This window comes from Hymenobacter cellulosivorans (assembly GCF_022919135.1).
GTDB lineage: Bacteria > Bacteroidota > Bacteroidia > Cytophagales > Hymenobacteraceae > Hymenobacter > Hymenobacter cellulosivorans.
The window spans coordinates 5465001-5522549 of the sequence record NZ_CP095049.1 but is presented as its reverse complement, the minus strand read 5'-3'; the positions used below and the strand labels follow the sequence as shown (position 1 = coordinate 5522549).

The window sequence follows — 57549 nt, the reverse complement described above, 5'->3', positions numbered from 1 at the left end:
GCCGAAATCCTCAAGCAGGATCCGGCCCTAAAGGCCCTCTACGCCACTGGAATTACCGACCGCCTCAAAAACGCCCGCCTAGTAGCCATTACTGACTACCTGAACGCGCCCGAAGTCTTGGGAGCCGACCTGAGCGCCTACCAGGGCCGCCCCCACGACGTCATTCGCCTCTATGCCACCGATGATTTTGCCGTCACGGCCGTAGAAGCCCACCTGTACTCGGCCACCGATCAGCTTCTAGTGCAGGGGCCGGCGGCGCTGCAACCCGAAGGCTGCTGGCTGTTTAGCTTGCCCTCAGTCAGCTTGGCCGAGCCCGCTATTCGCCTCGAAGTACGGGCCTTCGACCGCCCCGGTAACCAAACGCTACGGCAGTTTCTGTTGTAAGCTCTCATCCTAGTTTTTGTCCTACCAAGCTTGCTTGCTAGAATAGCGCTTACAGCCATTTTGTCTAGAAGCAGTCTAGAGCCACTCTAGAGGCAGCTTAGAAGCAGGATAGAGGAAATATCCACTTTCCCTGGGGCTACTCCGAGCCTACTCTAGGTGGAGGCTAAGCCTACTGCGGGCTTGGGGCAGCGGAGTGGGGCGGGCTTTGCGGCGGTGGCCGGAGCCGAATGTGGGCCGGAAGCCCGCCACTTTTCGGGCAGTTGCGTACCAACGGATATGAAGCAGCTCCTGACCCTGGTACTCGCCCTGACTGTAGCACTGCCCCTGGCCGCGCAAACTGCCACTCCCTCAGCTGCCTCCGCGCCAGTAGCTGCCGTGTCGGCCAAGCAGCGGCAGGCGGCCGAGGAGTTGCTGCAAGCCATGAACATGGAGCAAAACATGAACAAGAGCATCGACCAGATGGTGACCATGCAGGTGCAGCAGCGCCCCGATATGAAGTCGGTGGAGCCCGAGCTGCGCACGTTCATGACCAAGCACATGAGCTGGGCCACGCTCAAAGACGATATGGTGCAGCTCTACGCGGCCGAGTTCACCGAAAAGGACCTGCGCAGTCTGACCACCTTCTACAAGTCGGCGGCGGGACAGAAGCTGCTCGACAAGCAGCCCGAGCTGCTGCGGGCCACCATGCAGATGGGGCAGCAGCGCCTCCAGCAGAACATTCCCGAGCTTCAGCAGCTTATCGAAAAGAAGATGCAGAGCCAGGACTCCCGGCAGTAAGGGTAGGTTCCTGGGCCGAGCAAGCTCCCCTTTTTTCGTCTGTCATCCTGCGCAGAGCGAAGGACCTTCTTTCCTGTTCTGACCAAGCTTATTAAATGTACAAAAGCCCTTTACTGCTGGTGCGGTAAAGGGCTTTTGCACGTTGGTACTAGCCGTAGTGGGATAGGCGAGGAAGGTCCTTCGCTCTGCGCAGGATGACAGCTGAAAAGAGGATGGCAGGGGATAGGAGGAATAGTTCTTTAGTGGGCCGGGGGAAACTCGTAGCCGGCGAAGTCCTGACGGAGTTTGGTTTTGAGCAGCTTACCGGTGGCGGTGTGGGGCAGTTGGTCGACGAACTCCACCGCGTCGGGCTTCCACCAGTGAGCCACTTTGCCCTCGAAGAAGTCGAGCAGCTTCTGCTTGCTGACCTCGGCCCCGGGCTTGCGCACGACCACCAGCAGGGGCCTTTCGCTCCACTTGGGGTGGGGCAGGCCAATGACGGCGGCCTCGGCTATGGCGGGGTGGGCCACGGCCAGGTTTTCCAGGTCAATGGAGCTAATCCACTCCCCACCCGACTTGATGACGTCCTTCGAGCGGTCGGTGATGTTCATAAAGCCGTCGGGGTCGATGGTAGCCACGTCGCCGGTGCGGAACCAGCCGTCCGGGGTGAACTGGGCGCGGTTGTCGGACTGGTAGTAGCCGGCGGCCACGAAGGGTCCGCGCACGAGCAGGTCACCAAAGGCCGTGCCGTCGTGGGGCAGCTCCCGGCCCTCATCGTCCACGATTTTCATATCGATGCCAAAGATGCTGCGGCCCTGCTTGGTGCTGATGGCAAACTGCTCGTCGGGGCTGAGCGTAAGCTGCTGGCTTTTGGGCGTATTGACGGTGCCCAGGGGCGAGGTTTCGCTCATGCCCCAGGCGTGGCGGATACTGACGCCCAGCTCCTCGTCGAAGGCCTTAAGCAAGGCCGGTGGGCAGGAGGCACCGCCCACTATCATCTTGGTGAGGGTGCTAAACCGGACCTTTTTCTCCCGCATAAAGGTGAGCAGGCCAAACCAGATGGTGGGCACCCCGGCCGAGAAGGTCACGCCTTCGTTCTCGAAGAGCTCAAACAAACTGGCCGCGTCGAGGCCGGGGCCGGGCAGCACCAGCTTGCAGCCAATCATGGGGGCCAGGTACGGAATGCCCCAGGCGTTGACGTGGAACATGGGCACCACGGGCAGAATCACGTCCCGGGCCGAGCAGTTGAAGCAGTCGGACAGGCCGGCCGCATAGCTGTGCAGCACCGTGGAGCGGTGGGAGTAGAGTACGCCCTTGGGCTGGTCGGTGGTGCCGGAGGTGTAGCAGAGCGAGGAGGCGGTATTCTCGTCGAAATAGGGCCACTCAAACTCGGCACGGTGGGCGGCCAGCAGGTCCTCGTAGCAGCGGATATCGGGCAGGGTGCTGGCCTCGGGCATGTGGGCCCGGTCGGTCATGAGCACCCAGCCTTCGACTTTGGGGCAGTGCGGAGCCAGCTTCTCAACCAGGGGCAGAAAGGTCAGGTCGAAGAAAATGAACCGGTCGGCGGCGTGGTTGATGATGTAGATGAGCTGCTCGGCAAACAGGCGCGGGTTGATGGTGTGGCACACCGCTCCGATGCCCGACACGCCATAATACAGCTCGAAGTGGCGGTGGTTGTTCCAGGCCAGGGTCCCGATTCGGTCCCCGTTCTGCACGCCCAGCTCGGTCAGGGCGTTGGCCAGCTGCTGGGCCCGCTGGTGGGCGGCGTGGTAGGTGTAGCGGTGAATGCCGCCCTCGGTCAGGCGCGTCACGATTTCGGTGTCGGCGTGCCACTTGGCGGCGTGCTGCAAGAGCCCGGCAATGCGCAGGGGCTCGTTCATCATTAATCCTAGCATAAGGCGGTGGGGTTAGGTCGGTGCTTTAAGCTACTAGTTAATGTGGAGAATGTGAATGAAGAGGCCAAGGTAATACCCGTGTCATGGCGCACGAAGCGCGGCCATCCGTCCTCTGAAATGGGTGGAGCCCTCTAAAGTGAAAAGCCCTTTACTCCGGTTGGAATAAAGGGCTTTCAAAAGCTCGTTGGTTACTGCGCAGCGGACGGCGCACGTCGTGCTACTCGCAAGAACACCGGGAATATAGAGTACTTATGGGAGCTTATACCAAAGCCCGGTGCCATCTTCCTCGAAGCCGACGATGCCCTCGTTTTTCGCCAAGTAGAGCGTGCGAACTACTTTAGCGCGGCGCGTTGAGCGGCTGTTTGTATCCTTAGAGCCAGCTTTCAGCACTTCGGGGTAGGTGCGGGGGCCAAGCGTCAGGTTGGGCACCACAGTCAGGTCTAAGTAAGCATAGTCCTTAGGAGCGCCAAATATGATTTCCTGTAGGGGAAAGGAAAAATATATCGGGTTCCAGCCCCAGAAGCAGGAGGCCGCCAAAGAAGGTGGGTTACTTGATCCTGCCGGGTACAAGCCTATCCTAAGCAAACGAATCTGGTGCCGAATTGAATCGGTGATGGTGGTAACCAGGGTGCCGCCAACGGTGCTGGACTTGGTGATGTAGTCGAACTGAATAGAGTCGGTGCGCTCGGCCATCACGTTAAACTGCTGTTTCCGGTCCACCCTTTTGGTAAACAGCCCGAGACTATACTCCACCATCTCCTCGTTTATTTCCGTGATGCGGTAGGTGCGCACCTTGCCATCCTTGGCGTGGCCGAAGCGCAGCACGTCGTTGACGTGGTAAGGCTGCCAGGCCAGCTGGTCGGCCGACATTCTATACTCCGGGTCCGGCTCCGACTCGCGGGAACAGGCAGTCAGCAGGCAGGCCGCCAAGCCAGCCATAGATAGCAGGGTGGGAAGACGCATCATAACAGGATCAGTTAAGAAATAGGAAAGGAACTGACAACAAGTCTGGGTATGATCCGCAACGCGTGCCAATGGTTGCCTAGGCCCTGGTTGCGGTGCTTACTCCTCCACCGTCGTCTCCACCGCCTGCTTTTGGGCCTTGCGGATACTTTCCAAAGCCACTTGCAGAATATCCGTCCGGACGTTCAATTCGCCGAGCTTGTTGTTGCGCCGGGTCGGGTTGACGCGGTTGGAGAGAAACACGTACACTAGCTCCTGCTCCGGGTCGACCCAGAAAAAGGTACCGGTGAAGCCCGAGTGGCCGAAGCTGCTAGCCGAGGCGCCGTGGGCGGTGTTGCCGGCGGGCTTGGCGGCTTGGCGGTCGAAGCCCAGGCCGCGGCGGTTGCCCTGGTCGCAGAACTGGCAGCGGGTATAGTCGGCCAGGATGTCGGATTTCAGAATCTGCTGCCCGCCGTATTGGCCTTTCCAGGCGTAGGTCTGGGCCAGCTTGGCTACGTCGTTGGCGTTGCCGAAAAGCCCGGCGTGGCCGGAGAGGCCGCCTAGCAGGGCGGCGCCTTCGTCGTGCACCGTGCCGTGGAGCTGCTGGCGGCGGAACACGGAGTCGTACTCGGTGGGAGCCAGGCGGCTGCGCGAAAAGCGGCGGGTGGGGTGGAAGCCCAGCGTCGTGGCGCCCAGCGGCTGGTACACCTGCTGCTGCAAGAACTGGTCGAAGGGCAGGCCGGTGATGCGCTTCACTAGCAGCGGATAGAGGTAGAATGAGAGGTCGGAGTACACGTACCCTGGCTTGTCATTCAGCGCCGACTCGCCAATCTGCTTCACAAGCTGCTCGGGTAAGTCCTTGCGGGCCCAGAGCCGGGTAGCTACCTGCAGGGGGAAGCGGGCCGAGGAGTCGGGGCGGAAAAAGCGGCGGCTGAGCTGGGCGTCGGGGGCGGGCTTCTTGCTGGGGTCAGGTTTGCTAAAGCCGGAGAACAGACCGGCAAAGAAGCCTTTGGGCTGGGTATAGCCCTGCCAGAATGGAATCCAGGCCTTAAGGCGGGCCTGGTGGGCCAGCACGTCGCGCAGCTTCAGGTCCTGCTTGTTGGTGCCTTTGAATTCGGGGAAATAGAAGCCCAGGGTTTGGTCGGGACTGAACTTGCCCTGTTCCTGCAGCTTCATCAGGGCCGGAATGGCCGCCGTGGCCTTGGTCAGGGAAGCCAGGTCGTAGATGTCCGTGTTGCGCACGGCTCGGCTGGGCTTGCCGGCCTGGGCCGGGGCGTCGGGGTAGCTGAAGGTGCCGTAGCTTTTGCGCAGCACCACGGTGCCCTGGCGGGCAATGAGTACCTCGCAGCCGGGCATGGCTCGGGCCGCCATAGCCTTGTTTACGATGGAGTCGACGCGGGCTTCGAGGGTGTTGCTCATACCCGCATCTTCAGGAAAGCCGTAGCGTAGGCGCAGGCCACCTTTTGTCGTCAGGCCGTAGCCTTGCGCGTACTTGTCCGTCACCGTTACGGGCAGCTTGCCACTGGCCCCGATGCCGCCGAAGATTACCTGGGCCGTTATTTCCTGGGCGTTGCGGCTTTCCTGGTAGGCCAGCAGCACGGCGTCGGCGCGGTCCAGGTCCCGGATTTTAGCCACGGCGTAGGCATTGCCAAACACGCTAACGATGACGCGCTGCTTGGCGCTGGTCAGCTCCCGCAGCATCAGGTTGGTTTCGGGCGTCACGCCAAAGTTGGTAGCCGGCAGGCGGCCCAAATTATTCACGCCCACCAGCAGGGTATTGTAGCGCTGCAAGGTGGTCCGCATCCGGGTCAGCTCGTCTAGGGTAGCCGTGGCCGACAGCCAGTAGTGGTCAACTGAAGCGTAGTCGGCCGCGAGGCGCTGGAAGTCGGTGGTGTCCTTGGTGCCGATGGTGAGCGTGGCCAGGCGCAGAGTGTCGAGGCGCTGCAGGGGCAGTACGTTTTTCTGGTTGCGCAGCACGGTCACGCTCAGGCTGGAAAGCTTCTGGCTCAGGGCCTGGGCGTGCACGGGGTTGAGGTCCTGGTAAAGATTGCGCAGCTCGATGGGGCGGTACTTGTTCAGGCCGGCCCACTGCTTCAGGGCCAGCACCTTGCGGCAGCGGGCGTCAATATCTTCCTGCTTAAGCTGGCCGGCATTGATGGCAGCACGCACCATTTTCAACGCCAGCGGAATATTCTTCGAGAACTCCAGGATGTCGTTGCCGGCCAGCAAAGCGCGCAGGTCCGCCTCGCCGGGTGGGTATTTATTGATGACGCCCTTCATGTTCATAGCGTCGGTGAATATCACGCCCTGAAAGCCCAGCTGCTGCTTGACCATGCCCGTCACAATAGGCTTCGACAAGGTGCTGGGCATGCCCGTGGAGTCGAGGGCGGGGATGTTGAGGTGGGCAATCATGATGCCGCCCAGGCCGCGGCGCATCAGGTCCCGGAAGGGAAACAGCTCCAGGGTATCGAGCCGGCGACGGTCCACGCGCACCAGGGGCAGGGCCAGGTGGGAGTCGGTGTCGGTGTCGCCGTGGCCGGGGAAGTGCTTGGCTACGGCTAGCACGCCCGCGTCCTGCATGCCCCGCATGTAGAGGTAGCTCTTCTCGGTCACGTTTTCGCGCTGCTCGCCCCAGCTCCGGAAGCCGATGACGGGGTTGGCCGCGTTGTTGTTCACATCCACCACCGGGGCAAAGTTGACGTGCATGCCCAGGCGCTTAAACTGGGCGGCCACTTCCTGGCCCATGTCGTAGAAGAGCTGATTCTGGCGAATGCCGCCCATGCTCATCTGGTAGGGAAAGCGTACGACGCTGTCTAGGCGCATGCCCACGCCCCACTCGGCGTCCATGGCTACCAGCAGGGGCACTTTGCTTTGGCTCTGGTAGCGGTTCAGCAGCTTGCTCTGCCGCACCGGCCCGCCCTGGAAGAAAATAAGTCCCCCGATGCCGTACTGCTGAATCAGGGCCGAAACCGAGTCTTCGTCAATGCGCTTGCGGTTGGAGTAGGCCGCCACCATAAAGAGCTGGGCCACACGCTGGTCGGGCGTAAGCGTCTTCATCACCGAATCGACCCAGCGCGAGGAAGTAAGCTGGGCGGCAAAGGGTACCGGCTGCACGCCGCGGGCTTTCGGCGGAATAGTGCCAGCCACGGCCTTGGCCGGGGTAGTGGAAGCTGCCTGTGCGGCGGCCGTGGCTTTCCGGGCCGTGGCCTTGGCTGCTGCCGCCTGAGCTTCCTGGTAGTCCAGAATTTCCTGGCGCCGCCGGGCCGTGGCGCTTAGCTTCCCACGCTTGGCCGCCGTGCGGGGCTTTTTCTTAGTAGCGGATGACTTTTTGCGGCTCTGCGCCGTGGTATCCGGGGAATAGAGCAGGGCCAGGAGCAGCCACAGAAGCGGGAAGAAGCGGGAGCAAGTCAAGATAAGCGCGAAACTAGTGGAGCGGCGAATTTACGGGAAAGCGCGGCTTACCGATTGCCCGGCCCCATCGGCCACCGCTGGCGTATTGGGGCAAGGGAGATGGGAGCAGCCGGTTGCAGAGTAAGGAATAGCCCGCCGCCCGATAAGTGGCTCAGGTAGTTCTTCTTAAATATCTGGTAAGAAGTATTTTATTATTGCGTCTATAGACGCAATTTAGGTAGCCTTTTTTCGGCAGGGCCCGTACAGGTAGATAAAACAGGATTCTGCGGCGGAAATTGGCTTTTGAAGCTAAACCGTTGGTTTCCGGTTATACTGCCCTCGCCTATAGCCCCAGCGGCTGCCTTTGCAACGACCCGTGCCCCGGCCCAGACCCACCGGCGGCTTCGTGCCCTTTGCCACCCTGCGCCGGATGCAGCCTCCCTGTCACCCCGGCACCCGCCCACTACCTATTGTGACTATTGCCGCTAAACAGCCCATTCGGGGCCGTCGAACCGGCTTTGCTATGCCCTTATCCGCTACGGTCGAAACCCTCGGCCCACTCTGGTTTTTGCTGCTGCCCGCCAGAGCAGCGCGCCTATTGCCGCCAGATGCCCTGTATTCTTTTTCTCACTCTATTCTTTCTCTCCTTCTATGAAAGCCCTGAAAAACAACCTGTCCCATTCGCGCCGAGCCTGGACCAAGTGCCTGCTGCTGGGCGTAGCGGCCACGCTGAGCCAGAGCGTGCTGGCCCAGACCCAAACCCCGGTGCAGCAGTACGGCCTGCTACAAGTGGCCGGCAACAAGATTGTCGACAAGAACAACCAGCCCGTGAGCCTGGCCGGTAACAGCCTGTTTTGGAGCAACGACGGCTGGGGCGGCGAAAAGTACTACACGGCCAACACCGTCAGCTGGCTGCGCAATAACTGGAACGCTAAAGTAGTGCGCGTGGCCATGGGCGTGGAAGACGCGGGCGGCTACATCAGCAACCCGACCGGCAACCGGCAGAAGGTGAAAACGGTGGTGGACGCCGCTCTGGCCCAGGGCCTGTACGTCATCATCGACTGGCACTCGCACCACGCCGAAAACTACCAGAGCCAGGCCATTGCCTTCTTCCAGGACATGGCCCGCACCTACGGCAACTCGCCCAACGTTATCTACGAGGTGTATAACGAGCCCCTACAGGTGTCCTGGACGGGCGTGATAAAGCCCTACGCCGAAGCCGTGGCTGGGGCCATCCGCGCCATTGACCCCGACAACATCATCGTGGTGGGCACGCCCACCTGGTCGCAGGACGTGGACGTGGCGGCCAGCAGCCCTATCACGCGGTATTCCAACATTGCCTACACCCTGCACTTCTATGCCGCCACGCACAAGCAGAGCCTGCGCGACAAAGCCCAGGCGGCCCTGAACCGGGGCGTGCCGCTATTCGTGACGGAGTATGGCACCACTGAAGCCTCGGGCAACGGCTACATCGACGCGGCTTCGACCCAGGAGTGGATGACGTTTTTGAAGCAGAACAGCATCAGTCACGCCAACTGGGCCTTCAACGACAAAGCCGAAACGGCTTCGGCCCTGAAACCCGGCACGAGTCCCACGGCAGCATGGTCGGATAATTTCCTGACTCAATCCGGTTCCTTGGTAAAAGGCTACATCCAAAACTGGAACGGCACCGTCACCGGCGGCGGTGGGGGAGGCAGTACCGGCGGCGGGGGCACTCCGCCCGCAACCAGCGGCACGGTGGTGCAGGCCGAAAGCTTCCACACGATGTCGGGCGTGCAAACCGAAACGACTACCGACACCGGCGGCGGCCTGAATGTGGGCTGGCTCGACCCCGGCGACTGGTTGGCTTATACCGTGGATATTCCGGCGGCCGGCAGCTACCTGATTCAATACCGCGTGGCCAGCCCCGGCGGCGGTGGGCGCATCAGCCTGGAGCAGAACGCCGGCACCACCCAACGGGGCACCGTAAATGTGCCGGCCACGGGCGGCTGGCAAACCTGGACCACCGTGTCGCACACCGTCACGCTGCCCGCGGGCCGGCAGGATATTGCCATTGGTATACCGGCGGGCGGCTTCAACCTCAACTGGTGGAGCTTCAGCCCGGCCCCGGCCAGCCGGGTAGCCGCTACGGCGTCCGAGGCTCTCTACCCCAACCCGACCCGGAGTGAGGTAAACGTCAGCATCCCGGCCACCACGGGCCCAGTCAACGTGACGCTGCTCGACGCCCAGGGCCATGAGCTGAGTAGCCGCCGCTTGAAGGGCACCGGTGCCGGTCAGCAGCTGGCCCTGCCGGTCGACAATTTGCAGCCGGGTACCTACTTGCTGCGCATCAGCAGCAACGGACAGGTGAACTCCCAGCGGTTTGTGAAAGAGTAACGAGCCAGGTTGTTGCCTGTCATGTAGCAAACGCTCCGGTCGAGAGGCCGGGGCGTTTCTGTTTTTGGGCTGGCGGCCTAGTGGGAACTATCCGTCAGGGGCCGCCGCATCAGAATATCGGTTTGCTGGTCGTCGCCCAGGGTGAAGACGTGTTTGCCAAACTCGACAAAGCCATTTTTCTGGTAGAAGCGGATGGCCCGCGGATTTGCTTCCCACACGCCCAGCCACAGGTAGCTGGCCCGGGCCTGGGCGGCTAGCTGCAGGGCTTGGTCGTACAAGGCCTGCCCTACGTGCTGGCCGTGGTAGTCTTGCAGCACGTAAATCCGCTCTATTTCCAGCGCGTCGGCCGGCTGCGCCTCCGTTTGAGCCCGCCCGGTGTTAACCTTCAAGTAGCCGACAACGGCGTTATTCAACTCCGCGAAGTAAAAGCGCGAGTCCGGGTTTTGTAGCTCCGCCATTAGCTTTTCAGTGGCGAAGCCTTCAGCCAGGTAGGTGCGCATGTTCGGCTCAGAATTGCTGGTGGCGAAAGTTTCGAAGAACGTTTGCCGGCCAATCTGCTGCAACTGGTCAACTTCCTGGGGGCTTACTGGTCTGATGGTAACCTGATTCATCTGCTGGGGTCTTTGTAGGGTATGGCGGGGCGTGTGCTTCTTCCGTAAGTTGCGCCGCACCCGATTGAAACTAGCTTTCTGTTGCTGAGACGTTCCGTATGACTTTACCAGAAATTCTGCACGCTACGTACCCGTTGCCGCCCGCCTCGCTGGAAAAAATGCTGGCCTTGGCCGAGTATGTGGAGTTGCCGAAAGGCACCCGCCTGTTTCGGGATGACCAGCTGGCCCAGCACATTTACGTGTTGCAGCACGGGCTGGCGCGGGCCTACGCCCAGCGGGAGGAGCGGGAAGTCACCTTCTGGTTTTCCACTGAAGGCGCCGTGCTGGCCTCGATTCGCGGCTACACCGAACAGGCCCTGAGCTACGAAACCATTGAGTTGTTGGAAGACAGCCGCCTGTTTCGCCTTAATATGGCCGCGCTTCAGCAGCTATACCGCACGGATGTACACTTGGCCAACTGGGGCCGGGTGATGGTAGAGCGGGTGTGGCTCCAAACCGAGCAGCAGCTTATTGCCCGCCAGTTTCGCACGGCCGCCGAGCGCTACGCGGACCTGTTAGAGCACAGCCCGCACCTGTTGCAGCGCGTGGCCCTGGGCCATATTGCGTCCTACCTCGGCATTACCCAGGTCACGCTCAGCCGGGTACGGGCGCAGCTGAAAAAAGCGCCGCGCCCCTAAGCCGATACTGCCTTTAGACCCAGCAAGGAGCCAATCAGCGTGGCCAGAAAAAACAGGCGCGGGCCGGTTAGCGGGTCGCCAAAGACGAGTACTCCCAGCAGAGCTGTCCCGACGGCGCCAATGCCCGTCCAGACGCCGTAGGCAGTACCCAGGGGTATCTGCGCCAAACTCAAATGGAGCAGGTAAAAGCTCAGGGCGGCGCAGGCCCCGAAAGCGGCGTACCAGCCCATGGCCTCCAGACCTTCGGCCAGTTTGCCTTTGCCTAAGCAGAAGGCAAACGCAACTTCCGCCAGCCCTCCCAATACCAGAAAGAACCACTGCATAGCAAACAAGAAACGTGAGAAGGCAAAGGTCCGGCCCCGGCCCCAGGTTTCTTTTTACCAATGTTAAAAACGGCACCCTATGCCTAGTGCCCGCCCACAGCTACTGCACCTCGATTTCCTGGCTATAAAACTCCTGCCCGTCCTCACCCTTCAGGGCAGCTTTTACCAGCAGCTGCTTACCCTGCTGCCGAAACTGCAGCAGTCCGTAGTGCTTCTGGTTGACGAGCGGCCCCACCCGGTACTGGTTCGGTTCTCCGGCGTTCTGGGTGGCCGAGTGCGTCAGGCCGCTGGCAGTAATTTCGTAGACGGGCTGGGTGCGGCCGGCCAGGGTTATCTTTGAAACTTCCCCGATGTGCCGGTCGCCGCTGAGCAGCATTACCCCTTTGGCCCGGCTGCTTACCAGCAGGTCGAGCAGGCGCTGGCGGGCGGCAGGAAAGTTGGCCCACTTCTCATAAGGGTGCTGCTGGGGCAAAAATTGGATGCCCGAGCCAATAATATGCACATCGGCATCGGAACCGGTGAGCTGCTGCTCCAGCCATTGCCACTGGGCCGCGCCCAGAATGTCGCCGGTAGTATTGGGCAGGTAGGCCCGGTCGGGGCTGCGCTGGAGCTCATCCTGAAAATACCGGTCATCGAGCAGGATTACCTTTACTTTTTTGCGGCCTACTGCATACGTGTAAGCCGCGTAAACGCCCTCCTGTCGGCGCCGTGGACTGGCCGGGGGTTCCTGCAAGAAGTCGAGGGCCAGCTGCTGGCTTTCCTTTTTGAAGGGATATTCCTTGCCCGCATCGTTGCGGCCGTAGTCGTGGTCGTCCCAGGTGCCGATGATGGTGGGCACCTGCCGCCGAAACTGCTGGTAGGTGTGCTGATTGAGCTGGGCGTCGTACTTCTGCTTGAGCACCGTCATATCGTCGGTGTCGCCGTAGATATTGTCGCCGAGCCAAATCCACACGTCGGGCTTATCGGCGGCAATAACGGGCCATAGGGGCTGGGGCAATTCTACCCGGTTGCAAGAGCCAAAAGCCAGGGTGAGGGGCTTCGCCCGCTGGGCCGGCGCCGGGTTGGAAGTCAGCAGGGCCAGTCCGCAAAGCAATAACAGCCGGTTTTTCATGGCGCAAAGATGCGGGTTGGCGGGCTCTGCCGGTGTGAAGAATGTGTTACGATTGACGGCCAGGCCGGTGCTTGACCAACAACCTTCTAAAACTTTCCCGGTCTATAGCCGAACCGGTCCTACTTTTGCAAGGCCGCATACGCACCCCGCCGGCCTGGTCGTTACTCCGGTCCGGGCAGGTTGCCCCACATACCTTTTTACGCCGATTTGATGATTTCTGCTGCCTCTGTTTCCGCCGTCGTCCGGCCTCGTCGCCGGTTCCGGCCCACGTTTGTTCTCGTGTTGCTTGGGCTGCTGCTGGCCCAGCTTACCCAGGCCCAGCAGCTGCGGGGCGTCGTGCTCGACAAAGATTCCAACCAGCCCCTGCCGTTTGCCAGCGTTTCGGTGCCCGGAACCACGCTGGGCACCACCACCAACACCGAGGGCGAGTTTTCGTTGCGGGTAAACAAGCTGCCCATCACGCTGCTTATCTCGGAGCTGGGCCACGTGCGCGACACGCTGCGCGTCACTTCTAATGCCGAGTTGCTGCGTGTGTCCCTGGCGTCGGCTACCATCACGCTGCCCGAAGTGAAAGTGGGCAGCTACGCCTTCCGCCTTGTCGACCGGGCCTTCCGCCAGCTGCAGCGCGGCAACAAGCGCAAGTTCTACGGGAAGGCCTTCTACCGGCAAATCACCCGCATTGCCAACGACCCTACCGAGTTGCAGGAAGTAGTCTGGAACGTGAAATCCAGCACGGCCCGCATCGAGGGCACGGCCATTGCCCAGGGGCGCTACGCCGCCAAGCCCAGCATTACCAGCTTCAGCAACTTCTCGCTCTACACCAAGTCCTACGGCCTGTATGACGCCAATGCCGACACCACTAAGTCTCTGGCCCTACTCAGTCCTAACGTGGTGAAAAACTATCTGCTGGAGCTCAAAGGCATTGTGGCCGGCCCCGACACGACCAAGGGCGGCATTGCCGAAATCGACTTCCAAACCCGCCCCGAGCTGACCCGCTACAAGGCCGAGGGCACCATCTGGATTGACGTGGACAGCTACAAAGTGGTGCGCTACCGAATGACGACGCCCAACTTTACGGCCTCCACTTCCAACCCCGACCAGAAATTTAGCAACACCAAGCTCGACATCGAGATGTCGTTTCAGAATACGGAAGACGATGTGGCTCCGCTCGAATACATGAAGGTGAACCTGGCTGCCGACCTGACCACGCCCGGCAAGCCCGCCACCCCGCTCACCGTATCGTCCTTTACTTTCTTCTTCGATACCAGCACCACGCCTACCAGTATTGCCTACGCCCGCGTCAGCGTCGACGACCGGGATTTGGCCGCCATCAAGAGCATCAAGTACGACCCCGAATTCTGGGCCAATAACCCGGTCGTGAAGCGCACTCCGGTGGAAGACGAGGTAATCCAGTCTTTCGAGAAAAAGGGCGCTTTCGGTACCATGGTGCCCAAAGCTGGCGACAAGCCCGACGTGCGCATCGGCAAAGATGGCCGGATCATAAAGTAGAGTCGCTTGATTCACATAAAAAGGCCCCGGAAGCAGCTTCCGGGGCCTTTTTATGTGAATAGCAACGTCATTTCGAGCAAAGCGAGAAATCTTGCATACCCTGCTATTGTCATGCTTCGACGAGCGGAGGCCAGATCAGGCATGACGTTCTCTTCTGCGGGCTACTGTTACAAGCTCAGCATGCGAGGCTCGGAATGACGCTTGGGGTGCCGCAGAGCCCCACTACGGGTTAGTGCTCCACATGCCGGCTTCCTTGATGAAGATGCGGCGGTTGAGCTTGAGCTGGGAAACGATGAACTCGGCCAGATCTTCGGGCTGCATTACCTTGTCGGGGTTGCCGTCGGTGAGTTTGTTGCTGATAGCCAGTTCGGTAGCTACGGTACTGGGCGTGAGGGCCGACACCCGGATGTTCTGCTTGCGCACCTCCTGCATCAACGACTCGGTCAGGCCCAGGATGGCGAACTTCGAGGCGCTGTAGGCGCTGGTCGTCGCCGCGCCGCGCTGCCCGGCCGTGGAGGCAATGTTGATGATGTCGCCGGTTTCGCGTGCTATCATCTGGGGCAGCACGGCCCGGGTGGTGTAATAGGTGCCCAGCAGGTTTACCTGGATAATCTTTTCCCACTCGGCCGGCTCCATGTCCACCAGCTTGGCGAAGGTGCCGATGCCGGCATTATTAATCAGGATATCAATGGTGCCGAGCTGTTCCAGAACCTGGGCTACGGCGGCTTCCACGGCGGCACGGTCGGCCACGTCGGCCGCAACAACCACGGCCCGGCCGCCCTGCGCTTCAATCTCCTGCGCGACGGCGCGCAGCTGCTCTGCCGAGCGGGCCAGCAAGGCCACCTGTACGCCTTCCTGGGCCAGTGCCAGGGCTACGGCGCGTCCAATTCCTTTGCCGGCGCCCGTTACCAGGGCTATTTTACCGCTTAGTGCTTCCATTGCGAATTCGTTGTGATGAGAGAATGGCTTGTATAACCCGGCTGCGGCTTTCTGGTTGGGCCCGATGTCAAAATAGCGCCTGTCAGGCCGGAAAATCCCTACTTCAGCAGAAGCTCCATCTGAATATTGCAGCGCTCATACGGTGAGGCCGGGCCCGAAACGGTTTTGCGGAAACCCAGCTTATGGTACAGGTTCAGGGCCGGGCCCAGCTTGGTGTTGCTTTCCAGGTACAGCCGCTCCGCTCCTGAAGCCGCGGCCTTGGCTACCGCAGCTTCGCCCAGCCGCAGACCGATTCCCAGCCCCTGAGCCGTCGGCGACACGGCCATTTTTGCCAACTCGTACATATCGTCGCTCATCTTGATTAGGGCGCAGGTGCCCACAATCTGGTCGTGGTACTCGGCTAACAGGATGTGCCCCCCGCGCTGCAGAATGTATTCCTCGGGGTGGTCGAGGGCCTTGAGGTCGGCTTCCTCCAGGCGGAAGTAACGCTCAATCCACTCGGCATTCAGGTTCTTAAAGACGGGTTGGTGTTCGGGGGTGTAGTCCAGGATGCGGACCTGGCCGGCAATGCGCTGGTCGCGGATGGCCTTCACCCGGTTGGCCAGGCTACGGCGCGACAGGGCGTATTCCATTTCCCCAATGGCCAGCCAGAGGTTGTGCCGGGTTTCGGTCAGCAGTTCCTCCGTGGCCTGACGTACGTCGGTGGCCTGCTGTTGCAGAGCTGGCCACAGGCTGGCCCCGGAGGGGGTGAGGGCCACGATGCTGCGGCGCTGGTCGGCCTCGCCGCGCTGCACGCTCACCAAATCGTGCTTGGCCAGCTCCTTGAGCACTTGGCTTACTGCGGCGTGGGTGTGCCCGATCCGCTCCGCAATTTCTCCCACGTGCAAGTCAGGCTGGGAGGCCGCGGTGTAGAAGACGGGAAACCAGCGCGGCTCGAAAGGAACGTGGTACAGCGCATACACGGCCGCCGCCTGGGTAGTCATTTGTTCGCTAAGACGGCGCAAGCGGCTTCCTAGAGCCGCCGGTCCAAGTTGTTCGAAAAAATCCATGCTACAAGTGTAAGGATTTATGTAAGTACTTACAAATATAAAGTCTTTATTATGGTTTTACTACTCTACCAGCTTAGTAGGCCTAGCAGGAGGAGGCCCGGGGTAAAATAGCCCGGTTTGCTATGCTTTCGAAAAACCCCGGTCGGTTGCAGCGCAGCTTTGCCGCCGAGGTTGCGTCATTTCAAGTCAAACACTTTACCTTCCTGGCCTCAACCACTACACATTCTCTCGGAATGAAAAAACTCGCCCTGGGCGGTCTGCTCGCCTGTGCGCTGCTGGCCGGCTGCAACCAGCAAAAAACCGCCGACCAAACGGCCTCCGAAACCGGCTCGGCTGATGCCGATGTAAAAGACCTTAAAACGCTCTTCGAAAACTACTGGGAAGAGCAGGCCAAGCTGTTTCCGATGAACGCCACCGCCCAGGGCGACAACCGTTACAACAATCAGCTGCCCAACGACCAGACCAAGGCCTTCCGCAACGGCCTCGTCCGGTTTTATGAGCGCTACCTGACTCAGCTGGGCAAGTTCAAGCGCGACGAGCTTTCGGCCACCGACCGGGTGAGCTACGATCTGTTTCAGTACGATCTGCAGATGCGCCTCGACGGCATGAAGCAGGGCATTATGGTAGGCTCCGACTACCCAACTATCTGGATGATTCCCTTCAGCCAGTTTGGCGGCCTACCCATTTCGCTGGGCCAGTACGGGGCCGGCACCGGCATTCAGCCCTTCAAAACGGTGCAGGACTACGACAACTGGCTGGGCCGGGCGCACGGCTTCCCCGTCTGGGCCGATTCGGCCATCAGCAACTTCCGCCAGGGCATGAAAGCCGGCGTGGTGCTGCCCCGGGCTTTGGTGCAAAAGATGGTTCCGCAGATGCGTGACCTAGTGGTGACCGACGCGGCCAAATCCTTGTTCTACGGCCCCATTAACACCTTCCCCAAGGAGTTCAGCGTGGCCGACCGGAAGCGGCTTTCCTCGGCTTATCAGGAGGCTATTCTGACCGAGTTGTCGCCGACGTATAAGAAGCTGGCCGATTTCCTCGAAACCGAATACCTGCCTAAGGCCCGCGCCACCACCGGTATCAGCGGCCTGCCCAACGGCGACGCCAAGTACCGCTACCTGGTAAAATACTGGACGACAACGGACAAGACACCGGAGCAAATCTACCAGACGGGCCTAGCTGAGGTCAAGCGGATCCGTACGGAAATGGAGCGGGTTAAAACGCAGGTCGGCTTCAAGGGCGACCTGCCGGCCTTCTTCCAGTATATGAAGACCGACAAGCAGTTTATGCCTTACAAAACACCGGAAGAGGTTTTGGCGGCTTTCCGCGGTATTCAGGCCCGTATCACTCCCAACCTGCCGAAGATGTTTGGGCGCACGCCCAAAACCGGCTTCGAGATTCACCAGACGGAAGCTTTCCGGGCTGCTTCGGCCTCAGCCGAGTACAATCAGGGTACGCCCGACGGCTCCCGCCCCGGTATTTTCTACGTCCCGATTCTCGATGCCACGACCTTCAACACGACCTCGGGCATGGAGTCGTTGTTCTTGCACGAAGCCATTCCGGGCCACCACTACCAGATTTCCTTGCAGCAGGAAAACCAGGACCTGCCCAAGTTCCGCCGCTTTGCCTGGTACGGAGCTATGGGTGAGGGTTGGGCGTTGTATACCGAAAGCCTAGGCAAAGAGCTGGGCCTCTATACCGACCCCTACCAGTACATGGGCGCGCTGGGCGACGAAATTCACCGTGCTATTCGCCTTGTGGTGGATGTGGGTATGCACACCAAGAACATGACCCGGGAGCAGGCCATCAAGTATATGATGGACAACGAGGCTATCAACGAACAGGGCGCCACGGCCGAAATCGAGCGGTACATGGCCATTCCCGGGCAGGCGCTGAGTTATAAAGTAGGCCAGCTCAAGATTCGGGAGCTGCGCGAGAAGTACCACACCCAGCTCGCGGCGGGTGCCTCAGGCAAGCTGCGCGAAAAGTATCCGCGCCAGAACGGGGAGCATTTCAGCCTCAGTGCCTTCCACGATGAGCTGCTCAAAGACGGCGTAATGCCGCTCTCAGTGCTGGAGCGCAAAATGGATGACTGGGCTGCCGACCAGAAATAAGGGTTAATTCCTGAGCAAACGACAAAACGGAAAGCCTTCAGGCTTTCCGTTTTGTCGTTTTAGGACCGTTGTGCTGCCCGATAAGGCTGATCTGAATTTTTCTTGGAATTTTGTACAAAAGACAGAAAATGGCGAGTGGCTTCTGCAAACTAAAATTTGCCTGGTTGAGCTAAGGAGGAAGGGTCTACGCGTTTGCCGATTGGTGTTGGTACATAAATATTGCCACTAGCTGGTCTTTTGCGGTGGGGCTAAGTGTTTGTTGACCATAAACAGCGCCTGCCATGAATAAACAAAATCTCAACAATAATTGAAATATAACAAGAATTATATAATATATATAGAAAGTAATGTAAGATACTGATAGTCACAGAGTAAATTTGCCGCTGCTGAGCTGTGCGACTTCGGAAGTACAATTCAACACCTGCTCTGTTACCTACCATTCAGCATACCTATGCACTTTTTTACCGCTTTCACCCGGCTTGCCCTAAGCCGGGGCCACCGGATTGGCTATGGGCAAACGCCCCGACTCTGGCTGATTCTTCTTCTGCTGCTTCCGGGGCTTTCCGCCCAGGCCCAACGCACCCGGGGCAGCGACGGCAACCGCACTGTAAGTACGGGTACTGCCATTGTTAATGAGTACGCCAAAGTAACGGCCGACGCGGCGGCGGGAGCTACCCTGATTCGGGTCAGCAGCAATACGCTGAACGCCAACGGCCGTTTCCTGGGCGTCCTGACTCAGGGCGACCTGATCCTGCTGATTCAGATGCAGGGCGCCAGTATTACCACCAACGACGCTGCTATTTACGGCTCCGTCTCGGCTTACAACAACGCGGGCCGGTATGAATTGCTGGAGGTAGCCTCCGTATCCGGCACCGACGTCATCAACCTGACTTGCGGGCTGAAATACGATTATACGGCTGCCGGGCAGACGCAGGTAGTGCGCCTGCCTCGCTTCAACACTCTGACGGTGAACAGCGGAGCTACGGTGAGTGGCACGGCCTGGGACCGGACGACGGGAATAGGTGGCATTGTGGCCATGGAAGTGGCTAACGGAACCATTCTAAACGGAACCATCAACGCCACCGGCCTGGGCTTTCGGGGTGGAGCAGTAGACAATAGCTCAGAAGATGCCAACGCCGTGGTATTCGGCTTCCGAAACTCGGCGGCCACTTTCGGCGCTGAAAAAGGGGAAGGCATTGCTGGGGCCGCCGTCGACTACGACGCGCTGGGCGGCCGCTACGGTCGGGGTGCCGCCGCCAATGGCGGTGGGGGGGGCAACTCCCACAACGCCGCCGGCGGTGGTGGGGCCAACGTGGGCCTAGGCGCCTGGACCGGTATGGGCAACCCCGACCGGGGTACCAGCAGTGTCTATGATAACGCCTGGAACCTGGAAGGGGCCGGCTTTGCTACTGCTACTTCCTCCGGCGGCGGCCGGGGCGGCTACAGCTACGCTTCCGCCAACCAGGATGCCTTGGTGACCGCGCCCGGCGCGGGGAGCTGGGGCGGTAACGGTCGGCAGAACAATGGCGGCTACGGCGGCCGGCCACTCGAAAACCGGGGCCGGCTCTACCTGGGCGGCGGCGGCGGGGCCGGCGACGGCAACAACGGGGTGTCGACGTCCGGCGGCAACGGCGGTGGTCTGGTCTATATGCTGACCGGCGGGGCTGTATCGGGCTCGGGCTCCGTGTTGGCCAACGGCACGACGGGCTTCCGCGGCAACAACATTCCCACCTCGGGCGGCACTGATGCTGCCGGCGGCGGCGGCGGCGGCGGTAGCGTCGTGCTGCACGTTGGGGGTACCATTACTGGCATTACGGCCAGCGCCCAGGGTGGCACCGGCGGTTCGCAGCGCGACGCTGGCGCCGAGTCGGAAGGGCCCGGCGGTGGCGGCGGTGGCGGCCTGATTCAGTATACCAACAACTCCGGCACCAACTTCACCACGCAGGTGCAGGGCGGCGTAAACGGCACGACTTCTTCGACCTCCCTGACGGAGTTTCCGCCTAACGGCGCCACCCGTGGTGGTAGCGGCCTGGTGCAGACTGTTCTCTACAATGCGCAGTGTGCTGTGGCCGACGTGGCTTCCAGCGCCGTGCCGTTGAGCAACCCCACACCAGCCGGCCAGCCCGGGGGCTTTACCGTGACCTTCAACAATACCGGTCCGGATGGGGCCAACGAAGTCATTGCGCAGGTGAAGCTGCCAACCGGCCTTTCGATTTTGTCTATCACCAACGGCGGCGAATATAATCCGGCTACCGGCTTCGTAAACTATCCGGCTCTGACCAGCTTGGCCAGCGGCCAGTCCTTGGTATCAACTATTCGGTTTACCACCCCGCCCGTGACTTCTGTGCCTGCTTACCCGTTGATTTATACCACGACGGGCCAGGGCAACAACACCCAGGTTGACTTCAGCTACGCCGAGTTTACCGTGACGCCTGTAGCCGACGTAACTACCTCCATTACCGGTCCGGTCGTGCTGGGCCAGGGTCAGCCTTCGGGCACCTACACGGTGAACTTCACCAATAATGGCCCCTCCACGGCAGCCAACGTGACGCAGTCTATCCTGCTGCCCGCCGGTAGCACCGGCGTTTCGGCCCCGGGGGCGCAGTCGATAGTAGTAAACGGGAACAACACGGTAACCGTCACGTACCCAGCTGCCTCGCTGACGAGCGGCGCTACGAACTCCTTCCAGCTCAGCTTTACGGCTCCGGCCACTGCGGGTCCCGTCACGCTGGTCAGCAACACGGGTACCAGCACCAGCCAGGGTTCCAATGCCGCGGCCGACCAGTTTACCTTCAACGCCAATGTAACGGCGGCGGCGGCCGACCTGCAAGCCAATATTACGGTAAGCACTACTCCGGTGCCGGCTGGTCAGGAAGGCGTATTCAACGTCGTTTTCCGCAACAATGGTCCGAACACGGCCACTGGTACCGCCGCCCAGGTGCAACTGCCGGCCGGTCTGGTGCTGACCGATAACGCGGGCGGCTCCTACAACCAGAGCACCGGCCTGCTGACCTTCCCGGCTCTGACGAGCTTGGGCAACGGCGCAACTTTCTCGCCGGTTATCAAGTTTACGGCCCCCGCAGCCGGAACCAGTGTTGCCGCCACGGCTTCCATTACTTCGTCTGCCTACGATTCCAACACGGGCAACAACAGCTTTACCGCCAGCATTGCCGTGACACCTACCGCCGACGTGGTAACGACCATCAGCGGACCGGCTACGGCCGCCGCCGGCGCTTCGGTAACCTATACTGCTACGGTACAGAACAACGGTCCGTCGGTAGCCACTAGCGTGGTGCCCACCGTGCAGCTGCCCAAGGCTCTGCTCTCGTTGGCCTTGCCGACCGGCGCTTCCTACGACCCTAACACCGGTATTGTAACGCTGCCTGCCATCAACTCGATGAACAGCGGCGACGCTCAGAATTACACTATCGGCTTCACGCTGCCCAACAACAACCAGTCCGTCAGCGGGCAGGCCCGCGCCACGGCTGCCACCAACGACGCCGCCGTAACCAACAACAACGGTAGCCTGACGGCCGCCAACGTGACGACGACCGTGACGCTGCCCGCCGGCTCCTGCGCCGGAAACACCTTCAGCGGGCAGTCGGCCACGCAGGGCCTGTACGCGGAGTACTACAAAGGGTATTTCAACGACAACTTCAACTACTTTAGTGCTACGCCGGCCCTGACGCGTACCATCAGCACGGTGAACTATAGTGGCCGCGCCAACTGGGGCGACATCACCGCGGCCATGAACTCGGGCACGGCTTCCGACCCGGATAACTATTCGTCGCGGATGCGGGGCTACATCACCATCACTACGGGTGGCACCTACACCTTTGGCTTGTTCAGCGACGACGCTGCCTGGCTCTGGGTTGGCAACAACGCCCGCGACACCAACCTGCAGGCAGGTAAGGCCGTGGTAAACGCCAGCGGCACGCACAGTGCGGGCCTCTACACAGGCACCATCAGCCTGGCCCCCGGTACGTATCCCGTTACCATTCTCTACGGCGAAGCCGGCGGCGACAACGTGCTGGTGTTCAGCTACAGCGGCCCCGATACGGGTAATAACTCCCAGACCGTACCCAGCTCGGTGCTGTGCTCCACGCAGTTCGGCGGTCCGCTGCCGGTAGAGCTTACCCAGTTTACGGCGACGGCCAACAACCTGGACGCTCAACTTAGCTGGGCCACGGCGCAGGAGAAAAACAGCGCTTACTTCGAGGTAGAACGCTCGGTAGCTGGCCAGCCTTTCCGGGTTATCAGCCAGGTAAAAGCCGCCGGCACGACTACCCAGGGCCAGCGCTATGCCTTCCTGGATGCCGGTGCTGCCCGCCTGGCCACTACTGCCTATTACCGCCTGCGCCAAGTAGACCAGGACGGCACCAGCGCTTACTCGCCCGTACGCACGGTGACGTTTGGCGCGGCCCCGGCCGATTTCTCCGTAACGCCCAACCCGACTACCGCCAAGCTGCGTGTGCAGTTTACGGATGCCTCCGGGCAGGCCACGGCCACGGTATATTCAGTGCTGGGCCAAGCCCTGCTGACCCAGGCGCTGAACCCGAGCGGGGAAGCCGAGCTGGATGTGCGCAGCCTGCCCGCCGGCAGCTACGTGCTACGCCTGCTCACGTCGCAAGGCGTAACCCGCAACTTCCACTTCGTGAAACAATAGCCCACCGCGCGGCTCCCACGGACGGAGCTGCAGAGTAGGCCTAGGCAAACCCGGCCGGTACGCAGCGTAAGCTGGCGTGCCGGCCGGTGTTGTTTTAGAGTAGTCAAGGATTGGGCAAATAGGGTGCAGGGCCTGTATCTTGGGCTAAAATTCTTCCCGACTCCATGAGAAAGACTATCCTGACCAGCGTGGCGGTTTGTTCCCTGCTGGCCTCGTTTACCCCGCCGCCGATGCGGCCCCAGCGCCCGGCCGATGACGATAAGCGGCTGGCGGCGCTGTTTGACGCGTACTGGGAGAAAAACAACCAGCTGTTTCCGCTCAGCGCCACTTCCCAGGGCGACAACCGCTACAACGACCAGCTGCCCAACGACCAGACCAAAGCCTACCGCGACACGCTGCGGGCCTTCTACCAGGGCTACCTGACCAAGCTCGGCGGCTTTAAGCGGGCCCAGCTTTCGGCCAACGACAAAATCAGCTACGACATCTTTCAGTACAAGCTCCAGACCGAGCTCAGCGGGCTCCAGCAAAACGCCTGGCTCACGCCGTTTAAGCAGTTCTGGGGGCTGCCTATTTCCTTCGTGCAGTTGGGCTCGGGCGAAGGCGCCCAGCCCTTCAAAACGGTGCAGGACTACGACAATTGGCTGCAGCGGGCCCGGCAGTTTCCGGTCTGGGCCGATTCGGCCATCAGCAATTTCCGCCGCGGGATGCAGGCCGGCGTGGTGCTGCCCAAGGCCCTGGTCGTAAAGATGATTCCGCAGGCCCGGGCCCTGGTAGTGGCGGAGGCGCCAAAAAGCATTTTTTATGGCCCCATCAACAAGCTGCCGGCCAGTTTCTCAGCCGCCGACAAGCAGCGCCTGACCACGGCTTACCAGCAGTTGATTCTAACCGACGTGGTGCCGACGTATAAAAAGCTGGCCGATTTCCTCGAAACTGAATACCTGCCCAAGGCCCGCACCACCACCGGTTTGGCTGAGGTGCCCGGTGGCCCCGCGCTCTACAAGTTCTACGTGAAGAACTGGACAACGACGGATAAGACGCCGGAGGAAATTTACCAGACGGGCTTGGCCGAGGTCAAGCGGATTCGCTCGGAAATGGAGCGAGTCAAGACCCAGGTTGGCTTCAAGGGCGACTTGCCGGCCTTCTTCCAGTTCATGAAGACCGACAAGCAATTCATGCCCTACAAGACGCCCGAGGAAGTCCTGACGGCGTACCGCGGTATTCAGGCCCGCATCACCCCCAATCTGCCGAAATACTTCAGCCGCCAGCCCAAGAGCCCGTTCGAAATCCGGCAGACGGAAGCTTTCCGGGCCGCCTCGGCCTCGGCCGAGTACAACCGCGCCGCCGCCGACGGCTCCCGCCCCGGCATTTTCTACGTGCCCATCCTGGATGCCGCCACGTTTACCACGCCGGGCATGGAGTCCTTGTTCTTGCACGAGGCCATTCCGGGTCACCACTTCCACATTTCGCTGCAACAGGAAAATACCGCTTTGCCCAAGTTTCGGCGGTTTGGGGGCTACAGCGCCAGCTCCGAAGGCTGGGCCCTGTACACTGAAAGCCTGGGCAAGGAGCTGGGCCTTTACACCGACCCCTACCAGTACATGGGCGCGCTCAGCAACGAAATCCACCGCGCTATTCGCCTCGTAGTAGATGTGGGCATGAATACCAAGGGCATGACCCGGGAGCAGGCCATCAAGTATATGATGGACAACGAGGCCATCAACGAGCAGAAAGCCACGGCCGAAATCGAGCGGTACATGGCCATTCCCGGGCAGGCCTTGAGCTACAAAATCGGCCAACTCAAGATTCAGGAGCTGCGCGACAAGTACAGGAAGCAGCTCGGGTCCAAATTCAGCCTGCGGGCCTTCCACGACGAATTCCTCAAGGACGGCATTATGCCCCTGGCGGTGCTGGAGCGCAAAATGGACGCCTGGGCCGCCGCGCAGAAGTAATTACGCCTAAACCATAAAACGGCCTCCTTCCCGATTGTCAGTCGGTAAGGAGGCCGTTTTGGGTTCAGATAAATAAGTCGGTAGTATCTCCTCTGGCTGGCGGCCCGGGCTACCGGCCGAAGTTGCGGGCTAGCATAAAGGATGGGCTAGATTAGGTAGTTGAGTCCAAAGTGGTGTGGGAAGTAGTGGTGTGGGAAGTCGTCGAAGGGGTGTTGTCGTCGCAGGCGGTGAAAGCCAGCGAGGAACAGAGGAATGCAGCGGTTAGGAATGGAAGCCAAGTCTTTTCATCGGAGAAAGCAGTTTTAGAGAGTAATAGAAGTGCTGGTAAACAGATTCTTACACACTCCCTGTCCTGGCTTTTTTGATTGGTGACCCACTGAAGAAACACGGAATTTACTAGGCGAAAGACGCACCCTTTGCATTTGTTGCCGGTAATAGTGGTTGGTTATCAGGGTCTTGCTCACAGGATTCGGGCTTTCTGCTTCTGCCTTGGTGCTGGGCCTGACCCGCCTCCGACCCAATCGGGGCCGGGAGCTGAACAAAAACCGGGTTTGGCGGTCATTGCTGAGTACTTACTGCCCGCCATGCGCCACCTCACCGCCGCCGATATTGCCGCCTTCGACAAGATTTACCGCCTTAATCTGGTTAACTCCCTGACCGGCTACAAGCCCGCCAACCTGATTGGTACTGCCTCGGCCGCTGGGGCTACCAACCTGGCTATCTTCAGCTCGGTGATTCACTTGGGCTCGGCCCCGGCCGTGCTGGGCATCGTGACGCGGCCCGCCACCGTACCGCGCCACACCTACGAGAACATCAAGGCCACCGGCTGCTACACCATCAACCACGTACCGGCCGAGCAGGTAGCCGCCGCCCACTACACCTCGGCCGAGTTTGCCCGCGAAGAATCCGAGTTTGAGCAGTGCGGCTTCACGGCCGTTTACCGCGACGATTTTCCGGCCCCCTACGCGGCCGAGTGCCGGATTGGTATCGGCCTGCGTCTCAAAGAAGAGCTGCCGATTCATAACGGCACAGTGCTGCTGGTAGGGGAAGTAGAGCACGTGTACCTGCCCGAAACCGTGCTGCAAGCCGATGGCACCCTGAACCTGCAGCAGGCCGGGGCGGTCTGTATTTCCGGCCTCGACGGGTATCATCAGGTTTCGCCACTGGCCTCGTTTGCCTACGCCCGGCCTGGGCAGGGGCCGCAGCCCAAACAAGCTGGCCAGTAGGGGAGAAGTTGCCCGGCAGGCCAACGCCGGCGGCAAGGGTGCGTTTAAGAAGGCTCATCTTCTTTCGCACCTTATTCTTTCTGATATGGCATCTCCTTTCTGGAAAACCTTGAGTTTGGGTACGCTGGCCGGTTTGCGCAGCCTCACGCCACTGGCCGCCCTGAGCACTTCCTTCGCCAAACACCGCTCCGATGAGCTGGCTTCTTCACCGTTGCGGCTTTTGCAGTCGGGCATAGCGGCTAAGGGCCTGACGGTGCTGGCAGCCAGCGAAATGGTAGCCGATAAGCTGCCCGGCATGCCCGACCGGATTACGCCCACCGCGCTGCTGGGCCGCGGCCTGTCGGGAGCCTTGCTGGGGGCCATGCTCTATAAGTCGAAGCGTCGCTCCGGGTTTGGGGGCGGCTTGCTAGGCGCACTTTCTGCCGTGGCGGGCACCTACGGCAGCTTTTACCTGCGCAAAGAGCTCGGCAAGCAAACCAAGCTGCCCGATACCGTGTGGGCTTTGGTCGAAGATGCCACTGTGTTTGGCAGCAGCCGGGCGGCCAGCAAAAATGCCGCGCCGGCTAAAGCCCGCCGCGACGCCTACGTGCCTCGGCACCTGCCCACCCAGCCGTCTTACCACGCCAACTATTCTTCGCTGTTCTAATACCGCCTGGCGCTACGACGCAAAAAGCCCCGCCGACCATTGGCCTGCGGGGCTTTTCTGTGAGCAATAGTACCGGTTACTGCGTGCGGCCGGAGCTGCCGTTGCGGTCGGCGGTACCCGTGTTCTGGGTTGAGCCTGGGGCGGTGCTAGGGGCCGTGCTGTTCTGCGAAGGCGCCTTGGTGGCGTTCAGGCTGTTGTTGTCGGTGACCTTATCTACCGAGTTCGGCGTACCTGAAGCGGCCTGGGGTGAAGTGCCGCTATTGCCGCCCGGCGACGAGTTCAAGGCATTATCGGTCGACTGAGCCTGGTCGGCAGCCGAGCCGATACCGCCGGGTTCGGGGGCACGCTGCTGTCCGTTGACGCTGTCCATGTCGGTTTCGATGGAGCGGGCCGGCGGGGCGGTAGAGAAGTCGTTGATGTTCTGCCGGTCTTCGCCGGGGGTACCGGCCCGGTCACAGGCCGTCGTCAGGGAAGCCGCGGCGCCCAGCACAGCAGCCAGCACAAAGCGCTGAGTGAGTTTCATAGTTCAGGTGTTTGGATGTACAGATAGACTTGGAAAACAGCTATACGCAAAACCGGCCCTCCGTAGCTGAAGTAACGGCCGGCCAACTCGAAACCGGCCGCAACCTTGACCCGCTGCCACAGTATTCTGCCTGCCGAAGCCGTAGCTTTGCCGCATGGCCATTCCAGCAATGATGAACTGGAGCGGGGGCAAAGATTCGGCCCTGGCGCTCTACCACGCCCTGCACGACGCGCGCTACGAAGTGCGCCACCTGCTTACCAGCGTCAACGCCCACTACCAGCGCGTGTCGATGCACGGTGTACGGGTGGCCCTGCTCGAAGCCCAGGCCCAGCAGATTGGCCTGCCCCTAACCAAGCTGGAGCTGCCCGAAGCCCCCGATATGGCCGACTACGAGCAACTCATGCGGGCCGCGCTGGCGCCCTTGCAGGCCCAGGGAATTCACCACAGCATTTTCGGCGACATTTTCCTGGAAGACTTGCGCCGCTACCGCGAAGAGCAGTTGGCCCGGGTGCAGATGCAGGCCGTGTTTCCGCTCTGGCAGCGCAGCAGCGCCGATATTCTGCGCGAATACCTGGCGCTGGGCTTTCAAGCCGTTATTGTCTGCGTCAATGAGCAGTGGCTCGACCAAAGCTTCTGCGGCCGTTTGCTCGATGAGGACTTTCTGCGCGACTTGCCACCGGGCGTGGATGCCTGCGGCGAAAACGGCGAGTACCACAGCTTCGTTTTTGCCGCTCCGTATTTCCAGGCGCCCATAGCCTTTGAGCGGGGTGAAATCGTGCGGCGCACTTACCCGGCGCCGGGTGGTGGTGAAGCTGGCTTCTGGTATTGCGACCTGCTACCCATGCAGACAACCACATAGGGAGCTTAAAGATACTTTAGCACTGGGGGCGCTGCACTTTCCATTGGCCGGCATCGAAGCGGCAGTCGGTGGCGATGCCGCCTTCCCGCAGCACCCAGTTGCCGGGCCGGCCTAGCCACTGCAAACGGCCATCGGGCAGCACGGTGTTGGCAAAGTCGTGCGACAATACGTCGATGGTTTCCGTTCCTACCCGGTTTACCGTCAGATATTCCACGTACTGCAAGCGCAGCTTGTCGTCGTCGAGGCAGCTGGGGTGCAAAGCCAGGTTATGGGCGGGACTAGGCATAGCCGCCGACGGATAAAGCAACCCATCGAAGGCAGTTCCCAATTCACAGGCTTCGGCTATAGCCACCGACAGTCGGTAATGGTGGTGATTATCGTCATGTACAGCGCGGGTAAAGGCTTTGGTTAGGAAGTCGGCAATAGGCTGGACCCCGGCGGGCAGCTGGCTGAGTGCCTGCGCTAAGGCTTTTTCCCGGTCCGAATTCGGGTCATCGGCGCACACGTCGGCGTAGCCAAAGCTGGCCAGGCGTAGCGGCTGCTGGGTTTGCCAGCGGGTAATGACAATCTGGTCTTTGGGCTGGACGCCGGCCTCGAAAAACGGCGGGTGCCAGGTGGCGCTGCAATAGAACATGGACTGCCCAGCCCGGTTGGCCCGCTGGTCGGCGGTGACCAGTTCGGCCGGTGGGTAGGACACATGCTGCAAGTGCGTAGGAGGCTCGGTGCAGGCCTTGCCTCGGTAAAGCAGCAGACCAGGCCCGAATTCGATAAGGCGCAGCGGGTGGCCCTGCAGCAGGTCCCGAACCCGCTCGGCCAGCTCATCAATGGAATGTTTGCGTAGGTCCAGATGCTGGAGTGACGCTATTTTATGCCTGGTTTCCTCCACGGCAGAACCCTTGCGGGCGTCGGGTTGGGATACGGCCATACGGATACTATGCGTGGGTGGTCGGCAAAGAGGGGCAGAAAGGGCGGAGAGCGGAAAATAGTAAGCGTACTAGATGCGCGAAAGAACCGTCCTACTTCCTTCGGTGGGTGCCAAAAGAAGTAGGATGACCATTAAGGGCTGAGGTTCCGTTTCTCGCGAAGTCAGGGACTAAAACTCGTAGTCGTCACGGTGACGGCGGGCATAGTCGTCGTTGTGGTCTTGGTGGCTGCGGCGGGCCTTATTCTTGTCGCGCAAAAGCAGGTAGCCCAGGCCGCCGACCAGCGCCGCCCCGATAATCCACTTGGGCAGGGGCGCGTCGGTGGCAGGCGGCACCGATACGGTACCGGTTTCGTCGGCTACTACCGGATGGCCCACGTAACGGCCCTGCTTAGGCACAGCCTGCTGCTCAAAGTGCAAGGCCAGCTCGTGCAACTGTCGGCGCAGTTCCTCGCCGTGCATCGGAATACCGTGGCCGGTAGCGGCAATCTGGGGCTCCAGGGCGGCCAGCTTCTCTACTGAAGCGCGCGACTGGCCCCAGTCCTGGGTGAAGTAAGCGGGTGGCCCGTGTACTTCCTGGCGTTGCTCCCACACGGCCGTTCCCGATTCCTGCTGCACCGTCACGAAGGCGTCGCCGGCAATCAGGGTTCGGTCGTACTCGCGGAAGAACGACACGTGCCCAGCCGTGTGACCCGGCGTCGGAATCCAGCGCCATTCCGACAAAAACGGCACGGTGCCGTTTACGGGTAGCGCGTGTACCCGGTCACCCAGATCAATGGGCTTTTTGGGATAGAGAAACGACATGGCTGCCATAGCGCCACCGCCCACCGTGGGGTCTGGTGGCGGGTACGACGAGCGGCCGGTGAGGTAGGGAAGCTCCAGCGGGTGGGCATATACGGGCACGTTCCACTCCTCGGCCAGCGTTTGAAGGGCTCCCACGTGGTCGAAGTGGCCGTGGGTGAGGATGATGGCCGATGGCGGATTGTTGGGACCAAAGATGGCCTCAACGTTCTGCTTGATCTTGGCGGCCGAACCAGGCAGGCCCGCGTCTACCAGCACCCAGGGTTCCAGAGGCGAGGACGTGTCGCGCACGAAATACAGATTCACGAAGACGTTGCGCAGCCCCCAGACGCCGGGCACGACGGCCTGCAGGGCGGGGGTATTGGCGCGGGTTGCGGTGGTTGGCATACGGACGAGATTGGGTGGAGAAAATCAGCCAGCCTGCCCCGGTTTAGGTTTGGAGCAGCGTTCAGAAATACGCAGCCAGCGCAGTTTGGATGAGGAAAAAGCCGGATTTAGGGAATAGAATCGGCGGCGCTGTCGAGGTTGGCGGCCGTTGCCTGTGGAGCTTCGCAGATGCAGAGTACTTCGCGTTTGGCTTTGGCTACCTGATAGTTAGGTAGCGAAACTTCCTTCATGTAAACTACCTCCAGGCGGCGCAGTGGTGGGTGTACCGGATTTTCGTGCCAGATGCGCAGCAGGTAGTTGCAGTAGTAGGGCCGCATGTACTCGTTGCTCACGAACAGGTAGTTTTCACTGTACTTGCGCCACCGGTCATTCTTGAACAGCGAAACCACCGAGGCGGGCTTCTGCTCGGTCATCGGCTGCCCGTCGCGGTTCAGGTCGAGGTGCTGCCCGTCGGTAGTGGTGCCATCTAGAATGTACCAACCGTCGTCTTTGAACACAGCTGGCGCAAACATGCCCCAGTGCTGATCCACGCGAAACAGGTAGCCGAACCAGCGCAACGAGTCGGACATGTACAGAGCGGGCTTATTCACGCTATCCAGGTTCCACCAGATAACGTAGCCCAGTAGCACGGTCACTACCGCGTTGCGCACGCCGCGTAGCATGGTGCGGGTGCTGTCGGGCAGTTCCCAGTGGTGTTCTACCCGCAGGCGTAAAGGCACCCGGAACTGCGCCAGTCGGGGCCGCAGCAGGGCCGTGCGGGCAGCTAGGCGCGGGCCTAGTCGCTGGGCACCCAGGGCAAAGCGCTTATCCAGCCAGTTCATGGCTACCGGCGGCAGCAGACCCAGCACCGAGGCCATGTTAATCAGGAAAAACAGGCCCACAAACAGCGTAAGGCTGATACCCAGGTGAAAGCTGTACATAATGCCCACGAACAGCAGGCGCCACCACGTCACTCGAAACGGGATGAAGAGCACAAAGGGCAGCAGCAGCTCGGTGTAGTAGGTGGCAAACGTGAGAAAGTGCAGCAGCCCGGCGTAGGGATAAATCAGCTTGCCGCCCGGCAGCAACACCTGGTCCAGGCTTAGGGCGTAGTAAATCGCCGTGCCTTCGGTGGTCCATTCCGGGGCGCTTTTCAATAAGGCCGTGCACCAATACACCAGGGCAATCTGCACGATGTAAGCCACAGTGGCGGCGCTGAAGTACGTGAGTTTTTCGGGCTGCTCCCGGCCCCGGGCATCCAGGGAATAAAGGCGGCCCCAGGGTAAAAACAGGCCCCAGAACAGGAGCATACGCAATAAATCGTCGCCACCTTGCCCAATAAGCGGGTTGCGGTTCTGCACTGACACCAGCAGCACCCAGGTCAGGAAGGTCGCTAAGCGGGTGTGGTAGCCCAGCAGCAGCGCCACGGCGGCCCCGGCTTCGAGCAGAAACAGTAGTGCCTGCACTCCCCACAGCCCACTGATGGCATGCAAGGAAACCTGGTAGGGATTCCAGCAATACTGGTAAAGAACGTGCAGCGGCAGCACGCCCATATTGGCATAATGGGCTTCCAGATCGGTACTGCGGATACCGACATCCAGCAGGACAACGGCGGCCAGGGCCATGCGCATCAGGGCCAGGGCGCGCAAATCAACAACGAAAGGACGACGAAGGAGGGTAAGGAAAGCGGGCATAAACTGCCACGTAGGCGGTGAGGGGAAAATAAAAAGGCGGGGAAGCTCGCCATCGGGTTCGATGGTAGGCCTCCCCGCCCTTACGTAGGCGCGCCGGTTTTAGCCGTGCTCTAGCTTAACGCGTGGTCGATCCACTGGTGCTGCCCGAAGTAGTTCCTGAGGTAGTTCCTGAGGTAGTACCCGAAGTGGTACGGCCTGAAGTAGTGCTACCACTGGTCGTCGAGCGGCGCGAGCCGGACGTGGTAGAGCCGGAAGTGGAGCCGCTGGTGCTCCGGCCGCTGGTGGTTCCGGAGGTCGTGCCGCTGGTACTGCCCGAAGTAGAACCCGAGCCAGAAGTCGTACCACTAGTCATCGAGCCCGAAGTAGAGCCTGAGGTCGAACCGCTGGTCGTTGAGCCGGAAGTAGTGCCGGTAGTCGTCGAACCAGAGGTCGTCGTCGAGCCGCTGGTCGAGCCGTAAGTGCCCGAGGTTGTGCCGCTAGTCGTGCCCGAGGTCATGGAGCCCGAAGTCGAGCCCATGCTGCCGGAGGTCGAGCCGCTGGTCATCGAGCCAGAGGTAGAGCCAGTAGAGCCCGACGTGGAGCCACTGGTGGTAGTCGAGCCGCTGGTAGTCGTGCTGCCGCTGGTTGTGGAGTACGTGTCCGAGGTCGAGCCGCTCGTTGTCCCGTAGGAGCCAGAGGTGCTGCCGCTAGTTGAGCCGGAGCCGGTCATATCCGAGCTGGAGCCCGAGGTGGAGCCGGAGCCCGTGCCGCTTGTACCAGTTTTGCTGGTGCTGCAGCCAGTCATCAGGTTGGCACCTACCAGGGCCGTAGCCAGTAGCAGCGTCCAGGGAGCAAAGGGTTTCTTTTTCATAGCAGGAGTGGTGAGTAGATTGAAGAAAGGAAGGAATGCAAATCAAGAAGACGACATTTCTCTAGGTGGGCCTGCCAGATAAGGCACTAATGCCAGGTGTCGTGTCGGGCAGCTATCCAGTCCATTGCCGCAGGCATTTGTGCCCAGACAGTGGGTTGGGTAGCTGCGCAAAAGGGTAATTACCACGTAGTAATCACCCTTTTATTGGTGCTATAGGTTGTTTTACGCTACTGGCCGCCGGTAGTGCCGCCACCCGTGCTGCCCGTGCCGCCACCTGCGGTAGTACCGCCCGTGGTGCCGGCAGTCGTGCCGCCCGTGTCGCTGCCGCCCGTGGTACCCGAGCCAGCCGTAGTGCCACCGCCCGTCGAGCCGCTGCCCATATCACCGCCGCCCATTGCGCCACTCGTGTCGGAGCTCATGGCGTCGTCGTTGGTAGAGGTGGCTTCCTCAGTAGCCATGCTGGAACCACCGCCGTTTTCGGCCGTGCCGCTGCCGTTGTTGTCGCCGCAAGCGCTAAACGTAAAAGCTCCCACACTGAGAGCTGCTGCCAGAATCATTATCCGTGGTCTGTACATAGGAAAAGGCAAAAGGAATCGTGAAAGAGTAGTTTTGCCCCTGCTATACGGTTGACTAATAAGTTACAACCAAGAAAATAGCTAAAAATAAATACTGAATTTCTGGGATAAACCCGGATGTGAAAACTACGCACGAGCTGTATTCATAAGTATGACTCAGGCTACTGGACCTGGAAAGCAGCGGCGACCGGCCCCGGTTGCTAAACTACTAGCCACCTTGCCCCGATTTGGGCCAGCCTGGCTTACTTTTGGCCGCTTACGTTGTTAGCGGGTACCTTTCTGCTTTCTAATTACTCTTATGACTGCTCCTGCTACTATCCTGTTCGACGGTGTCTGTAACCTCTGCAACGGCTTCGTGCAGTTCGTGATTCAGCGCGACGCTCCGGGCCATTTTCGGTTTGCGTCCCTGCAGTCGGCGGCCGGGCAGGCTTTGCTAGCCGAGCACGGCCTGAGGCTGGGTCCCGCCGGTCCCGAAACGGTTATGCTAGTTGAGCGAGGCCGAATTTTTACCCATTCCACGGCCGTACTGCGCATTGCCCGGCAGCTCGGCGGGCCTTGGGCGCTGCTGTACGCCTTTATCGTAGTGCCCAAGCCCCTGCGCGACGCCGCTTACCGCTTCGTGGCCCGGCACCGCTACCAGTGGTTTGGGCAGCGCGAGGCCTGCATGCTGCCCACGCCCGAGTTGCGGCAGCGCTTTCTAGCCTGACCAATAACTCCCGGTTGCCGCATTACGATTCCTTTTTTTTGCCGCCCCCCTTTCTTTACAACCCACCGCTTTTCCATGCAAGCTCTCCAACTCAACGGCATCAACGAGCCGCTCCACCTGCAGGAAGTCAATACACCCGTGCCCGGTCCGGGCGAAGTTCTGGTTGAAATCCACGCCGCCGCCCTCAACCACCGCGACGTCTGGATCCAGAAGGGCCAGTACGCCGGGCTGCGCTATCCCTGCATCATCGGTTCCGACGGGGCCGGCGTCATTACGGCCGTGGGCCCCGGCGCCGACGAGTCGTTGCGGGGTCAGGCCGTGCTGATTAACCCGGGCCACCACTGGGGCGACAACCCGCATGCCCAGAGCCGGGGCTTTACCATTCTGGGCTTGCCCGAGCAGGGCACGTTTGCGCAGTACGTGCGCGTGGCGGCCCACTACGTGTGGCCGCTGCCCAAGCACTTGTCCTTTGAGCAGGCCGCCGCTTTGCCCCTGGGCGGGGTTACGGCCTACCGGGCGGCTTTCACCCGGGCCCAGCTGCAGCCCGGCGAGCGGGTGCTCATTACCGGTATCGGTGGAGGAGTGGCCCTGTTGGCCCTGCAGATGGCCGTGGCCATCGGGGCCGAGGTGTGGGTCACGTCGGGCTCGGCCGAAAAGCTGGCCCAGGCCCGTCAGCTAGGCGCCAGGGGTGGAGCCAACTACAAAGACGAAAAATGGGCTGCCGGACTCGTGAAAGAGGCTGGCGGCGCCTTCGACGTTATCATCGACAGTGCCGCCGGGCCGGGCTTCGAGGCCCTGCTCGACGCCGCCGCTTCGGGTGGGCGCATTGTGTTTTACGGCGGCACGCTGGGCGCTATTACCCACCTGCCCCCGGCCAAGATCTTCTGGAAGCAGCTCAATATCATGGGCTCCACGATGGGCACCGAGCAGGATTTTGCCGACATGATTCGCCTGTTTGAGCAGCACAAGCTCGTACCGGTCGTGGACCGGGTGTTTCCGTTTGCCGAAGGTGAGGCCGCTATGCGCCGCATGGATGAGGGCCAGCAATTTGGCAAGATCGTGCTGAAAATCAAAGAGTAAGAAAGTGGGAAAAATGCAGATTTTAGCTGGTTTTTTGGAATGTTAAGACCGGCTTCTATGTTACTTCTACAGCTGAGAGTAAGACGAAAAACAAGCTGCTGAAGAAGATGAAAAATCCCGCTGAGTACCTGCAGAATCACATATTTGAAGCCCGTCGCCCGCGCAAGGAGTTGCAGCCCGTGGTAGCTTATGACGACGCCGTACAAGCTATTGAGCAGGCTCTGGCTGACGCGGAAAAGTACAAGTACTTGCTGATGCGCGCCCTGCGCCGCCACGCCGACGACGTAAACGGAGTGGTGTTTACGCCTGCTACCCGTGCTGCCGCTTCGGTGGTTCCGCTCTATCCCGAAGCCGACCAGCAACAGGCCGCCTAAAACCTTCCTTATATTAGTATCGAAAGCCTTCTCCCGCGCTGACTTCCCCAGTAATTAGCGCAGGAGAAGGCTTTTTTGGCTACTGCCGGTTGCTGCCCCTGGCCTGCCGGATAGTTTGGCCGTCTTTCAGGTTGAAGCGGTACACGAAGCTCAGCCGGTAGCGGGCCGCGTTAGGGCGACTGACTTGGCTGAATTCGTAGTTCACTCCGCTGGTGTGGGTGCGGGTCTGGTTGGAATTGAAGATGTTGTTGGCGTCCAGCACCACCGTGGCCTTATCGTGGAGCACGATTTTGCTCAGGCCTGCATCGACGTACTGAATGGCGCGGGTACGGCTTTGCGCGTTATTCTGCGGGCCCACCAGATTGTAGCGCGCCTGGGCGCTGAGTTTGGCCGGCAGCTTGAGCTGGGTGCTGATCCGGCCCGTCAGGCTTTGCCCGGCAAACGTGAAATCCTGTTCGTTGAAGCGCCCGGCCTGCCGGAACGTGAAGAAGTTTAGCTCACTATTCACCAGCAGCCATTTCGCCGGGTTATACAGCACCGATACTTCCAAACCCCGGCGAGTTTCGTGCGCCAGATTAACCGGCGTACTGATAAAAATGCCCGCCGCACTGCGGTACACGTAGGTCTGGATAAAGTCGGTGGTGCGCTGAAAGTACACCGACGGATTGAGGGTGAGGGTAGGCCAGTTGCGCAAAAAGCCCAGCTCCACCACATGGCCGTAGGAGGGGTTCAGGTCGGGGTTACCAGTTTGCTGCGCATTTAGGTCAGTCAGCTCATTGAAGGGAAAGAGCATCCAGATGGATGGCCGGTTGATGCGCTTGCTGTAGTTGAGCTGGACCGTACTGCTCTCCCCAAAAGCGTAGCTCAGGTTCAGGGTCGGGAACAGGCGGGTATACTGCTTGCGGGCAGTATAGGCGCCTTTCCGGTCGGTTATGCTGATGCGCGTCAGCTCGGTGCGCAGACCCACCAGGTAAGCCAGCTTCTTGCTTTTACTGCCAAATTGCGCGTAGGCACTGCTGATGAGCTCCTGGTATTGCAGGTCGTTGTCAATGCCCTGGAAGGTGCGCCAGCCCGCCGCCTGCTGCTCCTCGGCCCGGAAGTCGCTGCTGACGCGGCGGGTTTCCATTTTCAGGCCTGCTTCTACCTTCCTTTGCTCGGTGAGCGGCTGCACCAGATCGGTCTGCAAAAGCAGGTCCTGGCTGGCTCCCACGGAGCGGGTCCGGATGCCGGGCAAGCCCACTACAGTTGGCTGGATACTACGCGTGGCTAGATTCCAGTCTTTTTCACTGTTCCAGAAGTCGTATTGCAAGTCGGCGGTGAACTTGCGGTTGGGCTGGGCGAAGAGCTGAGTGTAGTTGAGCTCCAGTTGGTTGTAGCTGCGCCGCTCCCAGGATTCTCCGCTCCGTTGCAAAGTGCTGTCCGTAGTCGGGGCCTGTAGCGCGTACTGGTAAGTTAATTCTGTCTTGTCGTGGTCCTTGGTGGCGTTTTTCAGGAAGGCGGCGGTAAGGGTGGTGCGCTCATTCACAAAAAAGTCGCCGCCTACATATAGCACCTGCCCGTCGTCGTGGCGGTTTTCGCGTTGCCGCTGCTGCAAGCTAGTCCGGGCGCCGCCTGAGCCCGTGACCTGGTCGGTCTGGTAGCGGCCTAGGTAGTCGGAATAGCGCAGGCCGGCCGTGGCAAACACGTTGAACTTGTCGGACCGATACGTCAGGCTGGGCGTGGCCCGGTAGTCGTTCGGGATACCGCTTACCAGCCGCACCTGCCCGCCCAAACCGGCTTTTTTATTCTTTTTCAGGACGATATTAAGGATGCCCGCACTGCCCGCCGCGTCGTAGCGGGCGGAGGGATTAGTAATGACTTCCACCCGCTCAATCTGGTCGGCCGGTATCTGGTCAAGCGAATTACTCTGGGTAAGGCCCGAGCGGCGGCCATTAATCAGGACGGTAACGTTAGAATTGCCGCGCAAGCTCACCCCGCCCGCCGGGCTGACCGCCACCGACGGCACCCCATTGAGCACGTCGTTGGCCGACCCGTTTTGCGACAATACATCCTTGCCCACCTCAAACACCTTCTTGTCGAGCTGCAGGGTGATGCCGGATTTTTCTCCTGTCACCGTCACTTCGCCCAGCTGGGTGACATCCGGGGTAAGCAGCACCAGGCCCAGCTCCAGCTTACTACCGGCGGGCAGCGCCCGACTTACCACCTGATACCCCATGAAGCGAAACTCAACCACGGCAGCTTCGGCCGGGACGCCTTCTACCCGGAACCCGCCCTGCTCGTCGCTGATGCCGCCGGTCAGCAGCTGGTCCGCCGCGTTTTTCACGTTGACGGTAACGTATGGGGCCGGGGCACCGGAGTGCTGGTCTACCACCTTGCCCGTAAGCGTCCGACCGGGGGCAGCAGGCTGTTGCGCCTGGCCTGGCCAGCTCAGGAGCACGCATAAACAGAAGTATAGCCATGTTTTCATGGCTCAAGGTTAGCTGGCTTGCCCTAGGCCTTTCAGGAAATACATGCCAACGGCTCAAGAGCCACGCGAATGGTAAGTACACCTGCGGGAGTCCTTCTACCTTTACCGTATGCAACGGCTCCTATATTTGCTTCTGCTCCTGTTTGCCATAACCTCTTGTCAGCCAGCCATGGAGTTCGAGGCGGCCGATGCTGTTTTCCGCACCGGCGACGACCCCCGGTGGGCCGCCCCGGACTACGACGACACCGGCTGGCAAACCGAGCGGGGCACCACCGGCAGCCAGGTGTTCTGGGTGCGCCACCACGTTCGGCTTCCGCAGTGGGATTCTACGGTCACGCTGGGCGTGCTGGTCAGGTCTTTCGGTGGGTTTGAGGTGTACTGGGATGGCACCCGGATTGGCAGCAACGGGTGGCCCGCTTCTGGTGCGCAGGCCGAGGTGCCCGGCACGGAAAGCAGCTGCTATATGGTGCCAGCGGCGCTGGCTACTCCCGGCCCCCACGTGGTAGCCCTACGGACGACGCAGGTGCATCTGGGCCACGAACAGCGCTTCTCGCAGGTAAAGCTCTACAGCTACCAAGGGCTTTTGCGCGAGCCGCTCATCATCAGCGGCCTCATGAACCTGATGGCTGGGGCCCTGCTCATTGCTGCCATTTACTACCTGTTTCTGTTTGTCAGCAGCAGTCAGAAAGAGTATGGCATCTTGATCTTCAGCATCATCTGCTTGCTGTGTTTCGCCTTACTGCTGGCCGAGTACGTCCGGTATTACGTCGACATCCCTTACCCGCATTTTTATACCCGCCTGGAAGTTATTGGCCTGCTCACGTTTGCCATTGCCCTGCTGGTACCCCTGTACTTTGCTATTCAGTTCAGCTTACCGCGTAAGGCCTGGCTTGGCAGCGGCCTATTTGTTCTGCTCAGCAGCATCTATGTCCTGAATTATCCCCACTACGACAACACGGCCATCCTGCTCAGCCAGGCTATGTGGGTGACTTCGGTGGGTATTGTGCTGCTGGCCGCGTACCGCCGGGCCAAGGGCAGCGTGCTGGTGCTGAGTGGCTTGCTAAGTAGTGCCGTAAGCTACTATTTCCTCTACTTCGACTACAGCCTCTACATCACCTTCACCATCATTGTGCTCTGCATGCTTTACTTGCACGCCATCCGGGTGCGGGTAATGGAAAATGAGCACCGGGCTGCGCAGCTGCTCTCGGCCCGCCTGCAGCTGGAGCTGCTCAAAAAGAACATTCAGCCCCACTTTATCCGGAACACGCTGACTTCGATGCTGGATTGGGTGGAGGAGTCGCCCACGCAGGGAGCCGTCTTTATTCATGCCCTGGCCAAGGAGTTCGACCTGCTCAACAACATGGCTGAGGCCACGCTGGTACCGGTAGGGCAGGAGCTGGAGCTGTGCCAGCATCATTTGCAGGTTATGCAGTTTCGCAAGGAAATTCGCTACGAGCTCGAATACACCGGCATCGACCCCGCGGAGCTGATTCCGCCGGCCATTTTTCATACCATCCTCGAAAACGGCATTACGCATAGCCTGCCCCCGCCCGATGGGCGCATCTGCTTCAGATTGAGCGTTGAACGGGCCGCTCACTCCCAAACGTACCGGCTGCTGACCTGCGCCCATAACCGGCCCCTGGACCACCGCCCCCGCATTGGCAACGGCACCGGCTTTGAGTACATCAGGGCCCGGCTGCGGGAAAGCTACGGCAGCGGCTGGGAGTTCAGTTCGGAGGCCGTGCCCGAGGGCTGGCTAACCTGTATCACCATTGCCCAAGCCGCATGAAAATCCTGATTGTTGAGGATGAGGCCCGCATTGCCAGGCGCATCGAGCGGATGGCCCGGGACTACTTTGGTCCGCAGCTAAGCTACCTGGCCACCGCCGATTCGTTAGAGCAAGCCCTGCACCTGCTCGAAACCAAAGCTCCGGACTTGCTACTGCTCGACCTAAATCTAAACGGGCAGGATGGCTTTGATCTGCTGCAAAGCGTGGTAGCGGGAGCATTTCATACCATTGTTATTTCAGCCTATACCGACAAGGCCATTACCGCTTTTGCCCATGGCGTGCTTGACTTTGTGCCCAAGCCGTTTGCCGAAGAACGCCTAACCCAGGCCTTTGCCCGCCTGACGACTACAGTCCGAAAGCCAGAGCACGAGCTGAAGTTTCTGGCCGTTCGTAAGCAGGGCCACCTGGTACTGATTGACGTTCAACACCTGCGCTACATCAAGGGGGCCGGTATCTACACCGAGCTGCACCTGCAGAACGGTAAAAAAGTACTCCACGACAAGTCGCTGGAAAAGCTGGAGCAGTTGCTGCCGCCTTCTTTTGCGCGCATTCATAAGTCGTACATCGTTTCCATTGCCCAGGCCGAGAAAATCATTGTGCAGGAAGGCAGTAGCTACCAGCTGCAATTACACAACGGCGAGCTGCTGCCCATCGGCCGGGCCCGCTACAAGGAGCTTCGTAGTAAGCTGCTGTAAGCGCTAAGCAGGGCAGGATATGGCAGGTCGGTAGCCTGAATAAAGCCACCCCGCAGCGGGAGTTGCCCGGCCGCGGTCAGCTGGGTTCGTGGACCTTACAGCTCGGCGCTAACAACATCAGGCCGGCAGAATCCGAACAAGGAGGCACAACTTCAGTCTACAGGGGCTTAGCCCGTTGTGCTTATGCTTTTCTTGTTTCGATACGCGTTGTTAGTAGTAGCCGGGTGCCTGATAGGGCTGCGGAGCGTTGGGCAGCGCTTTGCTGCCATCGGTGACTACGGCTCGGCCAGCCAGGCGGAAAAAGATGTGGCGGCGTTGGTACACAGCTGGCGGCCCGACTTCATCATCACCCTCGGCGACAACAACTACGACCAGGGCGAGGCCACGACCATCGACGCCAACATCGGGCAGTACTACCACGACTACATCGGTAATTACCAAGGCAAGTACGGCCCGGGCGCCGTGGAAAACCGGTTTTTTCCCTCTCTGGGCAATCATGATATTTATACCGCAGAAGGGCAGCCCTACCTGGGCTATTTCACTTTGCCCGGCAATGAGCGGTATTACGACTTCGTGCGGGGCAACGTGCATTTCTTCGTGCTGAACACCAACAGCTTCGAGCCCGACGGCATCCGGAGTACTTCGCGCCAGGCCCAATGGCTACAACAGGGGCTGGCCGCTTCCACGTCGCCCTGGAAAGTGGTGTACATGCACCATCCGCCGTATTCCTCCGGGGAGCACGGCAACAGCCCCGAACTGCAGTGGCCCTACTGCCTGTGGGGGGCCTCGGTGGTGCTGGCTGGCCACGACCACCTCTACGAGCGGATTATGGTCAACGGCTTGGCGTATTTCGTCAACGGGCTGGGTGGCAAGAGCATTTATTCCTTGCACCGGCCCGTGCCCGGCAGCACGGTGCGCTACAACGACGACTACGGCGCCATGCTCTGCACCGCTACTCCGGACAGCTTGGTGTTCCGGTTCGTGACCCGTGCTGGCAAAGTCATTGATACCTACTCGCTCTACCAGCCAGCGCTGCAACGCGGTTCGCTGAGCCGTACGCCGGCCGGGCTGCTGGTGCTGCCCAACCCCATGACCGAGGCTGCCGCCATCGAAGTACGGGTGCCCGTCACGGCCGAAACCACGCTCCGGGTGCTCGATACTACTGGGCGGGAAGTAGCAGTGCTCCACCGGGGGCGGTTGGCGGCTGGCTCGCACCGTATCCGGTGGCAGCGGGGGCGGCTGGCCCCGGGCCTGTACTTTTTGCAGCTGACCAACGGCTGCTCTACCCAAACCGTGCGGGCCGTGAAACTTTAGTCGGCCGCCAGAAAGGGCTGCAGGTGCTGGGCCAGCGCCGCCGCCTGAGTCCGTAGCTCCGGCACCGCCGTCGATTCGAAGTAAGCGGGCCGCCGGCTGGGACCCAGCGTGTAGAATACGTCCGAAACCTGACCTTGAGCAGTACACAGCGCCCCGTGCTCGTCAGTAGTAATGCCCAAATGGAGGGCGTCGGGCACCAAATGGCCCGCCGCGCGCAAGCTGCTGACCAGCGGGTCGGGGATGCGGCTATAGTCGAGTAGGGGACCGGTGCAGGAAATGACGTGTTGCACCCGCACCTGCTGGCGCTGCTTGCCGCGGGTTACTTCCACCTGCAGGTCGGTGCCAGCAGTTTCAATGTGCGTCACTTTGCCCAGCTGCATTCGTACGATGCCCGCGTCCAGCATCCGTTGCACAGCGGCCGCGTTCTGGGGCGGACTCCGGTGCCGCACCACCGACCAGATAGAAGCCACGTGGCGCAGAAACCGGGCCTGTTCGGCTTGGGGCCAGGCCTGCCAGATCCGGCCCAGGTCGGGCCGCAGGGAGTCGATAACCGGGCGCCAATCCTGGCCCTGCTGCTGAGCCTGCCGCACGTGGCGGCGCACTACCCGTACTACTTCCGCTACGGAGGTAAGACCGGCCAACTCGTTGGCATAAAAGCTCAGGTACGATTGGCCCAGCGGCCCGTGTACCGAAGGCCAACGCCCACTGCGGGCCACTACCGTTACGGGGCCGTGGTGGCCGTCGGCGGCTAGGCCCAGCAGCACATCCATAGCCGTAAGGCCCGAGCCAATGAGCAGCACCGAGTGGTGGGGCGCAATGTTCTGCAGGGCCTGCGGGCCCCAGGGGTTGCTGTGGTAGCCGGGATGGCGACGCACTTCGGCGCTCAGGCGCAGGTCGGGGGCCGGGGGGAAGTTACCCAGCGCCAGCACTACCCGCCGGCTCCGTATTTCGTGACCATCGGCCAGCTGCACCGTCGCCGAGCGGCCATCCTGGGTCAGCGTGGCGGCCACGGCTTTCTGGTGGTGGCAAAAAAAGCGCAGGCCGTTAGCCGCGGGCCAGGCCAATACGCTTTCGGTGAGCTGCTGCAGGTATTTGCCGTAGGTCTGCCGGGAGCAGAAGTCACTGGGGCATACCGGGGTTTTGCTGGCCGCCAGCCAATTGAGGAAATGATTGGGCTCCTGGGGAAAGGCACTCAGGAACGGGGCCCGCACGTTGAGCAAGTATTCTTTGCGCCGGGCCGAATACGCCAGCCCTGGCCCCGGCACGGCCCGCGGTTCCACTAGGTGTACATCTACGTCGTAAGGGCCGCCCGGGAGGTGGGCCAATTGGACCAGGAGCATGGAGCCGGAAAAGCCTCCGCCCAGAATCGTAATGGTTCGTCTTGCTGACACCGTGGCTGGTTGTGGAGTGGATGCAGAACGGAATTTGGCCAGAAAATGCGCGAAAAAATCCGGTCTGGAAAATCCGCCGGCGCGGCAGAGCTTGAATTTAGAAGCCCTAAAAACCGACCGCCCGGCCGTAAACTGCATACGGCCGGGCGGGTAGAAAGACGAAGCTCAACGGGTAAAATCCCCGTGCGGGCCACAATTTTATAAGTACTGGCCCGGCACGAGGTAGTTGCGCACGTAGTCGTCGATGCCGTCTTCGAGGCGGGTAAAGGGCCGGTCGTAGCCGATGCCGCGCAGCTTGCTCATGTCGGCCTGGGTGTAGTACTGGTAGGTGTCGCGGATGTCTTCGGGTGTGTCGCGGAAGCGGATATCGGCGGTGCGGTCCAGGGCTTTGAACGTGTTCAAAGTTAAATCCAGGAAGGTGCGGGCCTCACCGGTGCCCAGGTTGTAAATGCCCGAATCCTTGCGGGTCTGCATCAAGAAGAAGCACACTTCCACCACGTCCTTCACGTACACGAAGTCACGCTGCTGCTCGCCGTCGGCATAGTCGGGGTTGTGGGAGCGGAACAAGGTCATGGAGCCGTGCTGCCGGATCTGTTCGAAGGCATGAAAAATAACCGAGGCCATGCGGCCCTTGTGGTACTCATTAGGCCCGTACACGTTGAAAAACTTCAGGCCGGCCCAGAAAAACGGCTTTTCAGGCTGATTCACGGCCCAATTGTCGAAGTCGTTCTTAGAGTCGCCGTAAGGGTTCAGAGGACGTAGCAGTGGGAGCAGGGCGTCGTCGTCGGAGTAACCCAGCGTGCCCGAGCCGTAGGTCGCGGCCGAGGAGGCGTACACCAGCGGCAGCTGGTACTGGCAGCAGGCCCGCCATATTTTTTGGGAATACTCCAGGTTGAGCAGGTCGAAAATGGCCTTGTCCTGCTCCGTGGTATCGGTGCGGGCGCCGAGGTGGAAGATGAATTCCACCTCCTCATGGTTTTTGTCGAGCCAGTCAAAAAACTCGTTGCGGTCCACGTACTCGCGCAGGTGCTTGCCCTTGAGGTTAACAAGCTTGCGCTCCACGGCGAAATTGTCCACCACCACGATATCGTTGAAGTTGGCGGCGTTCAGGCGGGTAACAAGGCAGCTGGCAATAAAGCCGGCCGCTCCGGTGACAACAATCATAAGGCTGATATTTTGGCCAAAAGTAGGGAAAAACGCCGGGTGCTGTCCAACGTCGGTTTTGGCAGCGGTACGCAGGGGCTGGGGCGGCGGCTGGCGGGCCCAAACGAAAAGCCGCCGCCGCTGCTACCTTTGGCGTATGATTCGTTTTCTGTCGCCCTTGCTTGTGTTGAGCTGCCTGCTGGCCGCGTGTCAGTCGAACGACAAACCGGCCGCTACTGCTCCCGCCGAGGCTCCCCAGCACGTCACCGACGATGTGGGCCACCAGCTCACTATTCCGGCCCGGCCGCGCCGCATCATGTCGTTGGCGGCTTCGATGACCGAAATGCTCTACGCCGTGGCTGATACCAGCACCATCGTGGCCCGCACCCAGGTGTGCGACTACCCGCAGGCAGCTCTGCGCAAGCGCGTCATCAACAGCTACCCGCTCGATCTGGAAGGCCTCGTCGCCCTGCATCCCGATGTAGTTTTCACTACCGAAGGCATTACCTCCCTCGACGATATTGCCCGCCTCGAAAAGCTGGGCATCCCGGTGTATTGCCAGCGCTACACCACTGCCCACGACATTCTGCGCGGCCTCAACGACCTGGGCCGTATTCTGGGCCGCTCCGCCCAAGCCAAAAAGCTGACCGACTCACTGCGGGCCGAACTGCGGGCCGTTCAGCAGTTGCCCCGACCTACCCAGGCCCCGGCCGTACTGGCCATCACCTGGCAGGACCCAATTTATGTGTATGGCGAGAATACGCTCTTTACCGATAAAATCCGGCTGGCAGGGGGAAAGAACGCCGTAACGGAGCACTTTGCCCAGCCCTACCCGGCCCTGACCCGGGAGTACATCCTCAAGCTCAACCCCGACGTGCTCATTGGTGGCCGGTTCGGCGAGCTGGATAGCACTTTCTTCAAGAAATACCCCGAACTCAAGCGCATTAAGGCCTACCAGACCCGCCGCGTTTACGACGTTACCGGCGACCTGATGGAGCGGCCCAGTCCGCGCGTAGTACAGTCGGTGCGGGAGCTGCAGCGGCTTGTCTGGGCTCCTCCCGCCTCATGAGCCGGCCTGCCGCCCCCTGGATTCTGATAAGCCTCGGGCTACTGCTGGTGCTGGTCGTGCTGGGTCTGCGCATCGGCAGCTTTGCCACCGACTACGCCTTTATTGGCCGCACGTTGCTGCACTACAACCCCCAGGACCCGGCCCAACTGGCGCTGGTAGAGCTGCGGCTGCCGCGCATTATGATGGCGCTGCTGGCCGGGGCCAGTCTGGCCGTGAGTGGGTATCTGATGCAGGCCATGGTCAATAATGCCCTAGCCGACCCATATCTGCTGGGCACAGCCTCGGGCGCTTCGCTAGGTGCTATTTTGTGCTTTTCGTTGCTCACTAATGTTACCGTAGCCGGAATTTACCTGCCGCCGGTGGCCGCCCTGTTTGGTGGCCTGGTCACGACGCTGCTGGTGGTGGCCCTGGGCAGCCAGCGGGGCCAACTGATTCCGGGGCAGCTGCTTCTGGCCGGGGTGGCTATCAGTTCCCTAACGGCTGCTCTGGGCGGACTGCTCTCGTTTCTGGCCAGCTCCGAAGGGCAACTGCGCACGGTGGTGTTCTGGGCCATGGGCAGCTTCGAGCGGGCCGGCTGGGACGTACTGCCCTACCCGGCCGGGGCCCTGGCACTGGCCTTGTTTCTGCTGGTTTTCCTGCAAAAAGACCTCAATGTGCTGCTGCTGGGAGAAGAGCGGGCCCAAACTCTGGGGGTGCCCGTGGCCCGCACCCGCTGGATTCTGGTCGTTCTGGCGGCCACCCTTACCGGCTGCGTAGTGGCGCTGTGTGGGCCCGTAGGCTTCGTCGGGCTGATGATTCCCCACCTTACCCGCTGGCTGCTGGGCGTCACGGGCCGGGCCAACCTGCTGTTCTGCGCCCTGCTCGGCGCCGACTTCCTGCTGGGCTGCGACCTGCTGGCCCGGCTGCTGTATCCGCCGGCGGGCTTGCCGGTCGGGCTGATTACAGCCTTATTCGGCGTACCGTTCTTCGTATATTTGCTGCGCAAAAAGCGCGTGGCGCTTTAACCGGAGTAATTGCCGGTTGCAGTGGCTGAGCAAGCCGGGCCATTTTTGGCAGCTGCAGCCCCCAGTTGCCCCCTCACTTCAGTACCCAACGAATGATTTACGTCAGCCGGCAGGAGCATTTCAACGCCGCTCATAAGCTCTATAACCCTGCCTGGACCGAGGAGCGCAACAAAGAAGTGTTTGGACCCTGCGCCAACACCAACTGGCACGGCCACAACTACGACCTGATTGTGACCGTGAAAGGCCAGCCCGACCCGGAAACGGGCTTTGTCATCGACCTTAAACAGCTTAGCAACATCATCCGGGAGCACGTCGTCGACCAGGTTGACCACAAAAACCTTAACCTCGACGTGCCCTTCATGAAAGACCAACTGGCCAGCACCGAAAACCTGGTCGTGGCTTTCTGGCAGATTCTGGCCCGCGAAATTCCCAAGATTTCCAGCGCCCAGCTGCACTGCATTAAGCTCTACGAAACCCCGCGCAACTTCGTGGAATATTACGGGGAGTAAATCAACTACGAATGAAGTACTATCTGATTGCTGGTGAGCGTTCCGGCGACTTCCACGCTTCCCACCTCATGCGCGAGCTGCGGCAGCAGGACCCGCAGGCCGAATTCAGGGGCTGGGGCGGCGACATGATGCAGGAGCAGGGCGGCACGCTGGTGCACCACTACCAGGAAATGGCCATTATGGGTTTCTGGGAAGCGGCTACCAGCATTCTGAAGTTTCGGGGCTACCTCAAGGAGTGCCAGCGCGATATTACCGCCTACCAGCCCGATGTGGTAATTCTGGTGGATTATGCCGGCTTCAACATGCGCGTGGCCAAGTTTGCCAAGGCGCAGGGGCTGAAGGTGTTCTACTATATTTCGCCCAAGATCTGGGCCTGGAACCAGGGCCGCGTGCATAAGGTGAAGGCCCTGGTGGATAAGATGTTCGTGATTCTGCCCTTTGAAGCGGAGTTCTATCAGCGCTTCGACTACAAGGTGGACTACATCGGCAACCCTACCGTGGATGCCATTGCCGAGCACGTCCCGTCCCAGGACTTCTACCAGCGCAATAACCTTGACCCCCAGCGGCCCATTATTGCGGTGCTGCCCGGCTCGCGCAAGCAGGAAATAGAGGAGATGCTCTACGAAATGACGGCCATCATCCCGCCGTTCCTCGACTACCAGTTTGTGGTGGCCGGTGTTACGAACCTCGACCGGAACTACTACGCCAACTTCGAGCGCAACAACGTCCGCATCCTCTTCGACCAAACCTACGACCTGCTCAGCCACGCTAAAGCAGCCCTGGTTACCAGCGGCACGGCTACGCTCGAAACGGCTCTGTTCAATGTGCCGCAGGTGGTGTGCTACCGCACCAGCGCCGTGTCGTACGCCATTGGCAAGGCCGTTATTAAGGTGCCTTATATTTCCTTGGTCAACCTGATTGCCGGCAAGGAGGTGGTCAAGGAGCTCATTCAGGGCGAATTCAACTCCCGTAACCTGGTGACCGAGCTAAAGAAGGTGTTGCAGGATGAGGAATTTATTGCTCAGCAGAAAGCCGGCTATGCTGAATTGCAGGACAAGTTGGGCCGCAACAACGCCGCCAAGAAAGCTGCCGAGTTGATGGTGGGGTATCTGAAGAGGTAAAGAGGGGCCGAAAACTGCGCCATCAGTTGGAAAAACCTGTGACCGTAGCCGGAATGCTTAGGTCTATACCCGGAATGGGCGAAACCATACCCGGAAGCATTGCGTCCGCACCCGGAATGCTTGAGACTAGAGCCGGATTCGTTGCGTCCGGACCCGGAATGGTTGTGGCCATAGCCGGAACGACTGGGGCTACACCCGGAGCGGTTGATTCTAGGGCCGGAGTCGTTTTAACTATAGCCGGGGATTTTGGTGGCCGTACGCTGGGATTTGTGCGATTTTTAGGAAGTGAGTACACACAGAAAGCCCCGACAGGATGACTTGCCGGGGCTTTCTGTTTTTAACGAATGAGGCTTACGCCGCGCGCAACTGCTTCAAAGGCGACTTTTCGAACTTGCCCTGGGCATAGTCGAGGTCGATGATCAGCTCCTTGGCGTCGGCATCCGAAGGCATGTCGAACATGGCGTCGGTCATGATGCTCTCACAGATGCTGCGTAGGCCGCGGGCGCCGAGACGGTACTCGTCGGCCTTGAGCACGATGTACTCCAGGGCTTCCTCGGTAAAGGTCAGCTCAATGTCTTCCATCTCGAAGAGGCGCGCGTACTGCTTCACAATCGAGTTTTTGGGCTCGGTCAGAATCTTGCGCAGCGTGGCGTGGTCCAGCGGGTTGAGGTGGGTTAGCACGGGCAGGCGGCCGATGAGCTCGGGAATCAAGCCGAAAGCTTTCAGATCCACGGCCGTTACGTAGCGCAGGAAGTTGTTGGTATCCACCTTGTCCGAGAGCTGGGTCTTGGCAAAGCCCATAGGCTTGGTGTTCAACCGGCTCTTGATAATCCGGTCGATGCCTACGAAGGCGCCGCCGCAGATGAAGAGGATGTTCTCGGTGTTTACCGTAATCATCTTCTGCTCGGGATGCTTGCGGCCGCCGTGGGGTGGTACGTTTACCGTGGTGCCTTCGAGCAGCTTGAGCATGGCCTGCTGCACGCCCTCGCCGCTCACGTCGCGCGTGATGCTGGGGTTGTCGCTCTTGCGGGCAATCTTATCGACTTCGTCGATGTAGACGATGCCTCGCTCGGCGGCCTCCACGTTGTAATCGGCGGCCTGGAGTAGGCGGGTCAGGATGCTTTCCACGTCTTCGCCTACGTAGCCGGCTTCGGTCAGCACGGTAGCGTCGGCAATGCAGAAGGGTACCTGCAGGATGTTGGCCAGCATTTTAGCCAGAAAGGTCTTGCCTGTGCCGGTTTCGCCCACCATGATGATGTTCGACTTTTCAATCGTTACGTCATCCTTACCGGTGGTTTTGGGCTGCATCAGGCGCTTGTAGTGGTTGTACACGGCCACCGACATCACCTTCTTGGCCTCGTCCTGGCCTACCACGTACTGATCCAGATACTCCTTCATTTCCCGGGGTTTCACCAGGTTAAACTTCGGGGTCTTGGAATTCGAGCGGATCTTGTTCTCCTCGTTTAATATCTGCTGGGCCTGACCCACGCACCGCTCACAAATGTGGGCGTTGATGCCGGAAATCATGACCGAGACATCTTTTTTGCTCTTACCGCAGAAGGAGCACGTTATATCTGCCATTGCTAGGACTCTCAGGATGGGGTAGGATTTGCCTCGTTTTGCCCGAAGCCACCCCAAAGGTACGAAAACGCAAACGCCGCACGCAGCAAAAAAAGTTGCTTACTGTCGGGTCTCTACTTAAAAGAACCAAAAGCCCGCCTTCGGGTTGTCAACCGAAAGCGGGCCTTTAGATATTTTGTAACTGCAATATTTAGAGCGCACTATGAAAATTACGGCGTTCTAAAAGAGCGAAATCAGCTTAGGCCGTCTTTTTCTCCAGCACTTCGTCGATCAGGCCGTATTCTTTGGCTTCGTCGGCGCGCATCCAGTAGTCACGCTCCGAGTTGTCGTAGATTTCCTGGTAGGTTTTGCCGCTGTGCTTGGCTAGGATGTCGTATAGCTCCTTTTTCAGCTTGAGAATCTCACGAGCCGTGATTTCGATGTCCGTCGACTGACCTTGCGCGCCACCCGAGGGCTGGTGAATCATCACGCGGGCGTGGGGCAGGGCTGAACGTTTGTCTTTGGCACCACCAGCCAGCAATACGGCGCCCATCGAGGCGGCCAAGCCGGTGCAGATGGTAGCCACGTCGGGACCCACGTACTGCATCGTATCGTAGATGCCGAGGCCGGCGTATACCGAGCCACCCGGCGAGTTGATATAGAGCAGGATGTCCTTCTTGGCATCAGCCGACTCCAGGAAGAGCAACTGGGCGGTGATGATGTTGGCAATATAATCGTCGACGGCCGTGCCTAGGAACACGATACGGTCCATGATCAGGCGGGAGAATACGTCGATTTCGGCAAAACGCGTGGGGCGTTCCTCAATTACCGAGCGGGTCATGCCCGTGGGCAGCATCATGCCCGAGCGCACCTGGCCTTCTACGTGGTTCAGGTACTGATCCACGCCCAGACCGCTGAGGCCCTGTCCTTTAACGGCAAATTTGCGGAACTCTTGTTTATTCAGCATGGGAAAAATGTAGGGTAGAGAAGATTATAAGTGAGATGCTAGAGCTCAGAACTTAGACTTGGACGTAGGCAAACTACTCTAGGTTTTATGTTCTGAGCTCTAAACCTGCCGGGCAACAAAAAAGCCCTGACTGGCAAGTAAGGGCTTTTTTGTTGGTTACAAAACCAGATGCTGGCTAAGGCTTAGCTCGCACCCTGAGTCCGGAAGTCCTCGGCCGAAATCGGGTTGTCATTAACAACAACTTTGCCGCGCAGGTTTTCGATGACTTTCTCTGCCAGAATGGCTTCGTACTCCTGTACGTAGTTCTTGCCATTGTCCTGACGGAGGTAGTTGTCGGCGAAGCCGCGAACTGATTCCTGCAGCTCCTCGCTGATTTCGGGCAGGTTGAACTGGCCCATAATCTTCTGCATGGTGCGCTCGATGATTTCCTCGTTTGACACCTTCAGGCCTTGCTCCTCAACGACTTTGTTGCGGATCATGGACCACTTCAGCTCCTTCTCGTAGTCAGAGTAGTGCTCTTCTACTTGTTCGGCGGTCAGTTTACCCTCGTTGGCGCGTACCAGCCACTTCTTGAAGAACTCCGTCGGGATCTGCACCGTGGTAGCGTCTACCATCTTGTCGATGATCTGACGATTTACCAGGTTTTCAGCCTCCCGGTCATAGTTTTCCTGTACCGTGGTGCGCACTTTCTCGTCGAACTCCTCTTTCGAGGTCACGATGTCCTTACCGAACACCTTGTCGAACAAGTCTTGGTCGTGCTCAGGCTTGGTGGTGCGGTTGATTTTTTCAACGCTCAGGGTATAATCGCCGCTGATGTTGGCCGCTTCTTCCTTGGAGTGCCCCGAGAAGGCCGCAATAGCCGAAGCATCGCCGCCGAAAGCGTCCGAGAGGTCGAAGGTCAGCACGTCGCCGGGCTTCACGCCGATGAACTTCTCTACGCCGTTCTTAACCTTGTTGATGGGGAGCAATACGGGGCGCTCGGTGGCCTCGTCGTCGCCTTTTTTCAACTTACCGAACAGGAAATCACCTTCTTCCGAAACCTCGGGGTTGGTGCTTTCGCCAAACTGACGGCCAATCTGGTCGTAGGTTTCTTCCAGCGTTGCGTCGTCCAGAGTTACCTGATGACGGTCGATGGTGATGGACTGGTCGGCGGGCAGTTCGAAGTCGGGCAGCAGGCCTAACTCAAACTTGAAGTCGAATTCTTTATCGGTATCAAAATTCACGTCGCTGGGCACGGGCAGGGGCTCACCGAGGATTTTGATGTTGTTTTCTTTGATGTAGCCGTCGACAGCCTTACCGAGCAGGTTGTTGATTTCCTCGCCCAATACGCCTTTGCCGTACATCTTACGCACCAGACCCACCGGCACTTTGCCAGGGCGGAAGCCTTTGATCTGGGCTTTCTTGCTGTATTCTTTCAGCTTCTCGTCCACGGCGGGCGAGTAGTCAGCTTCCGTCAGGTGTACTGTCAGGATGGCACTAAGCTGATCGTCGTTTTTGTCGAAGGTGATATTCAAAGCGGGGTCGTCGGTTAAAGTAAAGGAATCGAAGGGGGCGAAAAAGAAACCCCCAACGGGTGGGTTGAGGGCTCAGGGTACTGTTGAAAACTAATCTGTGCGGATGGAGGGACTCGAACCCACACGCCTTGCGGCACCAGATCCTAAGTCTGGCACGTCTACCAATTTCGCCACATCCGCGGTTCCTCGGCCTATTGCCTCGGGGCCGCAAAGCTACGCAAGCACGGCGAATATTCAAACCAAGCGGTGAAATTGGATTAGAAAGTAGGAGTGGAGAGCCTAAAGAGCTGGGAATGGAGCCAGTAGCGCCAACCTCTGTCTCGCGTATCATCGAACGACCAACGGTGGAATAATTCTTCCGAAGTACTTAACACGCGAATCAGAGCTTCAGGCTACCTACTCTTCAGGTAAGGATTTCCGGTCCGACGTTGTTATAAATGTGGCCGGGACGTGAAACCCGCCCGGCCCTTCGTACTTTCGTAAGCGTAGTAAATACCGAAGCCCCGTGCTTCACCCCGCATAATGGCCACTCTGATTGACCCCGAAGTAGAACGTAACGAGATTCTTCGCCACTACCGGCGCCTGTTGCGTACCGCCAAGCCCTATCTGTCCGGCAACGACGCCAAACTCATTAAAAAGGCGTTCAACACCTCCTTGGAAGCCCACAAGGAGATGCGCCGCAAATCCGGGGAGCCCTACATTCTGCATCCATTGGCCGTAGCCCAGATTGCGGTGGAGGAAATCGGCCTGGGCACGACCAGCATCGTGGCAGCCCTGCTGCACGACGTGGTAGAGGATACGCCCTGGGAAATTTCCGATGTTGAGCGGGAGTTCGGTTCCCGCGTGGCCCAGATTGTGGATGGGCTGACCAAGATTTCCGGGGTCTTCGAATACGGCACCTCCGAGCAGGCCGAGAACTTCCGCAAGATGCTGCTCACCTTGTCGGAAGATGTGCGCGTCATCCTGATCAAGATTGCCGACCGCCTGCACAACATGCGCACGCTCGACTCGATGCCGCGCCACAAGCAGCTCAAAATTGCTTCGGAAACCATTTACCTCTATGCCCCGCTGGCCCACCGCCTGGGCCTTTACGCCATCAAGAGCGAGTTGGAGGATTTGTATCTGAAATACACCGATACCGAGGTTTACAACGACCTCACTAATAAAGTCCGCCAGAGCCGGGGCGCCCGGAACCGCTTTATTAAGGAATTCGTGGCGCCCATCGACGAGGAATTGAAGGCCCAGGGCTTCGGCTTCGAAATCAAGGGCCGGCCCAAAAGCATTTATTCCATCCTGCGCAAAATGCGCAAGCAGAACGTGACCTTCGACGAGGTGTACGACCTGTTTGCTATCCGCGTCATCCTCGACGTGCCCCAGGAGCAGGAAAAAGCGGCCTGCTGGCAGGTATACTCCATCGTCACCGATTTCTACCAGCCCAACCCCGACCGGCTCCGCGACTGGGTGAGCACGCCCAAAGCTAACGGCTACGAGAGTCTGCACACCACGGTCATGTCGCGCACCGGGCAGTGGGTAGAAGTACAGATTCGCTCCCGCCGCATGGATGACATTGCAGAGAAAGGCTACGCGGCTCACTGGAAATACAAAGACACCGGCTCGGTGCAGCCCGAATCAACGCTCGAAGCCTGGATTGCCAAAGTGCGGGAAATGCTCGAAACCAATAACTCCAGCGCCCTGGAATTCATGGACGAGTTCCGCCAGAACCTGTTCGTCAAGGAAGTTTATGCCTTTACGCCCAAGGGCAAGCTGGTCATCCTGCCCGACAAAGCCACGGCCCTAGACTTCGCCTTCGACATTCACACCCACATCGGGCTACAGTGCCTCGGGGCCAAGGTCAACCAGAAGCTGGAGCCCCTGAGCTACCAGCTGCGCAACGGCGACCAAGTCGAGATTCTGACTTCGCACAAGCAGCGGCCCACTGAGGAATGGCTGCAGTACGTCATTACGTCCAAGGCCCGCACGAAAATCAAGGAATGGCTGCGCGATGACAAAAAGGCCAAGTCCGAAGATGGCCGCTTCATTGTGGAGAAGCGCCTGGAGCTGCTCGGCATCGAAAACAGCCAAGATAACCTGAACCGCATGTTGGCCCATTTCAACATGTACAACCCCCAGGATTTCTACTACCGCATTGCCATCGGGCAGCTCGACGGTCGCGAAATCAAGGAAAGCCTGTTCGATCCAGCCAAAGAAGTGCCGCGCAGCCCGTCCATCCTTGAGCCCAAGGCGTTCGACCAGGAAGTGCAGAAGCTCCGCGGCGTGCGGGCCGATATGCTGGTGATAGGGGAGGAGACCCAGAAGTTTGACTACACCATTGCGCCCTGCTGCAATCCGATTCCCGGCGACGACGTGTTTGGCTTCGAAACCGAGCAAGGCATCGTGATTCACCGCACCTCTTGCCCCAAGGCGGTGGCCATGATGTCGAACTACGGTAACCGTATAGTGCGCGCCAAGTGGACCGACCAGCTCGAACTGGCTTTCCTGGCCGGCATTCGCATAAAAGGCTCCGACCGGGTAGGCCTGGTCAACGACGTGACGCGCATCATTTCCAACAGCCTAAAGGTGAATATGCGCTCCATCACTATCGACTCCAACGACGGTTTCTTCGAGGGCCAGATCATGGTATTCGTCAACGACACCGACCATCTCAATAAGATGATTCAGCGGCTTTCCAAAGTGAATGGTGTGCTACTGGTCGAGCGTTTTGCATCGTAGGGTACTAAAAAGTTTAAAAAGTATTAAGCAGCATAAAAGGTGAGCAAGATGGGAAGCTGGCGAGGAACTATGCTTTACGCTGCCGGTTATAGCCTCCGAAACGCGTTGCTTTCATTACCTTTGGCACTCCTTATATATAAGGTCACATAATGTTGGATAAAGAGAAGTTCGAGGAAGTAAAGAAGATCTTTACTGCTTACCTCGAAAATAAAGGCCTGCGCAAAACCTCCGAGCGGTACGCCATTCTGGAGGAAATTTACTCCCGGACTGGTCACTTCGACGTGGAGGAACTGTACGCCGGCATGAAAAACCAGGGCTTGCAGGTTAGTCGCGCCACGGTTTATAACACCCTGGACTTGCTGGTGGAGCACGGTCTAGTCAGCAAGCACCAGTTTGGCCGAAACCTGGCCCAGTACGAGAAATCCTACGGCTACCGGCAGCACGACCACGTCATCTGTACTGAGTGCCATAAAGTCGTCGAGTTCTGCGATCCGCGCATTCACGGCATCCAGACCATGGTCGGGGAGCTTTTGAATTTCCATATCTTGCACCACTCTTTAAACCTCTACGGCGTTTGTGGCGACTGCCGCGCTAAAGCAGCCGCCCGCGCAGCCAGCGAATGAAAACTGAATCTACCGTAAGCAACGGCATCCTGCACGTGCGCCTGACCGGCGACCTGATCGGCAGCCCCGACACCCAACAGCTTCTGCAGTCCGTCGACGACCACCTGGGGGAGTCCGTAATGCTCTGCGCCGTTGATCTGTCGGGTATCCGCTACATCAACAGTACCGGCATTGGTGTCCTGGTTTCCCTGCTCACCAAGTTCCGCAGCCGCGGCGGCGAGTTGGTTCTCATCAATCCCGCCGACCACCCCCGTAAAATGCTGGCCTTGACTAAGCTCAACGCCATCTTCACCATTGCTGAAAACGAAACGGCTGCCGCCGAAGTCTTAAAATCCGCTAGCTAATGCCCGTTGATGTACTTGTAGGCCTACAGTGGGGCGACGAAGGAAAAGGAAAGATTGTTGACGTGCTAGCTCCTACGTACGACGTAGTAGCCCGCTTCCAGGGTGGGCCCAACGCTGGGCACACCCTCACGTTCGACGGAACCAAGCACGTATTGCACCAGGTTCCGTCAGGTATTTTTCACCCGCATATTATCAATGTCGTTGGCAACGGCGTGGTTCTCGACCCGGTTGTGTTCCGCGTCGAGCTCCAAAAGCTCACGGACCGGGGGGTGAATTGGGCTCAGAACCTCTACATCTCCAAGAAAGCCCAACTCATCCTGCCTTCGCACCGTGCCCTCGACCGTATTCTTGAAGAAGCCCGCGGTGGGGGCAAAATCGGTTCGACGCTGAAAGGTATCGGCCCCACTTACCAGGATAAAATCGGCCGCACAGGTCTACGCGTTGGCGACATTCTGCTGGCCGACTTCCAGGAGCGCTACAATGAAGCCGTAGCTCGGCACGCCACTCTGGCCAGCTTCCACGGCCAGCAGCTCGACATCGAGCAGGCCGAAACGGAGTTTTTCTCTGCCGTCGAGTTCTTGCGCACTCTGCAGCTAGCAGATACCGAATATCTACTCAATGATTTGCTGCGTCAAGGCAAGCAGATTCTGGCAGAAGGTGCTCAGGGTTCCTTGCTGGATATCGACTTTGGGACTTACCCTTTCGTTACTTCCTCTAGTACAGTTGTCGCCGGCGCCTGCACTGGCCTGGGCATTGCTCCCCGCCATATCGACAAGGTATATGGAATCAGCAAAGCGTATTGCACCCGCGTCGGCAGTGGCCCGTTTCCAACAGAGCTTCATGATGAAGTGGGAGAGCAAATCCGAGCTGCCGGCCGCGAGTTTGGTGCTACCACTGGCCGGCCCCGCCGTTGCGGCTGGATTGATTTACCAGCCTTGCGGTATAGCATCATGCTGAATGGCGTAACCGAAATCCACCTCATGAAGGCCGACGTGCTGGATGAATTCGATGAAATCCGCATCTGTACCCACTACCGCAATCCGGAAGGGGAAGAGACTAACCAGCTTCCGGATCTTGGCGACCTGCAAACTATGAAGCCTGTCTACACAAGCTTGCCCGGTTGGAAAGTCAACCTTCAGCAGATTGACTCTGCTGAAGCTCTGCCTAAAGAGTTAAAGGAGTACGTACAGTTCTTGGAAGCTCAGTTGGAGGTGCCTATTAGTATCGTCAGCGTAGGCCCAGACCGGGTAAGTACGTTGCACATGGCAGAAAGAGTACTTTAGAGTAATCTATAGAGAGAGCGGCAGGAAGATATTCTTCCTGCCGCTCTTCTGTTTTACCAGCCCATAGAAGTAAAGGACCATGAATGTGAAGATTTTTTAATTAATCGTGAACTAATACTCCTATGTAATGGGTTATCCCACAGCCTGCTAATAGTATGCTCGCTTATTCAGAGCCGGCCTTCAACGGAAAAGTTAGGGCCAGGGTTTGGAAGTGCGAGATTCATCCTGCACTTTTGCAGTCCCGAATCGAACGGAGGCGGGGTTCAGGCAATCGAAAGAAGTCTTCGAAAAAAAAGTTTTCGGTTTTAGTTTGGAAAGTAGCCAATAAGGCTCTTACCTTTGTCCTCCCAAATCAAACGGAAGCGGGCTACGAACGACGAGAAAAAAAGTTTTCGAGTTTGTTTGGAAAGTGCGAAACAGAGTTGCTACCTTTGCAGCCCGCTTCGAGAGGAAGAGGGCACGGAAACGGAAAGCGAATCGAGGTTGAAAAAAATATTTTCACTGAGAACTTGCTGAAACGAAAAAGGGTTGTACCTTTGCACTCCCAAACCGAACGAGGCGAGGGAAACGGCACACAGTAAGACGCTAGCCTAGCTAGCACACGGTTTCAGCAATAGGCTGAGGCACACGTTCTTTGAATAGTTGGAAATGACAAATAGGTAAGTCTTTTCTCTAGTAATAGGGGAAAGCAAACAAGCGACAACGAAACGAGA

Annotated in this window: 45 protein-coding genes and 1 tRNA gene (1 of these 46 cut by a window edge); 25 read left to right on the top strand and 21 right to left on the bottom strand. The window is 59.5% G+C overall.

All coding sequences use genetic code 11. The annotated features are described in order from the left end of the window. Both MUN80_RS23350 and MUN80_RS23345 read left to right on the top strand, forming a co-directional pair. Window positions 1-384, top strand: the 3' portion of a protein-coding gene (locus MUN80_RS23350; RefSeq protein WP_244716874.1) for a hypothetical protein. Its footprint begins 177 nt before the window's first position; 384 of the gene's 561 nt are visible here — the last part of the coding sequence; its start codon lies beyond the left edge, outside the window; it ends in the stop codon at window positions 382-384. 276 nt (window positions 385-660) lie between these two features. Further along, window positions 661-1161: a DUF2059 domain-containing protein gene (locus tag MUN80_RS23345; protein WP_244716872.1), complete on the top strand. Its 501-nt coding sequence runs from the start codon at window positions 661-663 to the stop codon at window positions 1159-1161. A gap of 239 nt (window positions 1162-1400) precedes the next feature. Here the strand turns inward: MUN80_RS23345 and MUN80_RS23340 are convergent, their stop codons facing one another. From MUN80_RS23340 to MUN80_RS23330, 3 genes are all read right to left on the bottom strand, one after another. Then, window positions 1401-3035 (bottom strand): 3-(methylthio)propionyl-CoA ligase, encoded by a 1635-nt coding sequence (locus MUN80_RS23340; protein ID WP_244716870.1) that lies wholly within the window; start codon window positions 3033-3035, stop codon window positions 1401-1403. Window positions 3036-3284: 249 nt separating this feature from the next. Beyond that, entirely contained in the window at window positions 3285-4001 is a 717-nt protein-coding gene (locus tag MUN80_RS23335; protein WP_244716868.1) for a hypothetical protein, read from the bottom strand. A 96-nt stretch (window positions 4002-4097) separates the two neighbouring features. After that, on the bottom strand, window positions 4098-7388 hold the full coding sequence (locus MUN80_RS23330) for a serine hydrolase domain-containing protein (protein WP_244716866.1): 3291 nt from the start codon (window positions 7386-7388) through the stop codon (window positions 4098-4100). Between the two features lie 630 nt (window positions 7389-8018). Between MUN80_RS23330 and MUN80_RS23325 the strand changes: the two genes are divergently transcribed. Beyond that, window positions 8019-9743, top strand: coding sequence for a cellulase family glycosylhydrolase (locus MUN80_RS23325; RefSeq protein ID WP_244716864.1), 1725 nt, complete (start codon window positions 8019-8021; stop codon window positions 9741-9743). Window positions 9744-9820: 77 nt separating this feature from the next. On the opposite strand, the gene MUN80_RS23320 is transcribed toward MUN80_RS23325, so the two are convergent. After that, a complete protein-coding gene (locus tag MUN80_RS23320; RefSeq protein ID WP_244716862.1) occupies window positions 9821-10354 on the bottom strand; it encodes a GNAT family N-acetyltransferase in 534 nt (177 codons plus the stop codon). Between the two features lie 98 nt (window positions 10355-10452). Here MUN80_RS23320 and MUN80_RS23315 point away from each other — a divergent pair, with 98 nt between their 5' ends. Beyond that, entirely contained in the window at window positions 10453-11031 is a 579-nt protein-coding gene (locus MUN80_RS23315; RefSeq protein WP_244716860.1) for a Crp/Fnr family transcriptional regulator, read from the top strand. Here MUN80_RS23315 and MUN80_RS23310 read toward each other — a convergent pair. After that, window positions 11028-11354: a DMT family transporter gene (locus tag MUN80_RS23310; RefSeq protein ID WP_244716858.1), complete on the bottom strand. Its 327-nt coding sequence runs from the start codon at window positions 11352-11354 to the stop codon at window positions 11028-11030. The genes MUN80_RS23315 and MUN80_RS23310 overlap by 4 nt on opposite strands. A gap of 100 nt (window positions 11355-11454) precedes the next feature. Beyond that, a complete protein-coding gene (locus MUN80_RS23305; RefSeq protein WP_244716856.1) occupies window positions 11455-12465 on the bottom strand; it encodes an alkaline phosphatase D family protein in 1011 nt (336 codons plus the stop codon). Between the two features lie 210 nt (window positions 12466-12675). Between MUN80_RS23305 and MUN80_RS23300 the strand changes: the two genes are divergently transcribed. Continuing rightward, window positions 12676-13974 (top strand): carboxypeptidase-like regulatory domain-containing protein, encoded by a 1299-nt coding sequence (locus MUN80_RS23300; protein ID WP_244716855.1) that lies wholly within the window; start codon window positions 12676-12678, stop codon window positions 13972-13974. A 222-nt stretch (window positions 13975-14196) separates the two neighbouring features. On the opposite strand, the gene MUN80_RS23295 is transcribed toward MUN80_RS23300, so the two are convergent. Beyond that, window positions 14197-14913, bottom strand: coding sequence for a 3-ketoacyl-ACP reductase (locus MUN80_RS23295; protein WP_244716853.1), 717 nt, complete (start codon window positions 14911-14913; stop codon window positions 14197-14199). A gap of 98 nt (window positions 14914-15011) precedes the next feature. After that, entirely contained in the window at window positions 15012-15896 is an 885-nt protein-coding gene (locus MUN80_RS23290; RefSeq protein WP_244716851.1) for a bifunctional helix-turn-helix transcriptional regulator/GNAT family N-acetyltransferase, read from the bottom strand. A gap of 299 nt (window positions 15897-16195) precedes the next feature. Here MUN80_RS23290 and MUN80_RS23285 point away from each other — a divergent pair, with 299 nt between their 5' ends. The 5 genes from MUN80_RS23285 to MUN80_RS23265 all read left to right on the top strand — a co-directional run bounded on the left by MUN80_RS23285 (window position 16196) and on the right by MUN80_RS23265 (window position 26563). After that, a complete protein-coding gene (locus MUN80_RS23285) occupies window positions 16196-18076 on the top strand; it encodes a DUF885 domain-containing protein (protein ID WP_244716849.1) in 1881 nt (626 codons plus the stop codon). A gap of 451 nt (window positions 18077-18527) precedes the next feature. Beyond that, entirely contained in the window at window positions 18528-22742 is a 4215-nt protein-coding gene (locus MUN80_RS23280) for a beta strand repeat-containing protein (protein WP_244716847.1), read from the top strand. Between the two features lie 164 nt (window positions 22743-22906). Then, window positions 22907-24691 carry a DUF885 domain-containing protein gene (locus MUN80_RS23275; RefSeq protein ID WP_244716844.1) on the top strand — a complete coding sequence of 595 codons (1785 nt, stop codon included), beginning with the start codon at window positions 22907-22909 and terminating at the stop codon, window positions 24689-24691. A gap of 584 nt (window positions 24692-25275) precedes the next feature. Next, a complete protein-coding gene (locus MUN80_RS23270; RefSeq protein WP_244716840.1) occupies window positions 25276-25917 on the top strand; it encodes a flavin reductase family protein in 642 nt (213 codons plus the stop codon). Window positions 25918-26002: 85 nt separating this feature from the next. Beyond that, window positions 26003-26563 (top strand): DUF4126 family protein, encoded by a 561-nt coding sequence (locus MUN80_RS23265; protein ID WP_244716836.1) that lies wholly within the window; start codon window positions 26003-26005, stop codon window positions 26561-26563. Window positions 26564-26639: 76 nt separating this feature from the next. On the opposite strand, the gene MUN80_RS23260 is transcribed toward MUN80_RS23265, so the two are convergent. Further along, window positions 26640-27086 carry a hypothetical protein gene (locus MUN80_RS23260; protein ID WP_244716831.1) on the bottom strand — a complete coding sequence of 149 codons (447 nt, stop codon included), beginning with the start codon at window positions 27084-27086 and terminating at the stop codon, window positions 26640-26642. Between the two features lie 154 nt (window positions 27087-27240). Here MUN80_RS23260 and MUN80_RS23255 point away from each other — a divergent pair, with 154 nt between their 5' ends. Further along, the gene (locus MUN80_RS23255) at window positions 27241-27945 is read left to right on the top strand and encodes a Dph6-related ATP pyrophosphatase (RefSeq protein WP_244716828.1); all 705 of its coding nucleotides are present in this window, start codon (window positions 27241-27243) and stop codon (window positions 27943-27945) included. Window positions 27946-27961: 16 nt separating this feature from the next. Here MUN80_RS23255 and MUN80_RS23250 read toward each other — a convergent pair whose 3' ends face one another. The 5 genes from MUN80_RS23250 to MUN80_RS23230 all read right to left on the bottom strand — a co-directional run bounded on the left by MUN80_RS23250 (window position 27962) and on the right by MUN80_RS23230 (window position 33153). Beyond that, complete coding sequence (locus MUN80_RS23250) at window positions 27962-28870, bottom strand: RES domain-containing protein (protein ID WP_244716826.1); 909 nt, start codon at window positions 28868-28870, stop codon at window positions 27962-27964. 168 nt (window positions 28871-29038) lie between these two features. After that, window positions 29039-30055: an MBL fold metallo-hydrolase gene (locus MUN80_RS23245; protein ID WP_244716824.1), complete on the bottom strand. Its 1017-nt coding sequence runs from the start codon at window positions 30053-30055 to the stop codon at window positions 29039-29041. Window positions 30056-30162: 107 nt separating this feature from the next. Further along, window positions 30163-31728 carry an HTTM domain-containing protein gene (locus tag MUN80_RS23240; RefSeq protein WP_244716822.1) on the bottom strand — a complete coding sequence of 522 codons (1566 nt, stop codon included), beginning with the start codon at window positions 31726-31728 and terminating at the stop codon, window positions 30163-30165. Between the two features lie 115 nt (window positions 31729-31843). Then, window positions 31844-32578, bottom strand: a complete 735-nt coding sequence (locus tag MUN80_RS23235) for a hypothetical protein (RefSeq protein ID WP_244716820.1) — start codon at window positions 32576-32578, stop codon at window positions 31844-31846. A gap of 227 nt (window positions 32579-32805) precedes the next feature. Continuing rightward, on the bottom strand, window positions 32806-33153 hold the full coding sequence (locus MUN80_RS23230) for a hypothetical protein (protein WP_244716818.1): 348 nt from the start codon (window positions 33151-33153) through the stop codon (window positions 32806-32808). Between the two features lie 298 nt (window positions 33154-33451). Here MUN80_RS23230 and MUN80_RS23225 point away from each other — a divergent pair, with 298 nt between their 5' ends. From MUN80_RS23225 to MUN80_RS23215, 3 genes are all read left to right on the top strand, one after another. After that, complete coding sequence (locus MUN80_RS23225) at window positions 33452-33859, top strand: thiol-disulfide oxidoreductase DCC family protein (RefSeq protein WP_244716816.1); 408 nt, start codon at window positions 33452-33454, stop codon at window positions 33857-33859. A gap of 75 nt (window positions 33860-33934) precedes the next feature. Then, on the top strand, window positions 33935-34939 hold the full coding sequence (locus MUN80_RS23220; protein ID WP_244716814.1) for a quinone oxidoreductase family protein: 1005 nt from the start codon (window positions 33935-33937) through the stop codon (window positions 34937-34939). Between the two features lie 107 nt (window positions 34940-35046). Then, window positions 35047-35313, top strand: a complete 267-nt coding sequence (locus tag MUN80_RS23215; protein WP_244716812.1) for a hypothetical protein — start codon at window positions 35047-35049, stop codon at window positions 35311-35313. A gap of 79 nt (window positions 35314-35392) precedes the next feature. Here MUN80_RS23215 and MUN80_RS23210 read toward each other — a convergent pair whose 3' ends face one another. Next, window positions 35393-37780 carry a TonB-dependent receptor gene (locus tag MUN80_RS23210; protein WP_244716810.1) on the bottom strand — a complete coding sequence of 796 codons (2388 nt, stop codon included), beginning with the start codon at window positions 37778-37780 and terminating at the stop codon, window positions 35393-35395. A gap of 109 nt (window positions 37781-37889) precedes the next feature. Here MUN80_RS23210 and MUN80_RS23205 point away from each other — a divergent pair, with 109 nt between their 5' ends. The 3 genes from MUN80_RS23205 to MUN80_RS23195 all read left to right on the top strand — a co-directional run bounded on the left by MUN80_RS23205 (window position 37890) and on the right by MUN80_RS23195 (window position 41578). Further along, window positions 37890-39569 (top strand): histidine kinase, encoded by a 1680-nt coding sequence (locus tag MUN80_RS23205; RefSeq protein WP_244716808.1) that lies wholly within the window; start codon window positions 37890-37892, stop codon window positions 39567-39569. Next, window positions 39566-40264 carry a LytR/AlgR family response regulator transcription factor gene (locus tag MUN80_RS23200; protein WP_244716806.1) on the top strand — a complete coding sequence of 233 codons (699 nt, stop codon included), beginning with the start codon at window positions 39566-39568 and terminating at the stop codon, window positions 40262-40264. Before MUN80_RS23205 ends, MUN80_RS23200 begins: the two co-directional genes overlap by 4 nt. Window positions 40265-40447: 183 nt before the next feature. Beyond that, complete coding sequence (locus MUN80_RS23195; protein WP_244716804.1) at window positions 40448-41578, top strand: metallophosphoesterase; 1131 nt, start codon at window positions 40448-40450, stop codon at window positions 41576-41578. Here MUN80_RS23195 and MUN80_RS23190 read toward each other — a convergent pair. Both MUN80_RS23190 and rfaD read right to left on the bottom strand, forming a co-directional pair. After that, on the bottom strand, window positions 41575-43107 hold the full coding sequence (locus MUN80_RS23190) for an FAD/NAD(P)-binding protein (RefSeq protein ID WP_262922027.1): 1533 nt from the start codon (window positions 43105-43107) through the stop codon (window positions 41575-41577). The genes MUN80_RS23195 and MUN80_RS23190 overlap by 4 nt on opposite strands. A gap of 60 nt (window positions 43108-43167) precedes the next feature. Further along, complete coding sequence (gene rfaD, locus MUN80_RS23185) at window positions 43168-44133, bottom strand: ADP-glyceromanno-heptose 6-epimerase (protein WP_244716800.1); 966 nt, start codon at window positions 44131-44133, stop codon at window positions 43168-43170. 136 nt (window positions 44134-44269) lie between these two features. Here rfaD and MUN80_RS23180 point away from each other — a divergent pair, with 136 nt between their 5' ends. From MUN80_RS23180 to lpxB, 4 genes are all read left to right on the top strand, one after another. Next, a complete protein-coding gene (locus tag MUN80_RS23180; protein ID WP_244716797.1) occupies window positions 44270-45181 on the top strand; it encodes an ABC transporter substrate-binding protein in 912 nt (303 codons plus the stop codon). After that, on the top strand, window positions 45178-46185 hold the full coding sequence (locus tag MUN80_RS23175; protein ID WP_244716795.1) for a FecCD family ABC transporter permease: 1008 nt from the start codon (window positions 45178-45180) through the stop codon (window positions 46183-46185). Before MUN80_RS23180 ends, MUN80_RS23175 begins: the two co-directional genes overlap by 4 nt. 92 nt (window positions 46186-46277) lie before the next feature. Beyond that, entirely contained in the window at window positions 46278-46694 is a 417-nt protein-coding gene (locus MUN80_RS23170) for a 6-pyruvoyl trahydropterin synthase family protein (protein ID WP_244716793.1), read from the top strand. Between the two features lie 11 nt (window positions 46695-46705). Then, complete coding sequence (gene lpxB / locus MUN80_RS23165) at window positions 46706-47815, top strand: lipid-A-disaccharide synthase (RefSeq protein ID WP_244716791.1); 1110 nt, start codon at window positions 46706-46708, stop codon at window positions 47813-47815. A gap of 351 nt (window positions 47816-48166) precedes the next feature. Here the strand turns inward: lpxB and clpX are convergent, their stop codons facing one another. The 4 genes from clpX to MUN80_RS23145 form a co-directional block, all read right to left on the bottom strand. Further along, window positions 48167-49396, bottom strand: a complete 1230-nt coding sequence (gene clpX / locus MUN80_RS23160) for an ATP-dependent Clp protease ATP-binding subunit ClpX (protein WP_244716789.1) — start codon at window positions 49394-49396, stop codon at window positions 48167-48169. Window positions 49397-49634: 238 nt separating this feature from the next. Then, window positions 49635-50342, bottom strand: coding sequence for a ClpP family protease (locus MUN80_RS23155; RefSeq protein ID WP_100339045.1), 708 nt, complete (start codon window positions 50340-50342; stop codon window positions 49635-49637). Window positions 50343-50524: 182 nt separating this feature from the next. Then, the gene (gene tig, locus MUN80_RS23150) at window positions 50525-51856 is read right to left on the bottom strand and encodes a trigger factor (protein ID WP_244716787.1); all 1332 of its coding nucleotides are present in this window, start codon (window positions 51854-51856) and stop codon (window positions 50525-50527) included. A gap of 98 nt (window positions 51857-51954) precedes the next feature. Then, window positions 51955-52036: transfer RNA gene (locus MUN80_RS23145), tRNA-Leu, on the bottom strand. Between the two features lie 342 nt (window positions 52037-52378). Between MUN80_RS23145 and MUN80_RS23140 the strand changes: the two genes are divergently transcribed. From MUN80_RS23140 to MUN80_RS23125, 4 genes are all read left to right on the top strand, one after another. Then, window positions 52379-54586, top strand: coding sequence for a RelA/SpoT family protein (locus MUN80_RS23140; RefSeq protein ID WP_244716785.1), 2208 nt, complete (start codon window positions 52379-52381; stop codon window positions 54584-54586). Between the two features lie 149 nt (window positions 54587-54735). After that, window positions 54736-55209, top strand: coding sequence for a Fur family transcriptional regulator (locus tag MUN80_RS23135; protein ID WP_375373970.1), 474 nt, complete (start codon window positions 54736-54738; stop codon window positions 55207-55209). Then, window positions 55206-55553, top strand: a complete 348-nt coding sequence (locus tag MUN80_RS23130) for an STAS domain-containing protein (RefSeq protein ID WP_244716783.1) — start codon at window positions 55206-55208, stop codon at window positions 55551-55553. Before MUN80_RS23135 ends, MUN80_RS23130 begins: the two co-directional genes overlap by 4 nt. Then, the gene (locus MUN80_RS23125; protein ID WP_244716781.1) at window positions 55553-56836 is read left to right on the top strand and encodes an adenylosuccinate synthase; all 1284 of its coding nucleotides are present in this window, start codon (window positions 55553-55555) and stop codon (window positions 56834-56836) included. Before MUN80_RS23130 ends, MUN80_RS23125 begins: the two co-directional genes overlap by 1 nt. Window positions 56837-57549 lie beyond the last annotated feature (713 nt).

What these genes read in the sequence shown, in the direction of transcription:
- MUN80_RS23345 (WP_244716872.1), top strand. Translation starts at nt 661, where the DNA reads ATGAAGCAGCTCCTGACCCTGGTACTCGCCCTGACTGTAGCACTGCCC.
- MUN80_RS23340 (WP_244716870.1), bottom strand. Translation starts at nt 3,035, where the DNA reads ATGCTAGGATTAATGATGAACGAGCCCCTGCGCATTGCCGGGCTCTTG.
- MUN80_RS23335 (WP_244716868.1), bottom strand. Translation starts at nt 4,001, where the DNA reads ATGATGCGTCTTCCCACCCTGCTATCTATGGCTGGCTTGGCGGCCTGC.
- MUN80_RS23325 (WP_244716864.1), top strand. Translation starts at nt 8,019, where the DNA reads ATGAAAGCCCTGAAAAACAACCTGTCCCATTCGCGCCGAGCCTGGACC.
- MUN80_RS23320 (WP_244716862.1), bottom strand. Translation starts at nt 10,354, where the DNA reads ATGAATCAGGTTACCATCAGACCAGTAAGCCCCCAGGAAGTTGACCAG.
- MUN80_RS23315 (WP_244716860.1), top strand. Translation starts at nt 10,453, where the DNA reads ATGACTTTACCAGAAATTCTGCACGCTACGTACCCGTTGCCGCCCGCC.
- MUN80_RS23310 (WP_244716858.1), bottom strand. Translation starts at nt 11,354, where the DNA reads ATGCAGTGGTTCTTTCTGGTATTGGGAGGGCTGGCGGAAGTTGCGTTT.
- MUN80_RS23305 (WP_244716856.1), bottom strand. Translation starts at nt 12,465, where the DNA reads ATGAAAAACCGGCTGTTATTGCTTTGCGGACTGGCCCTGCTGACTTCC.
- MUN80_RS23300 (WP_244716855.1), top strand. Translation starts at nt 12,676, where the DNA reads ATGATTTCTGCTGCCTCTGTTTCCGCCGTCGTCCGGCCTCGTCGCCGG.
- MUN80_RS23295 (WP_244716853.1), bottom strand. Translation starts at nt 14,913, where the DNA reads ATGGAAGCACTAAGCGGTAAAATAGCCCTGGTAACGGGCGCCGGCAAA.
- MUN80_RS23290 (WP_244716851.1), bottom strand. Translation starts at nt 15,896, where the DNA reads ATGACTACCCAGGCGGCGGCCGTGTATGCGCTGTACCACGTTCCTTTC.
- MUN80_RS23285 (WP_244716849.1), top strand. Translation starts at nt 16,196, where the DNA reads ATGAAAAAACTCGCCCTGGGCGGTCTGCTCGCCTGTGCGCTGCTGGCC.
- MUN80_RS23280 (WP_244716847.1), top strand. Translation starts at nt 18,528, where the DNA reads ATGCACTTTTTTACCGCTTTCACCCGGCTTGCCCTAAGCCGGGGCCAC.
- MUN80_RS23275 (WP_244716844.1), top strand. Translation starts at nt 22,907, where the DNA reads ATGAGAAAGACTATCCTGACCAGCGTGGCGGTTTGTTCCCTGCTGGCC.
- MUN80_RS23270 (WP_244716840.1), top strand. Translation starts at nt 25,276, where the DNA reads ATGCGCCACCTCACCGCCGCCGATATTGCCGCCTTCGACAAGATTTAC.
- MUN80_RS23265 (WP_244716836.1), top strand. Translation starts at nt 26,003, where the DNA reads ATGGCATCTCCTTTCTGGAAAACCTTGAGTTTGGGTACGCTGGCCGGT.
- MUN80_RS23260 (WP_244716831.1), bottom strand. Translation starts at nt 27,086, where the DNA reads ATGAAACTCACTCAGCGCTTTGTGCTGGCTGCTGTGCTGGGCGCCGCG.
- MUN80_RS23255 (WP_244716828.1), top strand. Translation starts at nt 27,241, where the DNA reads ATGGCCATTCCAGCAATGATGAACTGGAGCGGGGGCAAAGATTCGGCC.
- MUN80_RS23250 (WP_244716826.1), bottom strand. Translation starts at nt 28,870, where the DNA reads ATGGCCGTATCCCAACCCGACGCCCGCAAGGGTTCTGCCGTGGAGGAA.
- MUN80_RS23245 (WP_244716824.1), bottom strand. Translation starts at nt 30,055, where the DNA reads ATGCCAACCACCGCAACCCGCGCCAATACCCCCGCCCTGCAGGCCGTC.
- MUN80_RS23240 (WP_244716822.1), bottom strand. Translation starts at nt 31,728, where the DNA reads ATGCCCGCTTTCCTTACCCTCCTTCGTCGTCCTTTCGTTGTTGATTTG.
- MUN80_RS23235 (WP_244716820.1), bottom strand. Translation starts at nt 32,578, where the DNA reads ATGAAAAAGAAACCCTTTGCTCCCTGGACGCTGCTACTGGCTACGGCC.
- MUN80_RS23230 (WP_244716818.1), bottom strand. Translation starts at nt 33,153, where the DNA reads ATGTACAGACCACGGATAATGATTCTGGCAGCAGCTCTCAGTGTGGGA.
- MUN80_RS23225 (WP_244716816.1), top strand. Translation starts at nt 33,452, where the DNA reads ATGACTGCTCCTGCTACTATCCTGTTCGACGGTGTCTGTAACCTCTGC.
- MUN80_RS23220 (WP_244716814.1), top strand. Translation starts at nt 33,935, where the DNA reads ATGCAAGCTCTCCAACTCAACGGCATCAACGAGCCGCTCCACCTGCAG.
- MUN80_RS23215 (WP_244716812.1), top strand. Translation starts at nt 35,047, where the DNA reads ATGAAAAATCCCGCTGAGTACCTGCAGAATCACATATTTGAAGCCCGT.
- MUN80_RS23210 (WP_244716810.1), bottom strand. Translation starts at nt 37,780, where the DNA reads ATGAAAACATGGCTATACTTCTGTTTATGCGTGCTCCTGAGCTGGCCA.
- MUN80_RS23205 (WP_244716808.1), top strand. Translation starts at nt 37,890, where the DNA reads ATGCAACGGCTCCTATATTTGCTTCTGCTCCTGTTTGCCATAACCTCT.
- MUN80_RS23200 (WP_244716806.1), top strand. Translation starts at nt 39,566, where the DNA reads ATGAAAATCCTGATTGTTGAGGATGAGGCCCGCATTGCCAGGCGCATC.
- MUN80_RS23195 (WP_244716804.1), top strand. Translation starts at nt 40,448, where the DNA reads ATGCTTTTCTTGTTTCGATACGCGTTGTTAGTAGTAGCCGGGTGCCTG.
- MUN80_RS23190 (WP_262922027.1), bottom strand. Translation starts at nt 43,107, where the DNA reads ATGCAGTTTACGGCCGGGCGGTCGGTTTTTAGGGCTTCTAAATTCAAG.
- rfaD (WP_244716800.1), bottom strand. Translation starts at nt 44,133, where the DNA reads ATGATTGTTGTCACCGGAGCGGCCGGCTTTATTGCCAGCTGCCTTGTT.
- MUN80_RS23180 (WP_244716797.1), top strand. Translation starts at nt 44,270, where the DNA reads ATGATTCGTTTTCTGTCGCCCTTGCTTGTGTTGAGCTGCCTGCTGGCC.
- MUN80_RS23175 (WP_244716795.1), top strand. Translation starts at nt 45,178, where the DNA reads ATGAGCCGGCCTGCCGCCCCCTGGATTCTGATAAGCCTCGGGCTACTG.
- MUN80_RS23170 (WP_244716793.1), top strand. Translation starts at nt 46,278, where the DNA reads ATGATTTACGTCAGCCGGCAGGAGCATTTCAACGCCGCTCATAAGCTC.
- lpxB (WP_244716791.1), top strand. Translation starts at nt 46,706, where the DNA reads ATGAAGTACTATCTGATTGCTGGTGAGCGTTCCGGCGACTTCCACGCT.
- clpX (WP_244716789.1), bottom strand. Translation starts at nt 49,396, where the DNA reads ATGGCAGATATAACGTGCTCCTTCTGCGGTAAGAGCAAAAAAGATGTC.
- MUN80_RS23155 (WP_100339045.1), bottom strand. Translation starts at nt 50,342, where the DNA reads ATGCTGAATAAACAAGAGTTCCGCAAATTTGCCGTTAAAGGACAGGGC.
- MUN80_RS23140 (WP_244716785.1), top strand. Translation starts at nt 52,379, where the DNA reads ATGGCCACTCTGATTGACCCCGAAGTAGAACGTAACGAGATTCTTCGC.
- MUN80_RS23135 (WP_375373970.1), top strand. Translation starts at nt 54,736, where the DNA reads ATGTTGGATAAAGAGAAGTTCGAGGAAGTAAAGAAGATCTTTACTGCT.
- MUN80_RS23130 (WP_244716783.1), top strand. Translation starts at nt 55,206, where the DNA reads ATGAAAACTGAATCTACCGTAAGCAACGGCATCCTGCACGTGCGCCTG.
- MUN80_RS23125 (WP_244716781.1), top strand. Translation starts at nt 55,553, where the DNA reads ATGCCCGTTGATGTACTTGTAGGCCTACAGTGGGGCGACGAAGGAAAA.